The organism is Chengkuizengella marina (assembly GCF_009910845.1).
In the GTDB taxonomy this organism is placed as follows: Bacteria; Bacillota; Bacilli; order Paenibacillales; family KCTC-33759; genus Chengkuizengella; species Chengkuizengella marina.
Window position 1 is genome coordinate 115,344 of sequence record NZ_SIJB01000012.1, and the last position, 48,017, is coordinate 163,360.

Annotated in this window: 49 protein-coding genes and 1 tRNA gene (1 of these 50 only partly in view); 41 read left to right on the forward strand and 9 right to left on the reverse strand. The window is 33.9% G+C overall.

Annotation, left to right across the window (positions count from 1 at the left end):
- Window positions 1–2: a 2-nt sliver of a hypothetical protein gene (locus ERL59_RS04900; protein WP_160645067.1), read on the forward strand. 394 nt of this gene lie to the left of the window's left edge; just 2 of its 396 coding nucleotides fall inside the window; its start codon lies off the left edge, out of view; only part of the stop codon is in view: it crosses the left edge, with 2 bases visible at window positions 1–2.
- Between the two features lie 910 nt (window positions 3–912).
- Here ERL59_RS04900 and yfbR read toward each other — a convergent pair.
- On the reverse strand, window positions 913–1,545 hold the full coding sequence (gene yfbR, locus ERL59_RS04905; RefSeq protein WP_407925680.1) for a 5'-deoxynucleotidase: 633 nt from the start codon (window positions 1,543–1,545) through the stop codon (window positions 913–915).
- A gap of 562 nt (window positions 1,546–2,107) precedes the next feature.
- Here yfbR and ERL59_RS04910 point away from each other — a divergent pair.
- The 3 genes from ERL59_RS04910 (at window position 2,108) to ERL59_RS04920 (ending at window position 6,398) form a co-directional block, all read left to right on the forward strand.
- Entirely contained in the window at window positions 2,108–3,652 is a 1,545-nt protein-coding gene (locus ERL59_RS04910; protein WP_160645068.1) for a fumarate hydratase, read from the forward strand.
- A gap of 123 nt (window positions 3,653–3,775) precedes the next feature.
- Complete coding sequence (gene pnpS / locus ERL59_RS04915) at window positions 3,776–5,572, forward strand: two-component system histidine kinase PnpS (protein WP_160645069.1); 1,797 nt, start codon at window positions 3,776–3,778, stop codon at window positions 5,570–5,572.
- Window positions 5,573–5,690: 118 nt separating this feature from the next.
- A complete protein-coding gene (locus ERL59_RS04920; RefSeq protein ID WP_160645070.1) occupies window positions 5,691–6,398 on the forward strand; it encodes a response regulator transcription factor in 708 nt (235 codons plus the stop codon).
- An 11-nt stretch (window positions 6,399–6,409) separates the two neighbouring features.
- On the opposite strand, the gene ERL59_RS04925 is transcribed toward ERL59_RS04920, so the two are convergent.
- Window positions 6,410–7,279 carry a helix-turn-helix domain-containing protein gene (locus ERL59_RS04925; protein ID WP_235929797.1) on the reverse strand — a complete coding sequence of 290 codons (870 nt, stop codon included), beginning with the start codon at window positions 7,277–7,279 and terminating at the stop codon, window positions 6,410–6,412.
- Between the two features lie 209 nt (window positions 7,280–7,488).
- Between ERL59_RS04925 and ERL59_RS04930 the strand changes: the two genes are divergently transcribed.
- The 3 genes from ERL59_RS04930 (at window position 7,489) to ERL59_RS04940 (ending at window position 10,266) form a co-directional block, all read left to right on the forward strand.
- Complete coding sequence (locus ERL59_RS04930; RefSeq protein WP_160645072.1) at window positions 7,489–8,571, forward strand: Gfo/Idh/MocA family protein; 1,083 nt, start codon at window positions 7,489–7,491, stop codon at window positions 8,569–8,571.
- An 82-nt stretch (window positions 8,572–8,653) separates the two neighbouring features.
- Window positions 8,654–9,622: a sugar phosphate isomerase/epimerase family protein gene (locus tag ERL59_RS04935; RefSeq protein ID WP_160645073.1), complete on the forward strand. Its 969-nt coding sequence runs from the start codon at window positions 8,654–8,656 to the stop codon at window positions 9,620–9,622.
- Window positions 9,613–10,266 (forward strand): HD domain-containing protein, encoded by a 654-nt coding sequence (locus ERL59_RS04940; RefSeq protein ID WP_328699904.1) that lies wholly within the window; start codon window positions 9,613–9,615, stop codon window positions 10,264–10,266. The genes ERL59_RS04935 and ERL59_RS04940 overlap by 10 nt, the downstream gene beginning before the upstream one ends.
- Window positions 10,267–10,319: 53 nt before the next feature.
- Here ERL59_RS04940 and cydS read toward each other — a convergent pair whose 3' ends face one another.
- The 3 genes from cydS to ERL59_RS04950 all read right to left on the reverse strand — a co-directional run bounded on the left by cydS (window position 10,320) and on the right by ERL59_RS04950 (window position 12,956).
- Window positions 10,320–10,445 carry a cytochrome bd oxidase small subunit CydS gene (cydS, locus tag ERL59_RS21265; protein WP_268894493.1) on the reverse strand — a complete coding sequence of 42 codons (126 nt, stop codon included), beginning with the start codon at window positions 10,443–10,445 and terminating at the stop codon, window positions 10,320–10,322.
- 148 nt (window positions 10,446–10,593) lie between these two features.
- Entirely contained in the window at window positions 10,594–11,613 is a 1,020-nt protein-coding gene (locus ERL59_RS04945; protein ID WP_160645074.1) for a cytochrome d ubiquinol oxidase subunit II, read from the reverse strand.
- Window positions 11,613–12,956, reverse strand: coding sequence for a cytochrome ubiquinol oxidase subunit I (locus ERL59_RS04950; RefSeq protein ID WP_160645075.1), 1,344 nt, complete (start codon window positions 12,954–12,956; stop codon window positions 11,613–11,615). Before ERL59_RS04950 ends, ERL59_RS04945 begins: the two co-directional genes overlap by 1 nt.
- Window positions 12,957–13,650: 694 nt before the next feature.
- Between ERL59_RS04950 and ERL59_RS04955 the strand changes: the two genes are divergently transcribed.
- The 5 genes from ERL59_RS04955 (at window position 13,651) to phoU (ending at window position 18,064) form a co-directional block, all read left to right on the forward strand.
- A complete protein-coding gene (locus tag ERL59_RS04955) occupies window positions 13,651–14,631 on the forward strand; it encodes a PstS family phosphate ABC transporter substrate-binding protein (protein ID WP_160645076.1) in 981 nt (326 codons plus the stop codon).
- Between the two features lie 194 nt (window positions 14,632–14,825).
- The gene (pstC, locus tag ERL59_RS04960; RefSeq protein ID WP_235929798.1) at window positions 14,826–15,719 is read left to right on the forward strand and encodes a phosphate ABC transporter permease subunit PstC; all 894 of its coding nucleotides are present in this window, start codon (window positions 14,826–14,828) and stop codon (window positions 15,717–15,719) included.
- Entirely contained in the window at window positions 15,716–16,585 is an 870-nt protein-coding gene (gene pstA / locus ERL59_RS04965; protein WP_160645077.1) for a phosphate ABC transporter permease PstA, read from the forward strand. The genes pstC and pstA overlap by 4 nt, the downstream gene beginning before the upstream one ends.
- A 12-nt stretch (window positions 16,586–16,597) precedes the next feature.
- The gene (gene pstB / locus ERL59_RS04970; RefSeq protein WP_160645078.1) at window positions 16,598–17,350 is read left to right on the forward strand and encodes a phosphate ABC transporter ATP-binding protein PstB; all 753 of its coding nucleotides are present in this window, start codon (window positions 16,598–16,600) and stop codon (window positions 17,348–17,350) included.
- 54 nt (window positions 17,351–17,404) lie between these two features.
- Window positions 17,405–18,064 (forward strand): phosphate signaling complex protein PhoU, encoded by a 660-nt coding sequence (phoU, locus tag ERL59_RS04975; RefSeq protein WP_160645079.1) that lies wholly within the window; start codon window positions 17,405–17,407, stop codon window positions 18,062–18,064.
- Between the two features lie 143 nt (window positions 18,065–18,207).
- Here the strand turns inward: phoU and ERL59_RS04980 are convergent, their stop codons facing one another.
- The gene (locus ERL59_RS04980; protein ID WP_160645080.1) at window positions 18,208–18,948 is read right to left on the reverse strand and encodes an HAD family hydrolase; all 741 of its coding nucleotides are present in this window, start codon (window positions 18,946–18,948) and stop codon (window positions 18,208–18,210) included.
- A 71-nt stretch (window positions 18,949–19,019) separates the two neighbouring features.
- On the opposite strand from ERL59_RS04980, the gene polA reads away from it, so the two are divergent.
- The 5 genes from polA (at window position 19,020) to ERL59_RS05005 (ending at window position 24,567) form a co-directional block, all read left to right on the forward strand.
- The gene (gene polA, locus ERL59_RS04985; protein ID WP_160645081.1) at window positions 19,020–21,668 is read left to right on the forward strand and encodes a DNA polymerase I; all 2,649 of its coding nucleotides are present in this window, start codon (window positions 19,020–19,022) and stop codon (window positions 21,666–21,668) included.
- A gap of 49 nt (window positions 21,669–21,717) precedes the next feature.
- Entirely contained in the window at window positions 21,718–22,548 is an 831-nt protein-coding gene (mutM, locus tag ERL59_RS04990; RefSeq protein WP_160645082.1) for a DNA-formamidopyrimidine glycosylase, read from the forward strand.
- Between the two features lie 54 nt (window positions 22,549–22,602).
- Window positions 22,603–23,262, forward strand: a complete 660-nt coding sequence (ytaF, locus tag ERL59_RS04995; RefSeq protein WP_160645083.1) for a sporulation membrane protein YtaF — start codon at window positions 22,603–22,605, stop codon at window positions 23,260–23,262.
- A 91-nt stretch (window positions 23,263–23,353) separates the two neighbouring features.
- On the forward strand, window positions 23,354–23,950 hold the full coding sequence (coaE, locus tag ERL59_RS05000) for a dephospho-CoA kinase (RefSeq protein WP_160645084.1): 597 nt from the start codon (window positions 23,354–23,356) through the stop codon (window positions 23,948–23,950).
- Complete coding sequence (locus ERL59_RS05005; RefSeq protein WP_160645085.1) at window positions 23,947–24,567, forward strand: lytic transglycosylase domain-containing protein; 621 nt, start codon at window positions 23,947–23,949, stop codon at window positions 24,565–24,567. Before coaE ends, ERL59_RS05005 begins: the two co-directional genes overlap by 4 nt.
- Window positions 24,568–24,618: 51 nt before the next feature.
- Here ERL59_RS05005 and ERL59_RS05010 read toward each other — a convergent pair whose 3' ends face one another.
- Window positions 24,619–24,849, reverse strand: a complete 231-nt coding sequence (locus ERL59_RS05010; RefSeq protein ID WP_160645086.1) for an alpha/beta-type small acid-soluble spore protein — start codon at window positions 24,847–24,849, stop codon at window positions 24,619–24,621.
- A gap of 176 nt (window positions 24,850–25,025) precedes the next feature.
- Between ERL59_RS05010 and nrdR the strand changes: the two genes are divergently transcribed.
- Together nrdR and ERL59_RS05020 are read left to right on the forward strand one after the other, a co-directional pair.
- Window positions 25,026–25,505, forward strand: a complete 480-nt coding sequence (nrdR, locus tag ERL59_RS05015) for a transcriptional regulator NrdR (RefSeq protein ID WP_160645087.1) — start codon at window positions 25,026–25,028, stop codon at window positions 25,503–25,505.
- A gap of 68 nt (window positions 25,506–25,573) precedes the next feature.
- Window positions 25,574–25,649 (forward strand) — tRNA-Ala (locus tag ERL59_RS05020).
- Window positions 25,650–25,767: 118 nt separating this feature from the next.
- Here ERL59_RS05020 and ERL59_RS05025 read toward each other — a convergent pair.
- Both ERL59_RS05025 and ERL59_RS05030 read right to left on the reverse strand, forming a co-directional pair.
- Window positions 25,768–26,937: a site-specific integrase gene (locus ERL59_RS05025; RefSeq protein ID WP_160645088.1), complete on the reverse strand. Its 1,170-nt coding sequence runs from the start codon at window positions 26,935–26,937 to the stop codon at window positions 25,768–25,770.
- 24 nt (window positions 26,938–26,961) lie between these two features.
- Window positions 26,962–27,330 carry a helix-turn-helix domain-containing protein gene (locus ERL59_RS05030; RefSeq protein WP_160645089.1) on the reverse strand — a complete coding sequence of 123 codons (369 nt, stop codon included), beginning with the start codon at window positions 27,328–27,330 and terminating at the stop codon, window positions 26,962–26,964.
- Window positions 27,331–27,436: 106 nt separating this feature from the next.
- Here ERL59_RS05030 and ERL59_RS05035 point away from each other — a divergent pair, with 106 nt between their 5' ends.
- The 22 genes from ERL59_RS05035 to ERL59_RS05160 form a co-directional block, all read left to right on the forward strand.
- The gene (locus tag ERL59_RS05035; RefSeq protein ID WP_160645090.1) at window positions 27,437–27,685 is read left to right on the forward strand and encodes a helix-turn-helix transcriptional regulator; all 249 of its coding nucleotides are present in this window, start codon (window positions 27,437–27,439) and stop codon (window positions 27,683–27,685) included.
- 164 nt (window positions 27,686–27,849) lie between these two features.
- Window positions 27,850–28,053 carry a DNA-binding protein gene (locus tag ERL59_RS05040; protein WP_160645091.1) on the forward strand — a complete coding sequence of 68 codons (204 nt, stop codon included), beginning with the start codon at window positions 27,850–27,852 and terminating at the stop codon, window positions 28,051–28,053.
- 23 nt (window positions 28,054–28,076) lie between these two features.
- The gene (locus tag ERL59_RS05045) at window positions 28,077–28,778 is read left to right on the forward strand and encodes a Rha family transcriptional regulator (RefSeq protein WP_160645092.1); all 702 of its coding nucleotides are present in this window, start codon (window positions 28,077–28,079) and stop codon (window positions 28,776–28,778) included.
- A complete protein-coding gene (locus tag ERL59_RS05050; protein ID WP_160645093.1) occupies window positions 28,775–28,948 on the forward strand; it encodes a hypothetical protein in 174 nt (57 codons plus the stop codon). Before ERL59_RS05045 ends, ERL59_RS05050 begins: the two co-directional genes overlap by 4 nt.
- Window positions 28,949–28,954: 6 nt before the next feature.
- Window positions 28,955–29,311, forward strand: coding sequence for a hypothetical protein (locus ERL59_RS05055; RefSeq protein WP_160645094.1), 357 nt, complete (start codon window positions 28,955–28,957; stop codon window positions 29,309–29,311).
- A 54-nt stretch (window positions 29,312–29,365) separates the two neighbouring features.
- Window positions 29,366–29,911, forward strand: coding sequence for a host-nuclease inhibitor Gam family protein (locus ERL59_RS05060; RefSeq protein WP_160645095.1), 546 nt, complete (start codon window positions 29,366–29,368; stop codon window positions 29,909–29,911).
- A 1-nt stretch (window position 29,912) separates the two neighbouring features.
- Window positions 29,913–30,569: an ERF family protein gene (locus ERL59_RS05065; RefSeq protein WP_160645096.1), complete on the forward strand. Its 657-nt coding sequence runs from the start codon at window positions 29,913–29,915 to the stop codon at window positions 30,567–30,569.
- A gap of 2 nt (window positions 30,570–30,571) precedes the next feature.
- Entirely contained in the window at window positions 30,572–30,973 is a 402-nt protein-coding gene (gene ssb / locus ERL59_RS05070; RefSeq protein ID WP_160645097.1) for a single-stranded DNA-binding protein, read from the forward strand.
- 12 nt (window positions 30,974–30,985) lie between these two features.
- Entirely contained in the window at window positions 30,986–31,375 is a 390-nt protein-coding gene (locus ERL59_RS05075) for a hypothetical protein (protein WP_160645098.1), read from the forward strand.
- A 4-nt stretch (window positions 31,376–31,379) separates the two neighbouring features.
- Window positions 31,380–31,676, forward strand: a complete 297-nt coding sequence (locus tag ERL59_RS05080; protein ID WP_160645099.1) for an HNH endonuclease — start codon at window positions 31,380–31,382, stop codon at window positions 31,674–31,676.
- 82 nt (window positions 31,677–31,758) lie between these two features.
- Window positions 31,759–32,595 carry a hypothetical protein gene (locus ERL59_RS05085; RefSeq protein WP_160645100.1) on the forward strand — a complete coding sequence of 279 codons (837 nt, stop codon included), beginning with the start codon at window positions 31,759–31,761 and terminating at the stop codon, window positions 32,593–32,595.
- On the forward strand, window positions 32,564–33,859 hold the full coding sequence (locus ERL59_RS05090) for a replicative DNA helicase (protein ID WP_160645101.1): 1,296 nt from the start codon (window positions 32,564–32,566) through the stop codon (window positions 33,857–33,859). The genes ERL59_RS05085 and ERL59_RS05090 overlap by 32 nt, the downstream gene beginning before the upstream one ends.
- On the forward strand, window positions 33,856–34,044 hold the full coding sequence (locus tag ERL59_RS05095) for a hypothetical protein (RefSeq protein WP_160645102.1): 189 nt from the start codon (window positions 33,856–33,858) through the stop codon (window positions 34,042–34,044). Before ERL59_RS05090 ends, ERL59_RS05095 begins: the two co-directional genes overlap by 4 nt.
- On the forward strand, window positions 34,044–34,331 hold the full coding sequence (locus ERL59_RS05100) for a hypothetical protein (RefSeq protein ID WP_160645103.1): 288 nt from the start codon (window positions 34,044–34,046) through the stop codon (window positions 34,329–34,331). Before ERL59_RS05095 ends, ERL59_RS05100 begins: the two co-directional genes overlap by 1 nt.
- Entirely contained in the window at window positions 34,312–34,527 is a 216-nt protein-coding gene (locus ERL59_RS05105; RefSeq protein WP_160645104.1) for a hypothetical protein, read from the forward strand. The genes ERL59_RS05100 and ERL59_RS05105 overlap by 20 nt, the downstream gene beginning before the upstream one ends.
- On the forward strand, window positions 34,524–35,039 hold the full coding sequence (locus ERL59_RS05110) for a crossover junction endodeoxyribonuclease RuvC (RefSeq protein ID WP_160645105.1): 516 nt from the start codon (window positions 34,524–34,526) through the stop codon (window positions 35,037–35,039). The genes ERL59_RS05105 and ERL59_RS05110 overlap by 4 nt, the downstream gene beginning before the upstream one ends.
- Window positions 35,040–35,041: 2 nt before the next feature.
- Entirely contained in the window at window positions 35,042–35,704 is a 663-nt protein-coding gene (locus ERL59_RS05115) for a 2-methylcitrate dehydratase (RefSeq protein WP_160645106.1), read from the forward strand.
- Between the two features lie 140 nt (window positions 35,705–35,844).
- On the forward strand, window positions 35,845–36,300 hold the full coding sequence (locus ERL59_RS05120) for an ArpU family phage packaging/lysis transcriptional regulator (RefSeq protein ID WP_160645107.1): 456 nt from the start codon (window positions 35,845–35,847) through the stop codon (window positions 36,298–36,300).
- A gap of 353 nt (window positions 36,301–36,653) precedes the next feature.
- Complete coding sequence (locus ERL59_RS05125) at window positions 36,654–37,157, forward strand: hypothetical protein (protein ID WP_160645108.1); 504 nt, start codon at window positions 36,654–36,656, stop codon at window positions 37,155–37,157.
- A gap of 336 nt (window positions 37,158–37,493) precedes the next feature.
- Entirely contained in the window at window positions 37,494–37,973 is a 480-nt protein-coding gene (locus ERL59_RS05130; protein ID WP_160645109.1) for a hypothetical protein, read from the forward strand.
- Between the two features lie 491 nt (window positions 37,974–38,464).
- Window positions 38,465–42,592, forward strand: coding sequence for a fibronectin type III domain-containing protein (locus ERL59_RS21665; protein ID WP_328699905.1), 4,128 nt, complete (start codon window positions 38,465–38,467; stop codon window positions 42,590–42,592).
- Between the two features lie 82 nt (window positions 42,593–42,674).
- On the forward strand, window positions 42,675–48,017 hold a 5,343-nt coding region (locus tag ERL59_RS05160; protein ID WP_160645110.1), incomplete at its 3' end, for a S8 family serine peptidase.

Below are 48,017 nucleotides of genomic sequence, written 5' to 3' on the forward strand. Positions count from 1 at the left end.
AATTTGAATAACAATTATAAAAAAACACCGAAAGTACTATAAAGTACTTTTGGTGTTTTTTTGACTTTAAAAGACTCGCTAATCAGTAAAAATTTTTATTTTCTAAGTTCAATACTAAGCGATAAAATGTGTATCTATCTATGGATACTTGTCTATACCAGATGAAAGGTTTGAGCATAGTATATATTAATCTCTTATTGATAGGAGGTGAAATCAATGGGAGGATCTGTAGGTATTGTACTAGTGTTATTTATTCTATTAGTGATTATTTTAATTGCAGCAGTAAGAAAATGTTATTGATAAATAAAGAGAAGGTTTAATGATATTCTATCATCGATGCGCTCGTTTTACCTCTAGTGAAAAACCTCACTATTATTTAAAGTAGTGAGGCTTTTGCATGTGTGATTATCTCAACTGCTAATAATGTGTACATGTCTAAGGATACTTGTTTATACCAAAGGAAAGGTTTGAACATAGTATATAGTATCTCTTCATGATAGGAGGTGAAATGAATGGGAGGAATTTTAGTTGTTGTATTAGTGTTATTTATTTTATTAGTGATTATTTTAATTGCAGCAGTAAGAAAATGTTATTGATGAAGTAAATAGAAGATTTAAGGAATATTCTACTTCCTGCCCTCTTTTATATACCTCATGTAAACCTCACTATTTTTTATAAAAGTGAGGTTTACAAATGAAATTGGGTACTTTCATCAATGTACTATTCCATACGAATCTATTTTCTAACATTGTATATATTATCTCACTGAAATAGTGGTGAGGTAGTTGCAGTGTTAAATCTCCTTTTTGAATAGGATCATGTTACTCGGAAAAAATCGAAAAAACTAAACCCTTTCAATATAGATGAAAGGGCTTAGTTATTTAAATGTATAATTCTGGACTAAATTATTTTCTAAGAATTATATTCACTATTTTGGATACCTTTATTTCTGCTGAACAGACTTAATTCATCTAATGTTTTTTCAAAACTTGGTGCAAGTGAGTTTAGAAAGAAATCAACTTCAGGCATATTTTTGTTTTTCAAACTTAATTCAATATCTTTTTTGGCTGTTGCAAATTCCCTGTTACCAGCAGAGAATTCAGAAATACATTTTAAATAAGCATCAATCTCATCAGCCGCTTTTACATATTTCATTAATTCTTGATCAGATTCACTGTTTTGTATTAAAGTTTCATACTTTGGTTTTAACACATCTGGAACAGTATTCATAAGTCGATCTGATGCTAATTCTTCAATTTCTCTAAAACTATTTAAGATTTGATCATTATGATGTTTGACAGGGGTTGGTATGTCCCCAGTAAAAACTTCAGTTGCATCATGAAACAAAGCTATACAAACAGCTTTTTCTGTATTTATGTTTTTATCAAATACTTCATTTGCTATAGAGCATAATACGTGTGTGATAAGTGAAACATGATAGGAGTGCTCAGCAACATTTTCATTTACTACATTTCGCATTAGACTCCATCTTTTAATGTATCGTAGCCGATATAAATAAGCTAAAAAATGGCTGTTTTCCATCATATAAAATACCCAACTTTCTATTCTGATCCTATAGGATATGAAATCAGAACCATATTTGTTAGCAGTATTATATCACAATAATTATAAGTGAATAAAACAAATGTTCGTAAACAGGTAATTAAAATAGTCATTTACATCGGGGGAATAGTCCAATCTAATTGCTGTATAAGACATATACTATAATAGAAATGGTTGGGGAGGTGAGTGTATATTATGTTTTTCATCGTAGGTATTGTTGTTGTAGTACTGGTTTTATTTATACTGCTGGTGATCATTCTAGCCGTCTTAATCCCTTTCAAGCGATTCTTCCCACACAGAGTATTTTGTTAAATTGGAAAAATAACCATACAACAAACTGTATGGTTATTTTTTTTGAAAATAATAAATATTTCATGAACAAGAATATGCTTCTTAGTTGAATAATAATGAAATGTTTACTTTTATGATATAATATTGAAAGTGAATTTTGTGTTAATACATATGCAATCATCTTTCTAGTATGAAAAATGAAGATGCACTTTTAAATAACATAGCTTTATACGGGGGGGAGTATTTCTATACCATGAAACATTTTGAAAAAAGCGTTTATCAATTAATCGTAGAAACATCAACAAATTTACCTGTAGATGTACGAAAAGCAATCAAGAGAGCAAAATCTAAAGAGAATGAGGGAACGAGAGCATCTTTATCTCTATCTACTATTTCGAATAACATTAGTATGGCTGAAACTAATATTTCACCGATTTGTCAGGATACAGGGATGCCTACTTTTATAGTGCATACACCTGTGGGAGCCAATCAAATTGAAATGAAAAAAGACATTCTTTCAGCTATAAATAGAGCGACACAAAACAGTAAACTTCGTCCAAATTCTGTAGATTCACTTACAGGTGAAAACAGTGGTGATAATATTGGAGAAGGAACGCCAGTTATCCACTTCGAACAATGGGAAAAAAATGACATTGATATTCGTTTAATATTAAAAGGTGGAGGTTGTGAAAATAAAAATATTCAATACAGTTTACCGATGGAACTTGAAGGCTTAGGTAAAGCTGGTCGAGATCTTGACGGTATTCGAAAGTGTATTCTGCATTCTGTTTATCAAGCACAAGGACAAGGATGTAGTGCTGGATTCATTGGTGTAGGAATTGGTGGTGACCGTACAACCGGATATGAACTTGCAAAGAAACAACTTTTCCGTGAAGTGTATGATATAAATCCAAATCCTGATTTGCAAAAGCTAGAAGAATACGTTATGAAAAATGCAAATAAGTTAGGTATCGGAACGATGGGATTTGGAGGGGAAGTGACTCTGCTAGGTTGTAAAGTAGGGGTAATGAATCGTTTACCTGCTAGTTTTTTTGTATCAGTAGCTTATAATTGCTGGGCATTTCGCCGTTTAGGTGTTTTGATAGATTCTACTTCTGGGGAAATTAATGAATGGATTTATGATAAAGGTAGTGATGATAAGACAAATGATGCAAACCAAAATAAAGTAGTATCTGATAAAGGAAATCATTCATCTGATCAAAAAAAAGTCGTTTTACAAGCTCCAATTACTGAGGAACAAATTCGCGACTTAAAAGTTGGTGATGTGGTTATTATTAATGGGGCCATTCATACTGGGCGAGATGCATTACACAAGTACTTAATGGAGAGCGAATCTCCTGTAGATCTTAATGGCGGTATTATTTATCATTGTGGTCCTGTAATGGCTAAAGTAGATAATGAATACGTTGTAAAAGCAGCTGGTCCAACCACGAGTATTCGTGAAGAACCTTATCAAGGTGATATCATTAAAAAATTTGGTATTCGTGCAGTTATCGGAAAAGGCGGTATGGGAGCAAAAACTTTATCAGCTTTAAAAGAACATGGTGGAGTTTACTTAAATGCCATCGGTGGTGCTGCTCAATATTATGCTGAATCCATAAAAAAAGTAGATAGTGTAGACTTTTTAGAATTCGGGATTCCTGAAGCGATGTGGCATTTACAAGTAGAAGGGTTTGCAGCCATTGTGACAATGGATGCTCATGGAAATAGCTTACATGCAGACGTTGAAAAATCATCACTTGAAAAATTAGCTCAATTTAAAGAATCAGTATTTTAGAACAAAATAGTTTATAATAAAATAATATCCCAGTATCTTTTGATACTAGGATTTCTTTTTTATATTAAAAGTAAAATAATGTAATTTTCTTTGTTTTGGGATATAGAAAGATAGGGGTTTCTGATGGTCAAATTACGGGTAAGATTAACATTAATTATAATTGCTTTGTTGGCAGTAACTGCACTAGGGGCAGGTTTTTTTACAGTTGAGAAATTAAAGGATTCTCAGCTGCAATTTTTGAAGGATCAATTACTCCAGGAGATTAAAGTAATCCAAAACACATTGACTTGGAGAAACACTGTGAATGATCAAGAATTGATTGCTTATTTTAGTGAAGGTGCTGAAGAACTCAGTAAGTCAACTCAAGCTAGAATCACATTTATTGATCTTGAAGGAAATGTTGTAGGAGAGTCAGATTTCGATCCTCAGCAAATGGATAATCATTTATTTAGAGAAGAAATATTATCGATTAGTGAGAATGGAGAGTATGGAACTGCCATTAGATACAGTGAAACAATAAAACATAATATGTTATATGTTGCTTCTCCTTTTAACAATAATAATAACCCTATTGGATACTTGCGTTTAGCGATAAATCTAGATGAAGTGGAATACAAAACAAATGAATTATGGACTTATTATATCATTGGGATTTTCTTTTTATTAATTGTAACCGCAGTAATCAGTTATTTAATTACTCGTGGATTAACAAAACCTTTAGAAAATATAATGATGGTAGCACAGCAAATTACACGTGGTAATTATCAATCTAAAGTAAAAATATATAACAAAGACGAAATAGGTCGATTAGGAAAAGCTATAAATAAAATGGCTTCAAGTTTACAGTATCAAATGAATCGGATATCAGAAAATGAGATCAGACTTAAAACGGTTTTAGAACATTTAATTAGTGGCGTTATTATGATCGACCGTCATGGCAAAATTGTATTATTGAATCGGACATCTGAAAATATACTTGGTATAAAGGAGAATGAAATATTAGGAAAACGATACATGGATACAAAACAAAATCAGGAATTAATTACATTGATACAAACCTGTATTCAGAAAAAGCAGCATATTCGTGAAGAGTTAACCTTCTATTATCCAGAGCAACGAACAATAGAAATGAATCTAGTTCCACTGCACCAAGATCATAGACAATGGTCAGGAATATTAATTGTAATGCATGATATTACAGCGATCCGTAAATTAGAAAAGATGAGAAGTGATTTTGCTGCAAATGTCTCACATGAGTTGAAAACACCTATTGCGGCTGTAAAAGGTTTTTCAGAAACACTTTTATCTGGAGCTTTAGATGACAAGGAGACTGCAAAATCATTTTTGAAAATCATTTATGATGAAAGTGATCGTTTAAATCGGTTGATTAGTGATATATTAGACTTATCTAAAATTGAATCAAAGGCAATTCCACTCGATTATTCTCCAATTGCTATGAAGGAATTTGTACAGAAAACAGTACAAATGTTAGAGGCACAATCTAATGAAAAACAAATTCATATTTCTCTAAATGTAAATCAAGATTTATACATGGAGGCAGATGAGGATAGATTGAGGCAAGTATTTATTAACTTATTATCCAATGCTATTAACTATACTCCTGAGGGAGGGCATATTCAAATTAGTGTAGCGTATTTAAATCTTTCTGAAGATGTAAATGATGAGAAAATTCGAATAGAGATTTCAGATACTGGGATAGGGATTCCAAAAAAAGATTTACCACGAATATTTGAACGTTTTTATAGAGTGGATAAAGCTCGTTCCCGCATCTCTGGAGGAACAGGGTTAGGATTATCTATTGTAAAACATATTGTTGATTTGCATAAAGGAGAGATCAAGGTGGAAAGCGACGTTGGGAGTGGAACTACTTTTATCATTGATTTACCGCTTGTACAATAATTTACAAATAGTTTACATAGATTTAATAATTGGATGATAAACTAATATAGTTGTTAGAGGAAGATTAAAACTTTTTAATAAATGAACACCCAATATATTTAAGAGGGGACAATTTAGTATGTCGAAAAAAGTGTTAGTCATTGAAGACGAACCTACATTATCGAGACTATTATCATATAATCTCTCTCAAGCAGGGTTTGAAACGAAGGTAGCTGAGGATGGAAGAGTTGGATTGCAATATGCACTTCAGCAATTTTTTGACTTAATTATTTTAGATATTATGCTGCCTGGCTTAAACGGATTTGAAATACTTACAAAAATAAGAGAACAAAAAGTGAAAACACCGATTATTTTTTTAACAGCGAAAACAGCTGAAGATGAAATTGTACAAGGACTAAAACTTGGAGCGGATGATTATATTACGAAACCATTTGGAGTAGCTGAATTGTTGGCAAGAGTATCCGCTGTTTTAAGAAGGTCTCTTTCTGAGGAAACACAGGTTGATGAAACAACTGATGAAAATGTAATTATACTTGGGGATCTAAAAATTTACCCTGATCAATATGAAGTTTTATTAAATGAGGAAAGTATTTCATTACGTCCCAAGGAATTTGAAGTATTACTGCATATGGTAGAAAGACAAGGTAAAGTAATTACAAGAGATGATCTAATGAACATTGTTTGGGGGTTTGATTACATAGGAGGGCAACGCACAGTAGATGTTCATGTGAGTTCACTTCGTAAAAAGCTTGAGTTAGGTCAAAATTCAGTTAAAATTGAATCTATTCGTGGTGTCGGTTATAAATTAGTTGTAAAAAATAATTAATAAAATGGATTTTATTCATTTGATTTCCAATTCAGCATTTTTTTACGGAATTCGTTTGGTGAACAGTGATTGTACTTTTTGAAAATTTTATAAAAATGAGCCATGTTATTCATATTGATACTCTCGCCAATTTGCGTGATACTATCTTCTCTCGTTAATAACATTCTTTCAGCTTTTTTAATTTTTTTATAATTAACGTATTCTATAAATGTCATTTGGATTGTATTTTTAAAAAATTTAACAAAGTGATAATAACTCATATTCACCATTTGTGCTGCAGTTGCAATGCTGATTTTATCCATTAAATGAGAATCAACATAATCAAGTACTGGCTTGAGGCGAAGAAAATCTGCATTGTGCTGAACATTGAGTGTTTTATTAGTATCATTTCGTAATAATACCAGCATAATTTTATGGATAAAAAGAGTTACTGCAATCTCATATCCAGTTTTTTTACTCTGAGATTCATTATATATTTCTGATACAGCATCAAATATTTCATTCTTTGCTAATACATTATTTTCGAAAATATAATTGAGATGACTTAACGGATCATTTGTTCCTGCAAAATATTTGATATATGGCATTATGCTGTAATCGAAATATTGTTCAATATCAAACTGTAGTACAATATATTCTAAACCTTCTTTTATCATCCGATCTCGGTGAAGCTCATTTGAACCAATTAAAATAACATCTCCAGATTCCAACAAATATACAACTTCTCCAACATGAACTTCTAATTGTCCACTTAACACTGCTATTATTTCCACTTCTTTATGATAGTGCCAGGTAATCATGTTATGATTTACTCTCTTACTTTGAAATGTTTTTAAAGATAATAAAGGGTTTTCAAATGAAATTTTCTCATTTATTATCATTAGCTTCAATCCTCCAATATCCCAAAATTGCATAAAAGTAAAACTATTATGGTAATATTATTTTCTCTTTTCATCGTGTATAATTTTGTTAGATTCCAAACTATTATGAGTTAAAATAGCTTGAGTATAGGAATCAAAATGACATACATTTAATAATATAACACAAAATTGAATAAAGTATATCATGATTAAAAATGGAGGGAAGTTGGATGAACAAGAAACTAAAAGTCGGAATTATTGGATGTGGAGGAATAGCAACTGGAAAACATTTGCCCTCACTCTCCAAATTGAAAACGGTTGAATTAACAGCATTTTGTGATGTTAATATTTCTAATGCTGAGCAAGCTGCTAAAAAATTCGGTATTGAAGGGGCTAGAATTTTTTCTGATTACAATGAGTTATTAAATGAAACATCCATTGAAGTTGTTCACATTTGTACTCCAAATGATTCCCACGCAGATATTGCAATTGCAGCCCTTAAAGCAGGTAAACATGTAAACTGTGAGAAACCAATGGCAAAAACAGCTGCAGATGCCAGACGAATGTATGAGGCTTCCAAAATATCAGATAAAAAGCTTACGATCAGTTACCAAAACCGTTTTAGAGCAGATAGTCAATATTTGAATCAAGCTTGTAGAGAAGGTGAATTAGGTGAAATTTATTTTGCCAAAGCTCACGCTATTCGTCGACGTGCGGTACCTACTTGGGGTGTCTTCTTAGATGAAGAAAAACAAGGAGGAGGTCCATTAATCGACATTGGTACTCATGCACTGGATTTAACACTATGGATGATGGATAATTATAAGCCAAAAGTCGTATTAGGAACAGCTTTCCATAAACTATCTAAACGGGAAAACGCAGCGAATGCATGGGGACCTTGGGATCCAAATGAGTTTACTGTAGAAGATTCTGCCTTTGGAATGATTAAAATGGAAAATGGAGCAACGATTATATTAGAATCAAGCTGGGCATTAAATTCCTTAGATGAAGGTGAAGCAAAATGCACGCTTGCAGGAACTGAAGGCGGGGCAGATATGAAGGATGGACTTCGCATTAATGGTGAAAGTCGTGGAAAATTATTTACAAATCAAATTCAAACGAATGTCGGAGGAGTTGCATTTTATGATGGAAAAGAAGAAAGTGATGCAGACTTAGAAATGAGATTGTGGATTGATAGTATTCTTTATGATACAGAGCCTATAGTTAAACCTAAACAAGCCCTTGTTGTGTCAGAAATTTTAGAAGCGATATATGAATCTTCAAAAACAGGAAAAGCCGTTTATTTTGAATAGTATGTGATTACTTCTATTTGTTCCACTTCATCACATCTTTGGTGATGAGCTAGATATGAAAAGAAAAAGGAGAGTGTAAAGGATGAAGCTTGGTGTTTTTTCAGTATTATTTGCACAAAAATCACTTGAAGAAACTTTAGACATTATTCAAGCTAAGGGGCTTGAAGCAATTGAAATAGGTTCTGGTGGATATCCTGGGAAGGCTCATTGTGATCCTGATGTTTTGCTAAAAGATGAACAAAAATTGAATGATTTTAAACAACTTGTTTCTTCCAGAGGGATAGAAATTTCAGCTTTAAGTGTTCATGGTAATACACTTCATCCACAAAAAGACATTGCTAAAGGCTATCATAATGATCTAATTAGAACAATTGATTTAGCTCATAAATTGAAAGTCCCAGTAGTCAATACATTTTCAGGTTGTCCTGGTGATCATGAGGGTGCTAAATATCCTAATTGGCCCGTAGCACCGTGGCCAAATGATTTTCAAGAAATTTTGAAATGGCAATGGGAAGAAAAGATCATACCTTATTGGACAGAAATAGGTCAATATGCGAGTGATTGGAATGTGAAAATTGGTTTAGAACTTCATGGCGGATTTTCAGTTCACACTCCTGCAACGTTGCTTCGATTAAGAGAAGCTGTGGGTGAAGTGATTGGAGCGAACTTAGATCCAAGTCATATGTGGTGGCAAGGTATAGATCCAGTGGAATCTATAAAAATATTAGGGAAAAATAATGCGATACATCATTTTCATGCAAAAGATACAACAATAGATCAAAATAATGTAAACCGATATGGATTAACAGATATGCAATCTTACTCAAACATGCTTGATCGAGCTTGGCAATTTAGAACAGTTGGATTTGGACATGATCTAAAAACATGGTCAGACATTATAAGCACATTACGTTTAGTTGGTTATGATTATGTAGTGAGCATTGAACACGAAGATGGTTTAATGTCTATTGATGAAGGCTTTAGTAAAGCCGTTATGAATTTACAGCAAGTATTATTAAAAGAACCTTTAGGTGATATGTGGTGGGTGTAAAAAAACAAGTCATTATAGAGATGGCATCACAATTTGCAAAAGATATGTTGGGAAATGATGCAAGTGGGCATGATTGGTGGCATGTTCATAGAGTTACAGAATTATCGAAAAGAATAGCGGAAGATGAAGGTGCGGATGTGTTTATCTGCACCTTGGCTGCTTTGCTGCATGATATAGCGGATGAAAAATTAAATGAATCCGAAGAATTAGGATTGAAAAAAGTGAAGGATTGGTTACAACTTCAATCAGTAGAAGGTGATACTATCATTCACGTGATGGAGATCATCTCAACCATGTCCTTTAAGGGTGGGAGTCGACCCCCAATGACTACTTTGGAAGGAAAAGTAGTACAAGATGCTGATCGGTTAGATGCGATTGGAGCAATAGGAATTGCCAGAACCTTTGCTTACTCTGGAGCTAAAGGAAGCATTATGCATGATCCTAATGTGAAGCCTAGGACAAACATAAATCAAACAAATTATCGTGAAAAGAAAGCAACCCCTATTAATCATTTTTATGAGAAATTGTTTAAGTTAAAAGATTTAATGAATACAAAAACAGCTAGGACCATAGCAGAAGAGCGTCATCAGTTTATGGAAGAATACCTACAGAGGTTTCATCTAGAGTGGAATGGAGATAAATAGAAAGAAAAAAACTGTCAAAAAAATTGACAGTTTTTTTTATTTAGTTTCAATATCTATTTAGAAATCTGATTATCACTTTCTTCCACATTCGTATTCCCCTTTGCTCCCCACCAAAATCCTAAAAATAAACAAACAGCCACAACTAGAGGTGGTGCATATGTGATTAAAAATTGATCCATTTTGATCATCCTTTCTTAAATGTCAGGAAATTATGACTTTCCATTTAAATTTTGTTTAGGAAAACCGCCAGTTTATGGATGAACTGGTGCCGACGTTTACCACATAGAGGTGGTATGCATTTAGACGGCCTTCCTTAAGCATCACTTTTTATGAATTTTTATTTCCTTGAACGTATTTTATATCGAATAAGAATAAACGCATTAATAAATATAATGAAGGAACTAACAATAACAAACCAAGAATAAATACAGTCACAAGTGCAATGGCCATCGTTTCATTTGTGAAATGTTCATGAATATTAATATAAGGATATAAAATATAAGGTAAATGAGAAGCTCCATACCCAAAAAATGCAAATGCAAATTGGAACATCACAAAAACGAAAGCCCAGCCTAATTTTACTCTCTTCCAAACAAAATATACGGCAACTAAAAAACAAAGAAAAGAAATAACAAACATCCAAGACAAATCAACCATTCTTTCAAAATGTTCAACATTATGATTACGAATGGAGAAAAAAACGAGTAAACTTGCAACAATGGTTGGGAGACTCCAGGCAAGTGCATATTTACGGACAATTTCAAATGCTTTATGGTCTTTTGCTTTATAAGCGTAATAAGTTAAAAACATAGAGGAAATGTATAATACACTAATTAATGCTAAACCAACAACTGTCCAAGCATAAGGACTTGTAAAAAGTGCCATATATTGAAATTGTACTTCTCCATTGATGACTTTAATAAAGCCGCCTTCAGATATAATTAGTACTGTAGATAAAGCAGCAGGGATCAGCCAACCACTTGCTCCATATAGAAACAAATAAAATCGGTTATTTTTTGTGCCATACGTACTAAATGCATAATACGAACCACGAATGGCTAATAATATGACAGCAATACTTCCTGGTATAAGCAAAGATGTGCCATAATAATAAGCTGTGTCTGGAAAGAAGCCAATTAATCCGACCATGAAAAAGATTAGAAAGACGTTTGTCACTTCCCATACGGGAGAAAGGTATCTTTCAATCATGGGTTGAATTAATTGTTTGTTGCCTGTGATTTCACTATAGTAACTGAAAAAACCAGCACCAAAATCAATGGAAGCAACAATTAAATAACCATAAAGGAAAATCCAAAGTACGGTAATTCCTAATAGTTCATAACTCATTACACATTTCCTCCCCTCGAAGCGATTTCTTCTTCAGCAGGATAATTCTTGAACATTTTTCGAATCACTTTGACACATGTAAAAGCTAATATAATATATAAAATAGTGAAGACTAAAAGCATGGTATCTACATGTCCTGAAGTGGTAGCTGCATCTGTTGTTTTCATATAACCTCGTAAAATCCAAGGTTGTCTCCCTACTTCTGCAAAAATCCAACCAAATTCAATCGCTAACATGGCGAGTGGTCCACCCAAAACAATTAGTCTTAATAATCCTTTGTTATGAACATTCCATTTTCCTAATCTTTGTCCCACTACGTAAGTTAAAGCAATGAGCATCAGAGTAACTCCAATTATTGCCATAAGATCAAACATATAATGTATCCATAAAGGGGGTATTTCATCCTTTGGAAGATCATTGATTCCTATCACTTCAGCATTTGGAGAACCATGAGCCAGAATACTTAAAGCAAGTGGTATTTTGAGTCCATATTTAATTTCATTATTCTCTGTAAGAATTCCACCAATGACGAGTGGGGCTTGATCTGTTGTTTCAAAATGCCACTCCGCTGCGGCTAATTTTTCAGGTTGATATTCAGCTAAATATTTACCAGATAAATCGCCAATAATAGCTGTACCTATGGAAAAGATAAGCGCAGATACCATCGTTAATTTAAGTGCTTTTTTATAATAAACATGTTTTCTTCCTCGCAGTAAGGATATTGCTGCAATACCAGCCAAAACAAAGGCAGATGTTAAATAAGCAGATATAAGAACGTGTGCTACTTTTGTAGGTGTAGCTGGATTAAACATAGCTACAAGTGGTTGTACATTTATGATTTTTCCAGTTAAAGCATCAACATCAAACCCTTGTGGAGCATTCATAAATGCATTTACAATTGTAATGAAAAAAGCAGAAGCAGATGACCCAATGACAACTGGAATTAACAAATAAAAGTGTGTCATTCTGTTTTTGAAACGATCCCAAGTATATAAATAGATACCTAAAAAGATAGCTTCAAAGAAAAAAGCAAAAGTTTCCATAAATAAAGGTAGTGCAATAGATTGACCTGCTACTTGCATGAACTTTGGCCACAATAAACTAAGTTGCAATCCGATAGCAGTCCCTGTTACAACTCCAACTGCAACTGTAATTGTGAAACCTCTAGCCCAGCGACGAGCAAGTAATAAATAATGTGGATCATTTCGTTTAATCCCTATCCATTCAGCTAATGCAATCATGACAGGAACACCAACACCTATGGTGGCAAAAATAATATGGAATGCCAATGTTAAAGAAGTTAATAATCTACTAAAAATGACGGGGTCATATACTGATAACATAAAATCACTCCTTTACTAGTACAATGTTTCATTGAGAACAATCTAATTACAATCTATTGTTTTATCAATGAGCAGATTTATATTTAGAAGAAACGGCTAATAATTGATAGTGACATGATAATGGCTACTACAATACATAAAATAATTAATTTTTTTTCTTGTTTATGAGATTTATTTATATTTGTTTTGTTGTTGTCCATTTGTTTTCACCCTATTCTTAAAAGTTTTATTTTATAACATAAATGGAAAGAAGAAATTAAATTTTAAGTTTAAAACTATTTTTATCATAACGTTGAAAATATAATAAATAACGGTTAAGTATATTTTACGACATAATATGTGAAATAAATCACATAATTGTGATCAACATATGAACGAAATATTACAAAATTGAGTACTAAGGTCAACAGACTTATACCATAACATACTTTCGTAATGAAGTAGACAGTAAGATACTATTTTGATAGTTTTCATCTTTTTATTACAAAAATACCTTTTTTTGGACAAAATAATTATAATAGGATCGATTTTTTACCTCATTTTGTAGTAATATATCAGATTTGATGTTAATTTGACTTTAAAATTTACACTCCTTTTACAAAACTATTAAATAGCGAAAACAATCTCCTAGTAATATATCCATTGTGAGAGACAAAAATAAATTACACTATTCAAATTTAAGGAGTGGTCAGACTTGTTTAATTCTTGGTTACGCAAGGGGTCAATTATTTTAGCAGCATTTGTATTGTTATTTTCATTAGCAGCATGTGGTACTGAATCAAAGGAAACACCAACAACTGAGGGTGCCAAAGAACAAGAAGGATCTTCAATGGAATTATCTGGTGAAATTAATATTGATGGATCTTCTACAGTGTTCCCAATTTCTCAAGCAGTAGCTGAAGAATTTATGGCTTTATACAATGATGTAAATGTAACAGTTAACTTATCTGGAAGTTCTAATGGTTTTAAAGCATTAATCGCTGGTGAAATTGAAATTGCTGACGCATCTCGTCAAATTAAGGATAAAGAAGTTGATGCTTTAAAAGCTGAGGGAAAAGAAGCAGTAGAAATGCCAGTGGCATTTGATGGAATTACAGTCGTTATCAACCCTGAAAATGATTGGGCTACTGAAATGACAGTGGATGAATTAAAACAGATTTGGGAAGGTGGAAGTACAGTAACGAAGTGGAGCGATGTTCGAGCAGAATGGCCAAATGAACCTATTAAATTATATGGTCCAGGACCTGCTTCAGGAACTTTTGAATACTTTACAGGAGCAATTAATGGCACTAAAAATGAATCTCGAAAAGACTATACACCTTCTGAAGATGACAATGTATTAGTTACAGGTGTATCTAGAGATAAATATGCAATGGGGTACTTTGGATTCTCTTATTATGTAGAAAACCAAAACAAATTAGCTGCAGTATCTATTAAAGTTGATGAAAGTGCGGTAGCAGTTGCTCCATCAGTAGAGACAATCAAAGATGGAACATATAAACCTTTATCTCGTCCAATTTATATTTATCCTGTAAAAAGTTCACTAAGTCAACCTGAAATACAAGAATTTCTTAAATATTATATGAGTGAAGAAGGGCAAGCATTAGCTGAGGAAGTAGGATATGTAGCATTACCAGCAGAAATGTACGAAGAAAATTTAAGCATGCTTCCTTAATTTTATAATTATTATTTCTTAAGTTGTTGATTTATCTACTATGTACTTATATTTATATGAAAGCCGTGGCGTATCTTAAAATTGAATTTAGGATATGTCACGGTTATGAATTTTTTTAGAAATTTGATTAGGGGGAAGTCACGCATATGGCAAGAATGAAGCAATTTAAACTAGGAAAAGAACACAACAGCTTTATGCAAAAGAAAAAAGGGAACAATTCATTAGATCGTTTGATGCCCATTATTTTGGCTATCATTGCAGGAATATCTGTTTTAACAACCATTGGAATCGTCGTCATACTAATTACAGAATCAGCTGGATTTTTCCAGGCTGTTTCAATCATTGAATTTTTAACGGGCACGGAATGGACGCCATTATTTGCAGATCCCAAATTTGGTATTCTACCTTTAATAATGGGTACGTTTATGATTACATTAGTTGCGAGTATTGTTGCATTACCTATAGGATTTGGCAGTGCCATTTATTTAAGTGAATACGCACCTAAGAAAGTTAGAAATTTTTTAAAACCGATTTTAGAAATTTTAGCAGGAATTCCGACCATTGTTTATGGATTTTTTGCTTTAACATTTATAACTCCAATTATTAAATTAGTCATACCTCAAACGGATTTATTTAATGCACTAAGTGCAGGTATTGTAGTTGGTATTATGATTATTCCGATGATATCTTCTTTAAGTGAAGATGCAATGAATGCAGTTCCGAATTCATTACGTTATGCAGCCTATGCCATGGGTTCTACTAAGTTAGAAGTTGCATTAAAAGTAGTTGTACCTGCTGCATTTTCCGGTATAGTTGCTTCCTTCGTATTAGGGCTTTCTAGAGCCATTGGGGAAACGATGATTGTTACGTTAGCGGCTGGTGCTTTACCGAATATAGATTTTGATTTTTTAAAAAGCATACAAACTATGACAGCCTACATTGTAACAACAAGTCAAGGTGATACTGCTTATGGAAGTGTTGAATATAGAACGATATATGCTGTTGGTATTACTTTGTTTGTCATTACATTGCTTATGAATATACTTGCAGGGTATATTTCAAGGAAGTTTAGGGAGGAATACGAATGAAGCAATTAGATGCTGAGAGACAAATGAGAAGACGAAAAAGAAAAAATACCATTTTTCATGCTTTATTTTTATCCTCTACATTGTTTGGTGTTATAGCACTTGGAATGTTATTGATACAAATTCTATCTGACGGACTTGGATGGTTAAATTGGGAATTCCTTACCAATAACGCATCTAGAAAAGCGGAGAAATCTGGTATTAAAGCAGCGATCGCTGGTACGCTTTGGATGATGAGTATTACAGCACCTTTAAGTTTTATTATTGGGGTTTCAACAGCCATTTATTTAGAGGAATATGCTAAAAAAAATTGGTTTAATCGTTTTATTCAAACGAATATTGCCAATTTGGCAGGGGTTCCATCTATTGTATATGGATTATTAGGTTTAACTATTTTTGTGAGAGTTTTTGGATTTGGTAAAAGTGTACTTGCAGGTTCCTTGACCATGACACTTCTTATTTTACCTATCATCATTGTTGCATCACAGGAAGCAATTAAAGCCATACCAGTAACGCAAAGAAATGCTTCTTTTGCATTAGGTGCAAATCGTTGGCAAACCATCATTCGTGTGGTACTACCTTCAGCTTTGCCTGGGATAATGACAGGTTCAATTTTATCATTTTCAAGAGCAGTTGGTGAAACGGCACCGCTTATTGTTGTTGGAGCAGTGGCTTATATTACCACATTACCTAGTGGAGTGTTTGACAAGTTTACGGTCATGCCAATTCAAATATATACTTGGGCAAATTTACCTCAAGAAGAATTTCATCATGTTGCAGCTGCAGGTATTATCGTGTTGTTATTCATGTTATTAAGCATGAATGCAATAGCTATCTTTTTAAGAAATAAGTATCAAAAGAAAAACTAGGGGGAACTGTTCATGTCAATCGTACAAATAAAAGACCTTGACTTATACTATGGAGAATTTCACGCATTAAAAAATGTGTCTATGAATATAAATGAAAAATCAATTACTGCATTTATCGGTCCATCAGGCTGTGGGAAATCAACACTGCTTAGAACGTTGAACCGTATGAATGATATGATTGATTCAGTAAAGATTTCTGGAGCAGTGTCTATCAATGGGACTAATATTTATAATCCAACTGTGAATGTAGAGTTATTAAGAAAAGAAATCGGTATGGTGTTTCAACAACCTAATCCTTTCCCAAAATCAATCTATGAAAATGTTGCTTACGGCCCTAAAATTCATGGGATACGCAATAAAAAAGAGTTAGATGAAATTGTGGAAAATAGTTTGCGTGGAGCTGCTCTTTGGGACGAGGTAAAAGATGACTTAAAAAAATCTGCTTATGGTTTATCAGGGGGACAACAGCAACGTTTGTGTATTGCACGTGCATTAGCAATCAATCCTAGAATTTTATTAATGGATGAACCAACATCAGCTTTAGATCCAATCTCAACATTGAAAATAGAAGAATTAATTCAAGAGCTTAAAGAAGACTACACGATCATCATCGTTACGCATAATATGCAACAAGCTGCAAGAGTATCAGATCAAACGGCATTTTTCTTAAATGGAGAAGTCATTGAGTTTTCTGATACATCAATGCTGTTCTCAAATCCTTCAGAGAAGAAAACAGAAGATTATATCACAGGTCGATTTGGATAAAAAAGAAGGAAAATAGGTGTGGTAAATCAAAATATGTATATAGGAGGGATATTAATGTTAGCAAACCGACAACAATTTGATTCAGAATTACAACAATTGAGACAAGTATTAATTGACATGGGGGACTTAGTAAAAATAGCAATATTGGAATCCGTAAATTCCCTTAAAGAATGTGATCTAGAATTAGCTAAAAAAGTTATTGATTCCGATAAAGAAGTTAATAAGTTGGAAGAAAAAGTTGACGATATAGGATCCCGTTTAATTGCTACACAACAACCAGTCGCTTCAGATTTAAGGAGGATTTTAATTGCGTTTAAAATGGCTGCTGATTTGGAGAGAATGGCTGACCTAGCGGTTGATATTGCAAAGGTTACAGTAAGAAACGGTAAGCAGCAATTTATTAAACCACTCGTTGATATTCCTAGAATGGCAGAAGTAGTGCAATTGATGACGAATGATAGTATTACAGCTTATATAGAAGAAAACGTTGACTTGTCTTACAAAATGGCAAAAATGGATGATGAAGTGGATCAATTGCATAGTGAAATTTTACGTGAATTATTTGTAATGATGGCTGATGATCCTAAAAATGTAAATCAAGTATTAAATTTATGCTTTGTAAGCCGATATTTAGAACGTATGGCTGATCACGCCACAAATATTGGAGAAAGTGTCGTGTACTTAGTCAAAGGAACGCGTCCAGATTTAAATTAGAATATAAATAAAAGAAAAGCATAAAGCAACAGTTGTAAACTTGCTTTATGCTTTTTTGAATCTAGGAATTCCATTATTGAATATACATCACTTTTTTAATCCAACTAAGCTTCTTTTCTGCAAGTTCACCTTTTTTGATATTCTTATATTTCAAATACAGAAACTAATTGCTTTAAACTTTGGATATAAGTCACGCCATTTTTGTCAGCTCTTCGACGACTTCCCTTTCTTGGTTTTCTCACAATCCATATGGCATCCATTCCTATATCTAAAGCACCACACACATCATTTTTCCAGGAATTCCCTACCATTACACTTTGTTCAGGACTCAAATCCATTTTTTTAAGCGCATTTTTAAAAATAGTTGGGTGTGGTTTATGATGACCAAACATTTTAGAGGTGAATACTCTGTCTTCAGGAATATATTCTTTAATGTTGAGATGATCATAATCATTTTTTCTTCCATTACTAATGATGGCTAATTTATATTTATTAGATAAAGTTGCTAAGGGCGGTAAAACATCTGGAAATAATTGAACGTTCCTAGGTCTGTTTTCCTGAATGGTGTTAAAAAAATGCTCTGAAAAACTTAAATTTACATCTAAGGGGTACGGTTTTAAAGCTTGCTGTAAACAATGGTGCTGCAACTTGTTCCTAGGTAAATAGTATTTTCTCTTATCTTGTTTTGCATTCTTGAGTTCTTTCATATAGTTTGTATACACCTTTTTTGGTTCCCAGTTATTTGCATCCGGATCCCATCGAGAGGTAAACTCGTCGAGTGCTTCCAAAAAGCTAACCTTAAAAGACCTGTGGTGATCAATGAGAGTATTGTTCAAATCGAAAAAAATCACTTTCTTATTTTTAGGTGAGAAGGATCTATTCATTTTTATCGCCCCTAATTACCCGTTTATTTTACATTATGCTATGATAGTAATAAAAATGAGGAGAGCTCGCGATGGATAAGTTAATTTTAATTGATGGGAACAGTATCGCAAATCGCGCTTTTTATGCATTACCTTTGCTTAACAACTCAAAAGGGATGCATACCAATGCAGTTTACGGCGTGACAACGATGTTGCTTCGTTTAATAGAGGAAGAAAAACCTACACATTTTTTAGTTGCTTTTGATGCTGGTAAAGTAACATTTAGACATAAAGAATACAAAGAATATAAAGGTGGGAGAGCTAAAACACCTCCGGAGCTTTCTGAACAGTTCCCACTGATGAAGGAATTACTTCAAGCATTTAATATTAATCAATTTGAACTGGAAGGTTATGAAGCTGATGATATTATTGGTACAATGACGAAATTAGCTGAGGAAAACAACAAACAAGTCCTTGTAGTTACTGGAGATAAGGATTTACTTCAGCTTGCTTCAAATAACGTAACCATTGCACTAACTAGAAAAGGAATCAGTGAAGTAGATCGTTTTGATCCAGATAAAATAAGAGAAAAATATAATTTAACTCCCCTACAAATTATAGATATGAAGGGATTAATGGGGGATTCTTCAGACAATATCCCGGGTATTCCTGGTGTAGGTGAGAAAACCGCATTAAAACTACTTCATCAATATGGCAGTGTAGAGGAAGTACTTGCACATTCGGATGAATTAAAAGGCAAAATGAAGGAAAAAGTTCAATTGAATGCAGATCAGGCAAAAATGAGCAAAGAATTGGCCACAATTTATAGAGAAGTACCATTAGAAAAATCAATTGAGCAACTTCAATTTGATGGTTTTGATCAAGAGGCTGTCATTACAATGTTTGAAAAGTTAGAGTTTAAGTCTCTATTAGAAAAGATGGATGGATCGGACGGATTAAATAACCAACAAGAGCAAGAAGAAATTAATTATCAAATTGTGGACCAACAAAATGTTTCATTAATCGTAGACAAGCTTCCAGCTATTAAATCGATTCATTTTGAAATTATTGGTGAAAATCCCCATCAAGCAGAAGTTTTAGGTTTGTCATTGTATGCTGATAACCAGTCCTATTATGTGCCTTTTGAGCTCTTACAATCTGAAGAGGCCACTGCATTAAGAGAATGGTTAGCTGACGAAAAACATGAAAAGTGGATATATGATTATCATAAAACAAAAGTCGCATTGTTTTGGCACGATATTGAGATAAAAGGAGTTTCCTTCGATATTTATTTAACAGCTTATTTGTTGGATCCAACAGAAACTAAAAACCATACAATTAGTGGATTATCACTAAAATATGGACTATCGGCAATGAAGAATGACGATAGCTTTTATGGAAAAGGAGCAAAGTTCCAAGTTCCAGAGTTATCAACTTTAAGTGAATTTCTGTGCCGTAAAGTTTTACTTATTCAAAAACTTACTCCGCTAATGAAAGCGAATCTAGAAGAAAATGAATTAGTTGAATTATTTTATAATATGGAACTACCAGTTGCAGAAGTATTAGCACATATGGAAATACAAGGTGTGAAAATTGATACCAATGGTCTAAAAATACATGGTGAGGAAATTCAAATTAAATTAGATAAAATTATAAAACAAATCTATACTTTAGCGGGAACTGAATTTAACATTAATTCACCAAAGCAATTAGGAGAAATTTTATTTGATAAACTTCAGCTTCCAGTTATCAAAAAGACAAAAACAGGATATTCTACGGATGCTGAAGTACTTGAAAAGCTTGCTAGTGAACATGAGGTTGTCTCAAAAATATTAGAATATCGTCAACTAGCTAAGCTGCAATCTACTTATATTGAAGGATTGCTCAAGGAAGTACGTCAAGACACACAAAAGGTTCATACGTACTTTAGACAAACAATTGCCGCTACAGGAAGATTAAGCAGTCAATTTCCAAATCTACAGAATATCCCAATACGCTTAGAGGAAGGACGTAAAATTAGAAAAGTGTTTGTCCCTTCTCAAGAAAATTCATACATGTTGGCAGCGGATTATTCGCAAATTGAATTGCGTATCTTAGCACATATATCTGGAGATGAAAGACTGATTGACGCTTTTCAGAATAATATGGATATCCATACAAAAACAGCAATGGATGTTTTTGGAGTACGGGAAGAAGAAGTTGACGCTAACAAAAGAAGACAAGCGAAAGCAGTTAACTTTGGAATCGTATATGGGATTAGTGATTATGGATTATCCCAAAATTTAAACATTACCCGTAAAGAAGCAGCCCAATTTATAAAACAATATTTTGCTGTATTTAAAGGTGTAAAGCAATTTATGGATAGTATTAAACAACAAGCAAAACAAAATGGATACGTGACTACTTTGCTGCAGCGAAGACGATACTTACCAGAAATTAATTCTAGGAATTTTAATTTAAGATCATTTGCAGAAAGAACAGCTTTAAATACACCTATTCAAGGAAGTAATGCAGATATCATAAAACTGGCTATGATTCGAATTGAAAATCGTATTCAAGAAGAAAATTTAAAAAGTAAAATGTTACTTCAGGTCCATGATGAATTAGTTTTTGAAGTACCAGAAGCAGAATTAGAGATTATGAATAACCTTGTTCCTGATATCATGGAGTCAATTATTGCTTTAAAAGTGCCTCTTAAAGTAGATATTAGCTATGGTAAAAATTGGTTTGAAGCAAAGTAGAGACAAGTTACATTGAATCATGTAATCTAGCTTTGGAGGTGAGTCATTTATGCCGGAATTACCGGAAGTTGAAACAGTCAAAAGAACATTAAGTCAATTAATTATAAATAAAACAATCGACTATGTAACGGTTCATTTACCAAGAATTATTCAAAGACCTGATGATGTAGTACAGTTTTGTGCTTTACTAGAAAATCAAACTTTTAAGAAAGTGGAGAGAAGAGGGAAATTTCTGCGATTCATTCTAGATGATCTTATTCTCTTATCCCATTTAAGAATGGAAGGTCGATATGGATTGTTTCAAAAGGGCGATCAAGTAGAAAAGCATACCCATGTGACTTTTCACTTCAAAGATGATACTGAGTTGCGTTATAAAGATGTTCGTCAATTTGGTACGATGCATTTATTTGAACCAGGTGAGGAGTTTTTAAAACCTCCTTTACACAAACTTGGATTAGAACCACTAGAAGCAAATTTTACTTTTGATGTTTTTAAAGAGAAGCTTAAAAATAGAAAAACAAAAATAAAACCATTATTATTAAACCAAGAAGTAGTAGTAGGTCTCGGAAACATTTATGTAGATGAAGCGCTGTTTTTAGCTGGAATCCATCCAGAACATACGGTAGATCAATTGAAAGATTCAATACTTAAAAAACTGTATGACGCCATTATTATTACTTTGCAAAATGCTGTTGATGCTGGAGGTTCATCCATTAAATCTTATGTCAATGGACAGGGTGAGATGGGGATGTTTCAGCAACAATTAAAAATTTATGGTCGTAAATCAGAACCCTGTTACAATTGTGGAACTTTAGTAGAAAGAATTGTAGTTGGAGGCAGAGGCACTCACTTTTGTCCAAATTGTCAGCTTGTAAACTAGTCATGCACCTATTTTTTCTCCACTCCATATGATGTGAGAGGAGGGGATGATTACATGATTACTGCTATATCCATGTTAATTCTTGCATTAGCAGTTAGCTTAGATGGTTTTGGAGTAGGAATTATGTATGGTTTAAGAAAAATCAAAATTCCTCTAATCTCCATAATTATAATTGCGATTTGCTCCGGTGTCATCATATTTATTTCAATGCAAATGGGTGTTTTATTGTTAAAGTTTTTGCCTCCTTTTCTCGCAAAAATTATAGGTTCAATGATCCTTGTCTCTATAGGGATATGGGCAATTATTCAAATGAAAATTCAAAGGAAAAATGATAATGAGCGGGAGCCTGTCACCGTTGTTTCAGATGAGAAAAAAACAATTGTTCACATTGAATTAAAAAGAATAGGTTTAGTTATTGAAATATTAAAAAAACCTGTAAAAGCGGATGTAGATCGTTCAGGAGTTATTTCAGCTAGTGAAGCAGCATTTTTAGGTATAGCTTTGTCTTTAGATGCTTTTGGAGCGGGTATTGGAGCTGCCCTGATCGGTTTTTCTCCACTGCTAACATCTATAGTCATTGCATTTTCATCCGGTTGTTTTATTTTATTAGGATTGCGCACTGGATATATTTTTTCTGAAACAAGATGGATTCGTAGACTTACTGTGTTACCTGGTATTATACTAATAGTAATGGGACTAATAAAGCTACTCTAAAATACGCCAAGCCAAATAAAAACTACAAAAATGAACAATAACGCTAACGGAGAATATTCTGAATAAAATCATGATAAAAGGTGACTAAACAATGAACGTGGGATTAACAGGTGGCATAGCTACTGGAAAAAGCACAGTATCAAATATGTTAGTTGAGCGAGGAGCTCGATTAATAGATGCGGATGTTATTGCCAGGGAAGTTGTTCTCCCTGGTCATCCTGTTTTGAAAGAAGTTGCGGAACATTTTGGACAAGATATATTGTTAGAGGATGGGTCTTTAAATCGTGCTCAATTAGGAGAAATCATTTTTAATGATCCATCTGCTCGTAAAGATCTTGAAGGTTTGTTACACCCACAAATTCGTTCATTAATGAAAGAGAGAATGGCTCAATATGAAATGGAAGAGCCAGAGCGTTTAGTAGTTGTAGATATACCATTATTATTTGAATCAAATCTCCAGGAACTTTTTTCTTCTGTTGTTTTAGTTTATGTACCGGAGTCCATCCAATTGGAACGATTAATGAACCGAAATCAGCTTAGTTTAGAGGAAGCGAAAAAAAGAATAGAAGCTCAAATGCCAATTGAAAATAAAAAAAAGTTAGCTGATTTTATTATTGATAATAGTAAAAGTATAGAGCATACAGAAAAACAAGTGGAACAATTTTGGGAGGATATATTTATGAAATGAATATCATTATAAAAAAACGTTATTTTCTTATTTTATTTTTATTATTTATTGCCATTTTATTTTATAACACAAACTGGTTAGGAAAATTAATTTATCCAATAAAATATAAAGAAGAGATTCAAGTTGTCTCAAATGATTACAATATAGATCCATTTTTTGTGGCAGCTATTATTCGAGTAGAGAGTAATTATAAATCAGATAAAGTTTCTTCAAAAAATGCAATGGGTGTTATGCAAATTATGCCTGAAACAGCAGATTGGATCATTCAAATGGCAAGTTCACCAAATCTAAGTAAGGATAAAATGTTAGATGTTCGGGTGAATATTCAGATGGGTGTATGGTATCTGAATGCTTTATACATAGAATTTAAACCATATTTAAATAACAAACCTATAAGAGATCAAATTTCTTTATTATGTGCTGCATATAATGCTGGTCCAGGAAATGTGAAAAAATGGTTGAATGAAGAAGAAACATGGGATGGAAGCTATAACAATATTGAACAAATTCCTTTTGGAGAAACAAGGCATTACATTACAAGAACTATATATTATTATGAAAAGTATAAAAAAATATATGGTCCTTCATTAAATGTTGAAAAAACTTATGAAAAGTAAAAGTGCCAAACTGTATAATGACAGTTTGACACCTTAATAATTAAAGTTAAATTACTGATAATTTTGATGGCCAGCTAATTGCTGTTCTGCCATTTGAACTAAACGACGAGTAATGTTACCACCAATACTACCTGTGTCACGAGTGGCCATGTTACCATAGTAACCATCCTGAGGAATAGCAATTCCTAATTCTTGAGCAACTTCATACTTCATTTGATCTAAAGCTGCATTAGCTTGAGGTACAACAAGTTGATTACTTGAACGATTTTGTCCTTGTGCCATAATCATATCACCTCCTTGTCGTTTGTAGTTCTATTATGTGACGATTATCTTATATTCATAACAGGAAACGTATACCAATTACTAAGAAGAGCCTTTTTCTTTAGTAATATGTTTAAAAAATTGCTCTATAATGGGCTTTTTATGATTAAGTATAAATAATATAGGAGGAAAAGTTGATGAGATGTCCTTACTGTAATAATGATGGGGCGAAAGTATTGGATTCAAGACCAGCCAATGAGAATAAATCAATTAGACGACGTAGAGAATGTGAGCAATGCCATAAAAGGTTTACTACGTTTGAAATGGTTGAAGAAACCCCTTTAATTGTTATTAAAAAAGATGGAAGCAGAGAAGAGTTTATGAGGGATAAGATATTAAGAGGGCTTATAAGAGCATGTGAAAAAAGACCTGTATCCGTTGAACGATTAGAAAAGATCGTTTCAGAGGTAGAGCAGGAGTTGAGAAATACAGCCCACACAGAGGTAAAAAGTATAGAAATTGGAGAACTAGTTATGGAACAATTACACCCTGTTGATGAAGTAGCTTATGTTCGTTTTGCATCAGTTTATAGACAATTTAAAGATATCAATATGTTTATGAAGGAACTAAATCATCTCCTCCATAAAAGTCCTTTACATATCGATAAAAATGAATAGCTATCTAAAAAGAAATTGCTTGCAGAAAAAAGACCATAAAGCTATAATTAGTGGAGTTGTTGCAGTATGGGGCCATAGCTCAGCTGGGAGAGCGCTACGCTGGCAGCGTAGAGGTCAGGGGTTCGATCCCCCTTGGCTCCACCATATAATAATCGCGGAATCCTTTGATATAAAAGGTTTTTTTTAATACAATGAAATTTTACTAAGATTCTCAAAATAGCTATTAGACTATTTTGACAACGAATTGACAACCTTTAGTAAGCTAAAGTGTGTTAGATGACATAGAATAAAACGATTTTCCAAATTGTTCTGCTGTATCTTTCTGCATATTGGGTAAGATATGACTATAGGTATCTAATGTAATTCTGATGTTTGCATGACCAAGTCGTTCAGAAACGATTTTTGGGTGGACATCTTGTTTTAATAATAAAGAGGCATGAGTATGCCTTAGGTCATGGAATGAAATTCTTGGAACATTTGATTTTTTGATTATACTTGCCATTGATCGGAGTAGATTTCTTGGATTAACTGGCGTTCCAATATTAGATGGAATAACTAAATCCATATCTTTATAAAGAGGTCCTGCTTTTAATCTTTCTGTATTTAGAAAATTCTTTTTGTAGTTTTCTAACTTTTTGGAAGTATTCTTATCAATAGAAATTAATCGATTACCTGCACTTGTTTTAGTTTGCGTATTAAAGTTTTTACCATCGTGTGTAAGAGTTTGACGAACTGAAATATAATTGTTTTCAAGGTCGACATCTTTCCATCTTAAACCTAATATTTCTCCTTGTCTCATTCCAGTAGTGAGAGCTAATAAAAAAGCCATATAATATCGACTTGTTTCTTCTGCGTTTTTTAGGAATACTTGTGTTTCGGAATTGTCCCATATTAATATTTCTTTTTTATCGACTTTAGGTCTGTCAACCAACGAAGCAACATTTTTGGAAAGATAGCCCCATTTGGTAGCAGTTTTCAAAGCAGTTTTTAAAACGGTATGGATATCTAGAATAGTACGATTTGACAGATCTTTTTCTAAAGATAGATGTTTAAAAAAATGTTCAATATGTAACGCTTTAATTTTTGATAATTGTTTTCTACCTAAAAACGGCTTAATATGTAACCTTGTATGGCTTGAATCTCGTGCATATGTGACTGATTTAACTCTCCCCTCTCTTGCTTTTATCCAGAGATCCATGAATTCATTGAGTGTAATTTCTTTTTCAACCATTTCACCTTGTTCATATTCAGTAATTAATGCTGCACATGCCTTTTCAGCTTCTCTTTTTGTCTTAAATCCACTTCGAGTAATTTGTCGCCTTTTTCCGTCAGGGTCTTTACCTGGAGAAACAGAAAATGACCATGTTGCCCTACAAGTACATTTCTTTTTTTTATCGCATTTACACCCACGCTTACGGTATGAACCTTTCATAGTTTGTTTCCTCCCTTAATAATATTAATCATTATTATTTTGCCTCAAAGCAGTCCTTAGAAAAGCTATAGCAAGTTTAGCTTGTTCTTCACTTAAAGTTTTTCCATCGAGTGTTAACGAGTATTTATCAAGTAGAGAATTATCATTCAACTCTAAGGACTCAGTGAAATCTCTCTCGTTATCTATAGGTAGAGGATTGTTTGTTTTTCCAAGTAAATAGTCAGTGGAAGTATTTAAAATATCAGCTAATTTGGAAAGTACATCACTAGGTGGAATTGTTCTATTAGCTTCATAATTGGCAAAATTAGGTCTTTTCATATCTAATCTCTGTGCCAACTCTTCCTGTGTAAATCCTTTCTTTACTCGTCTTTCTTTAATTCTTTGACCCAACATAACAAATTCCTCCAAATATTTTTTTAAAAAAACTATTTTATGTATTGCGTTTTTTAAAACAACGTGGTATCATTTAGAAAAACATCATAGAAAGGAGGTGTACTTGTTGAAAGAAAAAGATAACATCAAAACTGTACCTCGCCCTCTGTTCAAAACATTAAGAAAGGAACGAGGAAGTCAAAGATTTGTTTCGATTGAATTAGATATAGCTGAATCATATCTAAGGCATCTTGAAAATGGTTATTGTGATCCTAGTCCTAAATTAATGTTCAAAATTGCAGATTATTTTCAATGCAGTGTCTATGACTTGTTCCCGGATTTGGCTGACCTTAAAAATTGGTCAAATAATGCTTAATATGTTTATTTACTGATCTAAGAACATTATACAACGTTGCTTAAAACAACGCAAGTAATAATTATAGTTTTTTTAATTATGCTTATTTTGTTATTCATTTTAGGTTGTTTTAAACAACTATTACTGTTATTTATAGTAACGAAGAAAGGAGGTGGAATATCCCCATGTCACATGAAACAATGCCAGATGTGTTAATGGCAAAGCATATTAAAGTCGTCTTGAGTATTTCAGAAAGAAGAGCATATGAAATTATGGATTTAAAATCATTTCCATTAATACGAATTGGAAGAAGTAAACGTGTTGCAAAAGAATCATTCTTTAGATGGCTAAAAGAACAAGAAAGTAAAAATGAAACGTTACTAGGTTAAAAAAATAAAAGAGGGTGGATTAAATGAACCAATTAACAATCATTAATCAAGATGGAAAGTTATTAGTGGACAGTCGAGAAGTAGCAGAGATGGTTAATAAAAGACATGATCATTTAATTAGAGATATTGACGGGTATGTAACAGTGCTTATTCAAAACCCAAACTTGGGGGCTGATGAATTTTTTATATTAGACTATTACAAATCAGGAACAGGCAAAGCATACAAGAGATATCTTTTAACTAAAAAAGGATGCGACATGGTAGCCAACAAAATGACTGGTGAAAAAGGTGTATTGTTTACCGCAACATATGTCACACAATTTGAAGAAATGGAGAAGCAATTACAAAACAAAGCACTTCCTCAAAATGAGGCAATGGCAATGGCACTACGTCAAACTGCTGACATGATGGACAAGCTACCAAAGATGGAACAAAAATTTGATCAAAAAATAGAAGCTATTGACCAAAAAGTAGAAAAACAAATCACACTTACGCAAGGCGAGCAAAGGGGTGTACAAAGAAAAGTAGCATTAAGAGTTTACATGTTTTCAAAGGACAAAGAAGAAAGAAGATATTTATTTGCTGAACTGTACCGAGACATTAAAGATCGTTGGAAAGTACCAAGTTATCGTGATGTACTAAGGCAAGACAGAAAGGATGTTGTTAAATACATCAACGCTTGGGTTCCTAAAAAGAAAGATGAAGAGAATGGAGAGATAGCATGACTAAAGAAGCCGTTGCAAAGAAAGTGTTCTTTGATGAATGTATCAATGAAAAATGCGGAAAAGAGATTTATGAAGGTGAAAAATACTGGTTTAAAGGTAATGAGCGTTTCTGCTCTTGTAGATGTCTGAGTGAACATATGGGAGCAGTTAAATTAAAAGCAGGGGAGTGAGTATAGGTGGAAATTACATCAAATATTTTAGCTAGAATTATTGAACAGTTAGAAATACAAATTGACGAGTATATTCAAAACTACCCTTCAGAGCCTAAAATACTACTTTGGAGAATAGAAAATGCGGAAGAAACTTGGATGATTTATGAAGGTTGGAGAAACATGAGATTTAAATTTGAACATGCTGAGTTTAGCTTTTTGGAATTATGTAACTTAGTAGAAATGATGCATGGTGTAACGAATGAAAAACGATTTATGGAAGAGTTAACAAAGCGAGTAAAAGAAATTGCGAATGAGAGAATACAACTTTTCATGAAACATCATGAAAAAGAAATAGCGAGCTGCGCCAACAGCATCGCCTAATCATTAAAAAACAAATTTGAGGTCATTATACCATATTTATTAGGAGGGTCAAATATGAATCAAGTAAATGCGTTAGTTCAGCATGACTTAGACACGATCAATGAAGTGCAAGATGAACGTTTTAAAATAACAGATTTAAAATCATTATCATGGGCTATGCGTATTTTATCAGCTTTAGCAGCAAAGAAAAATGAGGTAAATAATTTAGCTGATGAAGAGATTAGAAGAATAGAAACTTACCGCAAATCAGAACTAGATGTAATGGAACAATCAGAATCATATTTTAAATCATTAATAAATGAATATGGGGTTAATCGTAAAGAAAGTGATTCTAAGTTTAAAAGCGAGAAAACACCATATGGAAAAATAGGATTCCGTAAACAACAATCACAATGGAATTATCAAGATGATGAGTTAGTTGAATTCCTTCAAAAAGAACATTCCGATTTAATTCGCACTAAAAAAGAGCCTATTAAAAAAGAGATTAAGCAACGATTTAAAGTAACTAAAGGAAAAGTTTATGACGGAAACGGACAATTAGTTGCTGGAATATCAGTAGAGGAACGTCCTGACAAATTAGATATACAAGTGGAGGTATAGAATGGGTGACAAAACAGGTTTATATCAGAAAATGTTAAAAGTTATGTCTGAGGTTGATTACCTTCAAAAAGATAACAAGGTAGAGTTTGAAACAACAAAATACAAAACTCAATACAAAGCTATTTCAGAAGAAAAAGTTACTACTTCTGTAAGAACCGCGTTAGTCGAAAATAAACTAGTTGTATTCCCTATCGAGCAAAAGCATTCAAAAGACGGCAACCTTACAACTGTAGATGTGAAATACAAAATTGTAGATGCTGAAACAGGTGAAAGTGAAATATTAGTTAGTTCTGGTACTGGAGTGGACACTCAGGATAAAGGCGTAGGAAAAGCCATGACTTACGCATTTAAGTATTTATTTTTACGTTCATTTGCTATTCCGACAGGTGAAGATCCAGATAAAATTTCATCTGCTGAATTAGATGAAAAGCAGAAAAAACAAGCTGAAGAACGAGAAAAAAAACTAAACAGCGTTTTGATTAAATGGAAAACTCTTAGTGAAGAAAAAGACGAAACCAAGGCAACAGAACAGTTTAAAAAGTGGTTAAAAGAGAAAGGTACAACTTATGAAACAGTAGATATAGAATCTCTTAATAACTTTGAAATAACATTTACAAAATGGTTAAACGAAAAAGCTAAAGAGCAGAAAGGGGCATAAAAATGTTAAACCGTATAATCTTGATCGGTAGGTTAACAAAAGACCCAGAGAAACGTTTTACACCTAATGGCGTAGCTACATGCACCTTTACATTAGCAGTAGAAAGGCCATTTAAAAACAATGGTCAAAAAGAAACGGATTTTATCAATATCGTGACTTGGAAAAAATTAGCTGAAACATGTGCTAATTACTTGGGAAAAGGTAGATTAATCGGGTTAGATGGAAGATTGCAGATACGAAACTATGAGAACAACGAAGGTAGAAAAGTGTATGTGTCTGAGGTAGTGGCAGAGAGTGTTAGGTTTCTTGAACATAAGGACGTAAGTGAAGCTGAGGAAGTTGGTAATTTCACTGACGGTAATAGTAAACCTATCGAGTTATGTGATGATGATTTACCGTTCTAGGAGGGTGGACTAATGGACTTAGATGCACATATTAAAGAGGTTACAACATTACGCAATAAAGCAGATAAATTAATAGAAGATAGTCCAGGAGCTCTTTTAAAAAAGATTGAAATATTAGCAAGATGTTTGGTGTTTATAGGTAGAGTATCTAGTCAATTAGATGGAGATTACAAGCGCATATATGCTCAAAGAAAGTATGAATACTCTTTCGCTGAAATCAATGCTAAATCACCTAAAAAAGCCCATGCGGAGTTAGCAGTTAAAGATTTAAGAGAGAAAGAAGCAGAAACATATCAGATGATGCAACGGTGGAGAAATGCCTTTAGTAGCTCACAGGAAGAAATACACGCTCTAAAACTAAAAATGAGAATTGATTTTGAGAACAATCAATATGGAGGTTGATCTTATGGGTGGGTTTAATCCTGCCCCTAAACCTCAACATCGTAGAAGGACTCCAAAACGTGGGGCGAAGGGGAAGTTTAACACTGAAACTAGGAACACCATTATTGAACGTGATGGAGGTTTATGTGTGAAATGTGGGCGTTCATATGATGATATACATCACATTGTTTTCAAGTCTCAAGGAGGTTCTGGAACGGTTGATAACGGTGTATGTGTGTGTAGAGGTTGCCATAGTTGGGCGCATACATCTAATGAAGGTAGAAGGTGGTTTGAAGGATACAGAATGAGGTATTTGATTTAGGAGGTCATTATGCATAACAAACTATATCTATTCAAATGGATACTAGGTTTTTATATTAAAGAATTAAAAAGGTGATTATCTCATGGAAGGATGGATTAAATTACACCGTCAATGGCTTGATAGTATGACCATACAAAGCTTAAATGCAGAACAACAAGCCATTGCATTACAAATACTTTTAAGAGCCAATCACAAGCCTGCTGAGTGGGTTGATCCAAGCAGAGGTTCAACCGTAAAAGTTGGGGTTGGTCAGCTTATCACATCGAGGTCAAAAATAGCAAATGAGTGGTTCAAAAACGATAAGAACCTAACCGAGCAAAAAACACGCACAACGCTAAAGCGTTTAGAAAAAATCAATTTTCTAACCATCACCTCAACCAACTGGTATACGCTCATAACCGTTGTGAACTATGGGAAGTGGCAGGGTGCTAACCAAGAGGTTAACCAAGAGTCTAACCAAGACTTAACCAAGACCCAACCAGGACTTAACCAGCACCCTAACCACAAACAAGAAGTAAAGAATGTAAAGAATGAAAAGAATAATAAAAATATATACACTGAAGAATTTGAAATTTTTTATAAATCATACCCACGTAAAATTGCAAAAAAACAAGCGTTCAAAAATTGGAATACAAGATTGAAAGAAAAAGTGAATCCAGACGACCTAATCAAAGCTGCTAAAAATTACGCAATTGAATGTGAACGAAATAAAACAGAACAGAAGTTTATTAAACACCCTTCAACTTTCATAGGGAGCAATAAAGGTTTTGAAGATTATATTGAAGTATCTAGCAATCTAGTAGATTTTAAACCACGAGATAAAGAGATAGATTACAGGGATGAAGAAATTGCACGTAATCGATGGATAACAAACGGAGGTGATCCAGATGAATTCATCTATCAACGAGGAAGTTCTTAAAGCTGAACAGTCTGTCATAGGTGCTGTTTTCATAGAAAACAAGGTATTAGATGACATAGCAAATATACTTGAGCCGAGAGACTTTGTACAAGAGTCTCACAAGATGATTTGGAAAGGAATTAAGCATTATTACCAAAACAATATCCCAATCGATCTAGTAACCATTGTAGATGCTCTGAACAGGTATGGGAGATTGACCGAGGTTGGAGGTGTCAAATATTTAAATGAATTAGCTGAATCGTGTCCAACAACAGCAAATGTGGAATATTACGCTGATATCGTCAAATCAAAGGCAATGCGTAGACGAGGTATAGAGGCAGGGAAACGGATTAAAGAGTTATCAGAGGATGAAGAGATTGAGGATGATGAACAATATTTTGCAGAGGTTGAGAAGATAGCGTCAGAGCTTAGACCGAGTGGAAATAGCCGTATGAAACATGTTTCAGAAATCCGTAAAGACTACCTAGATGATTTGAAAAAACCTTATGAGTGCATCCCAACAGGATTTTATAGTTTCGATGCTTGGAGCAGTGGAATAGGTCGGGGATGGCTTTATGTATTAGCAGGTAGACCAAGCGTAGGGAAGACCGCAAAGATGCTTCAGATGGTTCAAGGAATCGCTAGACATGACGCAGGAGAGGTTGTTATCTTCTCTCAGGAAATGAAATCAAATCAATTGATCAGCCGTATGATTTCAGCCAATACAGCCGTTAACATGACAGCAATCAGAAAAAAAGAATTGGATGAGGATCAAATCAAAAAAATTAACCTAGCCTATGACAAACTCGAAAAACTCCCCATTCACATTGAAGATGCCAAGAATTTTACGATTGAAGAAGTGAGAGCAACGGCTAGACAAATCAAACGAACAAAAGGACGACTAGGAGCGATTGTAGTGGATTATTTAACCATTATGAACATACCACAGTCAAAAGGTGAAACAAGGTCACAGGCAGTAGGTAGAGTTACAAGAACAGCGAAACAAATAGCACTGGAATTGGATTGTCCGTTCATCATGTTAGCTCAAATGAGTCGTGAGGGTGGGAAAGCCGAAAAACCTAAGCTGGAACATCTTAGAGATAGTGGGGAAATAGAACAAGATGCAGATGTGGTTGAATTCCTCTGGCATGATCCAGAAGATACGGACAAAAGTGGCAAGGTGATTCAATCTTTTATCGCTAAAGGTCGGGACATAGGAATCAATGAATTTAGATATATTTTCAAGGGTTGGATACAAACCTTTAATGAGCCATTAAAGCCATGACAGAAGAAGAATATAACAAGTTACTTGAGAGAGTTGTAAAAGGCGCTGAATACCTAAGTAACCCAATGATTAAGGAAAAGGACTATGAGTACGGATTAAGAGTTTATGACACTCTTTGTGAAGAAGTTAGAAGTTTTAGAAGAGTAGAAACTCATGGAATAGATTACGAAGGGAGCAAAATGTAATGGAGATAATCGGATATGGAAAAGTAACTCAATCTGGTGAAAGAGAGATGATTGTTAGAACAACTGTAGGTGAAATAAGATTGCTAACTAATAATCCCTCAGATTACTCAAAATCATTGAATATAGGTGATGAAATAGAGGTTAGTAAAAAGTATTTAATGTTCAATATAATTCAACGATCTGGAAATGCGATTATACACGCTTTAGATAATCATAGGAATGCAATTATAGATAGTGGTTTAGTTGATGTGAAGAAAGGTGACATTGATGGAAATAAACCTTCGTGATGCAGTAAAGGTAATCAACGAATGTCAAAGAACAGAACAAGATAAACCCATATTGTATATCCTCAAATGTCGTACATGTGGAAGTGAATACCCTGCTACTGGCACGGCTATGAAAAGAACTAAAAAACCTCGATGTAAAAGATGTATTCAGATTGATTTAGACGCAATGGCAAAGAGGGGGAGAAGCATGAGATGAAAATACTTGGTATCGATCATGGAACAAACTATACGGGTTGGTCTTTGATGGAAAAAGACAAGGTAGAGAGATTCGGATTACTAGATTACACAGAGATTGAATATCCAGCAATTATTCCAATGTTTTATCACGACATAAAGAGATTGATTGAACTGGTAAAACCACAATGTCTAGTGTTAGAAAAGCCTATGCATTTCAGAAATGCAAATACAGTTAGAGCCTTGGTAGGTGTATATTCAATGGCTATGTTAGCAGGATTTAATGCACAAATAATAGTTAAAGAAATAACACCTAATGAACTTAAAGAAATTAGTAAAAATGGCAGAGATAAATGGGATGTTGCGGTGGCAATTCAACAAAAGTATGGATTAGATTTTGATGAAATAGCTGTACCGATTTATTACAAGGTTGGAAAGAAGAAAGGACAAGTAAGAAAAAGACTTTTTGATCCTGCCGATGCAATAGCCTTATGTTGGGCGTACAATCAAAAAATTAAAAAAGGAGTGGCTTAATAATGAGCTATATAAATTTTAAATCAGTGGTTAAGAAAGTGAATATTAAACCGGGTGGAGTTAAAGAGATTGTGTTAGAGGTAAGTGATGAAGGTTTAAAAGGGTATTTAGATTCATTGTGTGAAATGGTTGATTTAAAAGTACAGGTTGCATTGGAATCCTCAGTCATTAACTACAATATTACAGTTGATACCAGTACGGAAAAACCAATTACGAATTATGAAGTGGATGAAAAAGGTTTTGTCAGTGAGGTGAAGGAAAAAGGAGAGCAAGCAGAGTTAGAACTTGGAATGCCAGAAGAGAAGAAACAGACCAAAGAAGAAAAACGCGAAGCCGATAAAAAAACAATTGATGAATTTATTATGTGTGGGTTATCTCCTAAAGATGATGATTATGACTTTGAGAGTTTAGTTAAAAGATTACATGATGGTGAAACGTATATGAAGCTTGCAAACGAGTTGGATTTAAACTCTGGAAAAATAGTTGAAATCATAGATGAGTATAGAAAGTCCGTTGCTCCTTTAGCTCAAAAGTGGGATGAGTGGAGAAAGTCACAAGGTGAAATAAATGAATTAACAGCAGAGAATGGAAAGTATCAGGAGAAAGAAGAAGAGACAGAAGAAACAGAGACTAATAATGATGATAGTGAGGATGGGGTGGCGTAAGCCGCTCCTTTAGATAAGTTGTAGAATTACAGTAAAACGTTTTATCTGAAGCAGATATAAAAACTATGATTGCTATTTTCCGAGGGTTGAAACAAAAAGATTAATATTTCTTATTTATCTTAACGAAGGGGTGAGGGGGAATGGCACAACAACAAATGAATTTTGAATTACCGGAAATAGATGCAGGAGAAACAAGAATAGCAGTTGAAGCAGTCTTGGAAAAGTGTCTCTTATATAAAACAATAGAGTACCAAGAAAAAGAGGCGAATCTAACTCCTGCATATATATTTAGAGAACATCAATCAACAAATGAAACAAGTGATTCAACTGCAAGTATAGCAATTGATAATGTAGATATACCGCAGCAGCGTAAACGTTATGTAGAGTGGGTTGAAAGATCAGTAAATAGATTAAGCGCAAAGGAAAGGCAGCTCATTATAGAACGTTATTTAAAAGACCCAGACATATATGATCATGATGTATATTACGGAGTTATGGAAATCAGTCCTAAGAAATATAAAGCAATAAGGGAAAGAGCATTCTATAAACTAGCATTTATTCTAAAGGTAGAAGTTAAAATTGAAAAATGCCAATGAAATGCCAAAATATTAACAATAATATGCCAATGGAATGCCAACGATTTGGATAGATAGGTGATATTATTATAGCATGAGATATAAAGGAAGGGCGCACATAAGCGCTCTTTTTTTTGTTGGGAAAATATCATCCATTGTGCTAGGGGAGGGAAGCAGGATGATAAAAAGAAAGTCCCTACTAAGATGACTCTTAATAAGGACTAGTAAAGACAGCTTGCTTTTATATTATCCCAATTAACTAATAAAATATAACACTTTGTTTTTTTGTATGAATGTCTACAGACATCAGTCCAAGCAAACTCTTTAGTTGGTACATAAGATATGACATCACAAGATGAAGGGAGGGAAATATGATGGGTGTTATTGATAGAACAATCTGCGATTGTTGTGTTTGTCCTATGCAATGTGTGATGAAACAATTAATAACCAATCAAGATCCGGAAGCACCAATTATCTTTACTCCTGTTAGCCAAACTCGTGTTTTTATCAACTCAGTTGATAATTTTATTGCAGATACTAATATGGGTTTTTTTCCTGTATGTAATGTTACTGCAGTTTCAACTATATTATTAAGCAGTTCTACTTTATTAAAACCAGTGCGTAATGATGTCAAAGGAGAATGTAAATGTTGTGAGGATCCTGCGACAAAACAGTTAACTTCGTTAGGTATAGGAGCTGAAGTTACGATTGAGTTTATATCAGGTCCAGGTTTTTTTGCCATTCCACTTACAGGTAATATACTGAAAGTTGGAGAGGGGATAGTTATATTAAAGAATGTTGTTGATAGTGCTGGTGCCCAAGTGAATAATATTGCTATATCTACCTGTCAAATTACTAATATAAATCCGTCATCTTAGAAATTAGAATATACCAATCATTGTAATTATAAAGTGACTTTATTTTATACTTAGATTTTTACTGATTACCACAATATAGTGAAAAGGTAACACACTTTATTCAAATATCCGCATTCACACAATCAAAGGGCACTTGGATAGCGTAATATATACTGTAAATACCTTTGCTTAATACTGTGAAATAAACCAATAAGCCCATAGAATTACCTCTTGCCAAGGAACATTTAATTCCTTGGTTTTTTGTATGAATGTCTACAGACATCAGTCCAAGCAGATGTATGAGATGGTACATAAGATATGATGAACCAATAATTTAAGAAGTTGGGAGGTACGTTTATGGGGTTAAAAAAAGGACCTTTTGTTGTTGCTCAGACTTTCTCAGTATTAGATCCATATGATCCTGCGGCTGAAAATATAATTGTACTTCCTAATGATGGTGATTTTGAGATTGTAGCTACTGTCGATGTATGTGTTACACAGCCAAAGAATACACAAGTATCACTGGATTCAATGGCTCAAATTGCTGTAATTGCGAATAGTGGGTCTGGATTTAGTTCTACAACTTTTGAAGTGAAATATGAGCTATTACGCAATGGTGATTGCATTGCAATAATCAATGATGAAATGGATTATTCAAACCCTTTAGATACAGATTTTAGACATACAAACTTTCCAAACTTTCCTGTACTAGATATTAATCCAAGTCTTGGAATCAATAAATATGTTCTAAGATGTACAAGGGTTGTACCTGACTTTGATGTACAAGATATTTTTGTTGCATCACGAAGCCTAAAGGCAACAGTATTTGAATGCTAGATATCAGTTTAAAAATAAAATTTTATGATTAAACGGTTAACAGAAAGGGCGTAGAAATACGTTCTTTTTTTGTTGGGAAAATATCATCCATTGTGCTAGGGGAGGGAAGCAGGATGATAAACAACAGGATCAATTATTATCCTTACAAGTGCTACATGTTAGAAACAAATTATAATAGGATAGCAAAAAGTAAGGAAGGATTACGAGAATAATAGATAAGAAGAGAGAATTTAATAGTTCTTCTGATTATTTATTTTAACATTTTATGAAAGTTTTTTAAATTGTTTAATTCTAGATCCCAGTAGCCTAAGAATGAATTTATTTCCATTGGAATAACAAAGAATTTTCTATATGATTTATATGTTGTTCAGTAAATTATGGAAAAAGGGAGGTATTATGTTGATTTTAGGATTTAGGTAATTCTAAAACTGAACATTTAGAAATGGAGAAATCATATATTAGAAAAAAATTTATATCGGGGAGGATTCAAATTGAGAATTACAAGAATAGTATCATTACTGTTTATTTTTTTATTAATATTTCCAACACTATTAATAGCAAATGAAAATAAAGAAGGTATACCATCAAATATAGAACAATTTCAAGTAAAAGAAACGTTAGATTCCAATAAAATGGCTGTTTCTACCTTCACCTTGACTCAACAAGATGTGAAGAAGACTCTTATTAGTACATCGGGATCTCATACTGTGGGAATAAAAAGTGATGGAACTGTAGTAGGAGTAGGTCTTAATAGTTACGGCGAGTTGGAAGTAGAAGAGTGGACGGATATTGTAGAAGTATCTGCAGGATTAAATCATACAGTAGGATTGAAAAATGATGGGAGTGTAGTGGCGGTAGGTCAAAATAGTTATGGGCAATTGGGAGTAGAAGAATGGACGGATATCGTACAAGTAACAGCTGGTTATAATTATACTGTAGGATTGAAAAGTGACGGAAGTGTAGTAGCAGTTGGATCAGATAATTACGGTCAGTTGGGAGTGACAGGTTGGACAGACATTGTACAAATATCTACAGGAGCTTATCATACTTTAGGATTGAAGAGTGATGGAAGTGTAATAGCAGTTGGATCAAATACTTACGGTCAGTTGGAAGTGAATGGATGGGAAGATATTCAAGAATTGACTGCAGGGTATTTTAATTCGATAGGGTTAAAAAATGATGGAAGTATAGTGGCAATTGGTAGGAATAATTATGGTCAATTGGAAGTAGAAGGTTGGACAGACATTGTAAAAGTGATAGTAGGCCATGATCATATTGTCGGCTTAAAAAGCGATGGTATTTTAGTAGCATTAGGTCGGGATGATTATGGTCAGTTGGAAGTCACAGATTGGATGAATATCGTAGATGTGACAGCAGGAGCTTATCATACAGTAGGATTGAAAAGTGATGGAAGTATAGTGGCAGCAGGTTGGGATTATTATGGTCAAAAGGGAGTCACAGATTGGCTAGACATTACAGAAGTGGAGACAGAAGCTTCGCATACAGTAGGCTTAAAAAGCGATGGAACTGTAGTAGCAGTAGGAAACAATCAATACGGTCAAGTAGAAGTTGAGAATTGGACAAATATCTTAGATGTAGCAGTTGGAGATAATCATACAATAGGTTTGAAAAGCGATGGAACTGTAGTAGCAGTAGGAAATGATAATAATGGTCAAACATCAGGAGCTATAGGCTGGATTGACATCATAGAAGTGAGCGCTGGATACAATTACACCGTAGGATTAAAAAGTGATGGAACTGTAGTTGCGGTGGGTCGGGATGATTACGGTCAGACATCCGGGGTAGAAGAATGGACGGACATAGTTCAAGTGTCAACAGGGACTCATCATACAGTAGGCTTGAAAAGCGATGGAAGTGTAGTTGCGGTAGGTAGGAATAATTATGGTGAATTAGAAGTCACAGATTGGACAGATATCGTAGAAGTGACCGCAGGAAAATATCATACAGTAGGCTTGAAAAGCGATGGAAGTGTAATAGCAGTAGGGAATAACAGCTACCTTCGCTCATCAGGTGTACTTAGTTGGACAGATACTGTAGAAGTGGTTGCGGGATATGATCATACAGTAGGATTGAAAAGTGATGGAAGTGTAGTTGCGGTGGGTCGGAATGATTACGGACAGTTGGGAATTTCGGACTGGTCGGACATCCTAAAAGTAACAGCAGGATATTTTCATACAGTAGGCTTGAAAAGTGATGGCACTATTGTAGTAGCTGGAATGGATTATCAAAAACAAATAGAAGAAGTATTGAAGTGGACAGATATGAAGACTTCATCATCATCTCCTAATATTCTTCCAAATCAACCTATGAATATAGTAGCAACACCTACTGATTCACAGGTTAATATTTCGTGGGATGAAATAGTTGATGCAGATAGTTACAATATCAAACGATCTACCAGTACAAGTGGAGAATATACAACAATTGCAAGTGATATTACAACGAGTTATTTAGATACAAATGTAGTTAATGGAACCACGTACTATTATGTGGTGAGTGCAGTGAATACTGCTGGTGAAAGTGAAAACTCAGCTGAAGTAAGTGCAACTCCTAAACATATCGATACCATTCCGATCATAGATGTAAGCCACAAAAAAATAAGTGTAGGAAGCAGTCATGTATTAGGTCTACGATCAGATGGTACCGTATTAGCTGCAGGTAGAGATGGTAGTAGTCATTTAGAAGTAGGTGATTGGACAGATATTGTAGAGGTTTCCGCAGGGGATAATTACTCTTTAGGATTAGTATCTGATGGAACGGTATTAGGAGTAGGTAGTAATAGTAGTGGTCAATTAGAAGTAAGTGACTGGACAAATATTATACAAATAGCTGCAGGAGGAAGTCATACGGTAGGATTAAAATCCGATGGATCAGTAGTAGCTGCTGGTAGTAATAGCCGTGGTCAACTAGAAGTAAGTGGCTGGACAGATATAATTCAGATTTCAGCAAGTGATGACACTACAATAGGTTTAAAATCAGACGGAACAGTAGTTGGCGTAGGTTATAACCGAGTAGGAGAACTTGATGTAAGTGACTGGACAAATATTATACAAGTATCAGCTGGGGAAGAACATACGGTAGGTTTAAAGTCAGATGGTACAGTTGTAGCGGTAGGTTTTAATCAAGACTTTGATGGTAGACTCCATGTAAGTGACTGGACAGATATTGTGGAGGTCAATGCAAGAGGGTTTAATACACTAGGCATAAGATCAGATGGAACAGTATTAGTTGTAGGTAGTAATGATAATAATGGTCAGCAAGAAGTAAATGACTGGACCAATATCATTCAAGTTTCACAAAATCGTAATCAAACCGTAGGAATAAGATCAGATGGCACAGTAGTGGCTGCAGGTAATAATTATTATGGTCAGAAAGAGGCAAGTAGTTGGACGAATATCATCCAAGTATCTTCTGGGGATGAACATATGGCAGGTGTAAGATCGAACGGAACGGTAGTCGCTGTAGGTGATAACTCTAACGGTCAATTAGATGTAAGTAGTTGGACAGGTATTGCAGAAGTTGCGGAAGGTTATCCAGGATATCATACTGTGGGTTTAAAGTCAGATGGCACGGTAATGGCCGCTGGTGATAATGATTATGGTCAACTAGATGTAAGTAGTTGGACAGATATTTCACAAGTTTCAGCTGGATTCTATCATACCGTAGGGTTAAAATCCGATGGCACGGTAGTGGCTGCAGGTAGAAATAGATATAGTTCAATAGAAGTAAGTGGCTGGACAGACATCATCCAAATATCCGCAGGTGAATATCAAACCGTAGGATTAAAATCCGATGGCACGGTAGTGGCCGTTGGTCAAAATAGTTCCGGTCAATTGGAAGTTACTAGTTGGACAGATATCATTCAGGTACACACCTTTGAAAATCACACAGTAGGATTAAAATCCGATGGCACGGTAGTAGCAGTAGGGAGAAATACAGCTGGTCAGCTAGAAGTAAGTAGTTGGACAGACATCATTAAAGTAGTTGCTGGTGCTGATCATACTATAGGATTAAGATCAGATGGCACGATAGTAGCAGTAGGTGAAAATGATGAAGGTCAGCTAAATATAGAAAGTTGGACAAACATGATCCAAATATCTGCAGGGATAGAACATACGGTAGGATTAAGATCAGATGGCAGTGTCCTTATAGAAGGTTTTGATCAGTATAACATAGTAGAAAAAGTATCTAGTTGGTATCTTCTTGATCCGATTCAACCAACAAATCTAGTTGCAGTTTCTGGTGACGCTCAAATACAACTTTCATGGAATATTATTGGTAATGCAGATCACTATATTGTTAAAAGATCAAATACATCTGGTGGTCCTTATCAAATTATAGCCTCCAATATAGTTGAAGAAAATTATACAGATACAACTATAATTAATGGAAATACGTACTATTATGTTGTTTCAGCCATTGTAGGGGATATTGAAAGTGAACTCTCAAATGAAGCTTATGCTACGGGAGGTTCTGTATACACTTATTTTTATGATGAAGATGGAAGATTGATGTCTATTATTATGCCCACAGGTGAGTCGATGGTTTATGAATATGATCAAAATGGGAATTTAATGAGAAGTTATATTCAGGAATAATAGAGTTGCTATTTGTATAAAAAAATAGCAATGTACGTATGACATTCGCTTTTATCAAATATAATTTTTTGGAGGAAACACTTTGAATATAAAAAAGATCACTATACTTATTTGTATCTTTACTATGCTTTTTTCAAATCTAGCTTATGCTAATCCTAGAGAACTATTAGAAAAAGAAGAGGTTGCTTCTTATTTAATTGGTTTAAATGAACAGGTATCAGCAGATGAATTTAAAGAAAAGAAATTAAAAGATAAAAAGATTAAAAATATTAAAACGAAAAAGAAAGATATTATCGTTGTTGAATTAACTAAATCAGAGTTACTAGAAGTTACATATGATAATGAAGTTTTATATGTGGAAGAAAATGCAATGGTAGAAGTTGCTTCCGTAGATAAACAAAAAAAGAAAGATGTAGAAGAAAATAATCAGTTGATTCCTTGGGGCATTAAAGCTATTGGCAGCGATATTGCCTTTGAAAATAAAATCAATGGTAAAAACATCAATATCGCCATTTTGGATACAGGAATCTCTAACCATACTGATTTAAAAGTGAAAGACGGGGTTTCTTTTGTAGAAGGTAATACATTTGATGAGGATGACCATGGACACGGTACGCATGTGGCTGGAACCGTAGCTGCACTAGATAATGAGTTAGGTGTTGTAGGGGTTGCTCCTAAAGCTGATCTTTATGCTGTGAAAGTGCTTGATGAAGAAGGAAATGGCTCTTATGATCAAGTCATTGAAGGCATTCAATGGGCAATCGATAACAAAATGAATATTATCTCTATGAGTTTTGGTGGAGAATCACATAGTCAAGCACTTCATGAAGTGATTAAGACAGCAGAAGACGAAGGGATCTTGGTGATTTCTGCAGGAGGAAACTTAGGTGAGGGTGAAAATACGTTATTATATCCATCATTGTTTCCAGAAGTTATCTCCGTTGGTGCGATAGATGAAACACTGGAGAAAGCAGATTATTCTAGTACTGGTTCAGAACTTGATTTAGTAGCTCCTGGTACTTCAATATTAAGTACCTTACAAGATGGATATTATGGTGAAATGACAGGAACATCGATGGCTGTACCTCATGTAACAGGTGCTGCGGCACTCATTTGGGAACAAAATAAGGAACTGACAGCTGATGAAGTGAAAAATATTCTATATGATTCAGCAACACCATTAGGAGATAAACATCAATATGGTTTTGGTTTGGTGAATGTACCTAAAGCTTTAGGGTTAGATAGTCAGTGGAAACAAGGAACAGAGGATACAATTGAAAACCCAGAAGAAGAATCAACAGAATCTGAGGAAAATGTTGAAGAAGAACTTATAGATCTACCTATAACTGAAGAAGAATCTAAGGGAGTTTCTTCTAAAGAAAGAACAGACTTTCCAGAGCTTAAAGGAGATCTTTTATTAATTGTAGCTTATTTTGACCCATCATATATAAAACAATTAAATGAAGAGGAAAAATTAGAACTATTCGAACTAGACACGGAATTGCTAAATGAAAAAATAGCATCATTGAATTCAACAGATTTTAACACATTGGAAGATTTGCTACCAATAGCGATTACGCAATATAATTATCATACTGATAGAGATGGTTATATCAAGGAAATACAAAATTTAAAATTAAATGAAACAACAGACTTTAACACAGTAGAACTAAATGATACATTTTCAACCACTGCAGTACCAGAAGATTTTATTTTTTCCGATTTTAACAATGAATACACTTATAAGATAGCAACAGATGATTATGTAGATTCACAATATCGAACGGCAAATCGGAGGGTAACCGATGTATACTTACCTGGAAAAAATGGATTTGACTTGGTTCTTCAAAGACAATACAACTCACTAGAAAGTAAAGTGAAAGATCCACGTGCAACTTCAACTACGAACAAATCCGACGAGATTAATCCAGAGGATGTTATGAATGGGTTTATTGCAAACGGATGGAGTTTAAATTTACCGTATTTGGAATGGGAAGATATTAAGGGTGAAATTATTAATGACATTGATTATATAACAACAGATAGCAATGATGATAAAGTCTATGAAAGCCGCTATGAATTTGAGCTTAAACCGTATACCAAAATGGTATTTACCTTAGACGACGGTAGTTCATTTGAGTTCCGCAGAACAAATTATGATAATCCAACCTATCCAATGATAGAACTTGTGGATTATCCCTATGGAAAAAATGTGACTTTTGAAGTTCGACTTCAAGGTCATGAATTTTGGAAAAAATTTGATTTTGAGAATGGTCCAGACATATGGGAGTATGATGACTCAGTAGGTTTTGATGTAGATCAATATCGATTAGGTATTGGCAATACAATGTATGAATTTGATGCGGAAGGAAAGATCCTTAGAAAGTATGATCGGATTTTGGATCAAGAACTTATTTATGACTATGTAGATAATAATATTACCATTACAGATTCACTAGGCAGAATAGTGACTATCTATAGAGATGCTAATATGGTAATTAATAAAATTGGAGTTGTAGGGATTGATGGAAATACAATCAATGAAGTTAACTATGAAACAACAAATAAAACAGAAGACATAACGTATAGAAGATATACTTCCAACTCCACATACCCAAATGATTTAGTAACGCAAAGTATTTCTTATTGGCGACTAGATGAAGTAAATGATATGGACGGCAATGTATTAGAAACTTATGATTATTATGCAATTGATCCAACAACATTAGCTGATTTTAATTTTATTTTAAAACCCTACACTCACTATACAAAAGACGATGATGGTTACATTTTAAGAAATCATTTAAATTATGATGAATTCAAAAGTAGAATCGATTATTGGGACGTAGATGAAAAACTGATTGAAGTGGATGAAGTGTATGATACACAAATTCAGGACTACGCTGAAATTCCTTATTTATTATTAAAAAATGTCCATTTCAATAATGGAACCTTGTTGAAATTTAATTATGATAAGTATGATCCAAGTTGGCAAGCTGACTATTATGATGGTGATATGGACATTGCCAAGGCTGAAGAACAACGGAATACAACAAAGTTATATGTAGACCGTTACGCTCTACAACATGTGTCATATCATGCAGTCAGCCGTATTGATTTTATTTATGAAGATCCGGTGAATTCTTCTTCCATTAACTATATCGAATATGCTAACCTTCACCAAGATCATAGCTGGAATTTTAAAGAATATTGGAAAAATAGTAAAGCTGAAATTCCTAGATTAAGAAACTCATCTCGCTTTGGTGATTTTCAGACGATAAAGAAAACGAACCCCACTGGAAGAGAAAATTATAATCATTATGAAAATAATGGTATTAGATTTTTATTAACAGCTACATGGACAAGAGATTTACAAGAGAGTGAACTTCAGTTTACTGAGGATGGTAATACTTTCCTAACTAAACCTGATGTTGTAACCTATTATAAATATGCATATGACCATATCCAACCTACTACCATTTATCAGTATTCAGATGAAATACCTAATTATGAGGAAGCAGTACAAGATACAAGTGAAGAGTTCATAATGAATGTAAAGAACGTACAAAATCCAGAGTTTCCTTATAATGAAGATATTCATGTACAAGCACATTCTATTGAATATGATGCTTATGGAAAGATGAAACAAGAGGTTGATTCATTAGGAAATACAACTGTATATGAATACACAGGTAATTTCCATCAACTCTCAAATATAAACACTCAATCACAAGATGGTTTATTTACTTATCAAAAAGATATCGTTTACGGAAGTGATTTACCAGAACTTGAAACAGAGACATACACGTATCAAGATCCATTTCTTCCAACATCGAATAAAACAGATACTTTTAAAATAGAGTATGTCTATGAAGATCAGCTATTGAAGAGTTTAACTACTTATGCATCTGGAGATCAATTTGGGAATGAGAGTGTTGTTTCAAATAAGGAACTTACTTACACTGAAGATGCCAAAATAGAAACGGAAACTTCGAAAGTCACGCTAGAAAATGGCATGAATCAAACAGATTTAATAACTCAATATTTTTACAATATTGACGGAACCATCAAGGAGATCATCTATCCAGATACCAGTGAATTGGAGTATGATTATGACTACCTAGATCGAATTACATCTTACAGCCAAGTGCCATTTGGTGGAGACATTCGAACCACGACTGTTGACTACGTTAACGATGAAAGAAAAGTAACTGTAAATACACCAGATGGTGAACAAATAGAGAGCTTTTATACTCCATTTGGCTTAAATGTAAAACAAGTCAGAAATGTAAATGAAGTATCAAAAGTCATCAACGAAATAGAATCTAATGATGGCATCATTACAGATGCAACCAAACCTTATGGAAATAGTGATTTAGGAACAAGTTACACGTATGATAACTTAAACCGTGTCATGAGCATGGAGGATGCGGAAGGGAATATTACTAGGTATTACTATGCCAATACCGTTCAAGATGCTGATGGAAATACTACACTTCAACAAACATCCAAAGTGGTTTATCCAAACGGAAAAGAAGAAATCTCCTACTATGACGTGAGTGGAAATCTAGTGAAGTTTGTAGAACGTGATGTGAATGGAAACAAAGAAAGAATTACAACAAATCAATATTCATCTTTAGGTCAACTACTAGAGACAACTGTGACTTCTGAAGGAAAAACCCAAACGAATCAATACGGTTATGATGGAACAGGGAACTTAATTTTCCTAGAAGATGATCTTGGACAAACCTACAAGTATGTATATAATCCACTAGGGCAAGTCGTAGAATACTATATCCATGACAAAATAAACCCTGAGGTTTCAAAAACCTATAACGAAGTCGGGTGGTTATTAACAGAAACTTCTCCATCTGGCGATCAAGAAACGTATACGTATAATAACAAAGGACTGATTGAAACCTTTGTAGATAAAAATGGACAAACGTTTACGTATACGTATAGCCCATATAACGAAATTGAACATATGACGGTGACAGACAATACGGGACAAGAAGTTCTATGGGAAGATTATACGTATGATCCAGCAACAAGATTACCAACAGAACTTTCCAATAGTGAAGGGCAAACCCTTTCCTATACGTATGATGAGTGGAAACGATTAAAGACACAAGAAATTGCTGGGAACACATACACCTTTAACTATGATGATTTTGATAGACTAGCAGCTTTAGTGTATCCTGATTTAAAACAAGTAGATTATACACATGACAATTTAAGTCGTATCCAAACTGTTTCTTATGATGGTCAAACAATGGGAGACTATGACTATACCATTTCAACAAATGGTACTTCTTCCTCACTCAACTATGTTCCATTAACCATGGGATTCCAAACAGACATCAATCCATTTGGAGAATTGATTTCTCATGAACAAAAAGACACGGGAAGTATTACTTGGGCTGAA

What these genes read in the sequence shown, in the direction of transcription:
- ERL59_RS05110 (WP_160645105.1), top strand. Translation starts at nt 34,524, where the DNA reads ATGAAAATACTTGGTATCGATCATGGAACAAACTATACGGGTTGGTCT.
- mutM (WP_160645082.1), top strand. Translation starts at nt 21,718, where the DNA reads ATGCCGGAATTACCGGAAGTTGAAACAGTCAAAAGAACATTAAGTCAA.
- pstB (WP_160645078.1), top strand. Translation starts at nt 16,598, where the DNA reads ATGTCAATCGTACAAATAAAAGACCTTGACTTATACTATGGAGAATTT.
- phoU (WP_160645079.1), top strand. Translation starts at nt 17,405, where the DNA reads ATGTTAGCAAACCGACAACAATTTGATTCAGAATTACAACAATTGAGA.
- ERL59_RS05040 (WP_160645091.1), top strand. Translation starts at nt 27,850, where the DNA reads ATGTCACATGAAACAATGCCAGATGTGTTAATGGCAAAGCATATTAAA.
- ERL59_RS04980 (WP_160645080.1), bottom strand. Translation starts at nt 18,948, where the DNA reads ATGAATAGATCCTTCTCACCTAAAAATAAGAAAGTGATTTTTTTCGAT.
- ERL59_RS04935 (WP_160645073.1), top strand. Translation starts at nt 8,654, where the DNA reads ATGAAGCTTGGTGTTTTTTCAGTATTATTTGCACAAAAATCACTTGAA.
- ERL59_RS05045 (WP_160645092.1), top strand. Translation starts at nt 28,077, where the DNA reads ATGAACCAATTAACAATCATTAATCAAGATGGAAAGTTATTAGTGGAC.
- ERL59_RS04920 (WP_160645070.1), top strand. Translation starts at nt 5,691, where the DNA reads ATGTCGAAAAAAGTGTTAGTCATTGAAGACGAACCTACATTATCGAGA.
- ERL59_RS05120 (WP_160645107.1), top strand. Translation starts at nt 35,845, where the DNA reads ATGGCACAACAACAAATGAATTTTGAATTACCGGAAATAGATGCAGGA.
- ERL59_RS05130 (WP_160645109.1), top strand. Translation starts at nt 37,494, where the DNA reads ATGGGGTTAAAAAAAGGACCTTTTGTTGTTGCTCAGACTTTCTCAGTA.
- ytaF (WP_160645083.1), top strand. Translation starts at nt 22,603, where the DNA reads ATGATTACTGCTATATCCATGTTAATTCTTGCATTAGCAGTTAGCTTA.
- ERL59_RS05095 (WP_160645102.1), top strand. Translation starts at nt 33,856, where the DNA reads ATGACAGAAGAAGAATATAACAAGTTACTTGAGAGAGTTGTAAAAGGC.
- ERL59_RS05125 (WP_160645108.1), top strand. Translation starts at nt 36,654, where the DNA reads ATGGGTGTTATTGATAGAACAATCTGCGATTGTTGTGTTTGTCCTATG.
- ssb (WP_160645097.1), top strand. Translation starts at nt 30,572, where the DNA reads ATGTTAAACCGTATAATCTTGATCGGTAGGTTAACAAAAGACCCAGAG.
- ERL59_RS05090 (WP_160645101.1), top strand. Translation starts at nt 32,564, where the DNA reads ATGAATTCATCTATCAACGAGGAAGTTCTTAAAGCTGAACAGTCTGTC.
- pnpS (WP_160645069.1), top strand. Translation starts at nt 3,776, where the DNA reads ATGGTCAAATTACGGGTAAGATTAACATTAATTATAATTGCTTTGTTG.
- ERL59_RS05065 (WP_160645096.1), top strand. Translation starts at nt 29,913, where the DNA reads ATGGGTGACAAAACAGGTTTATATCAGAAAATGTTAAAAGTTATGTCT.
- ERL59_RS04925 (WP_235929797.1), bottom strand. Translation starts at nt 7,279, where the DNA reads ATGATAATAAATGAGAAAATTTCATTTGAAAACCCTTTATTATCTTTA.
- ERL59_RS05030 (WP_160645089.1), bottom strand. Translation starts at nt 27,330, where the DNA reads ATGTTGGGTCAAAGAATTAAAGAAAGACGAGTAAAGAAAGGATTTACA.
- ERL59_RS05010 (WP_160645086.1), bottom strand. Translation starts at nt 24,849, where the DNA reads ATGGCACAAGGACAAAATCGTTCAAGTAATCAACTTGTTGTACCTCAA.
- ERL59_RS05085 (WP_160645100.1), top strand. Translation starts at nt 31,759, where the DNA reads ATGGAAGGATGGATTAAATTACACCGTCAATGGCTTGATAGTATGACC.
- ERL59_RS05115 (WP_160645106.1), top strand. Translation starts at nt 35,042, where the DNA reads ATGAGCTATATAAATTTTAAATCAGTGGTTAAGAAAGTGAATATTAAA.
- pstC (WP_235929798.1), top strand. Translation starts at nt 14,826, where the DNA reads ATGCAAAAGAAAAAAGGGAACAATTCATTAGATCGTTTGATGCCCATT.
- ERL59_RS05080 (WP_160645099.1), top strand. Translation starts at nt 31,380, where the DNA reads ATGGGTGGGTTTAATCCTGCCCCTAAACCTCAACATCGTAGAAGGACT.
- coaE (WP_160645084.1), top strand. Translation starts at nt 23,354, where the DNA reads ATGAACGTGGGATTAACAGGTGGCATAGCTACTGGAAAAAGCACAGTA.
- ERL59_RS04930 (WP_160645072.1), top strand. Translation starts at nt 7,489, where the DNA reads ATGAACAAGAAACTAAAAGTCGGAATTATTGGATGTGGAGGAATAGCA.
- ERL59_RS05005 (WP_160645085.1), top strand. Translation starts at nt 23,947, where the DNA reads ATGAATATCATTATAAAAAAACGTTATTTTCTTATTTTATTTTTATTA.
- ERL59_RS05025 (WP_160645088.1), bottom strand. Translation starts at nt 26,937, where the DNA reads ATGAAAGGTTCATACCGTAAGCGTGGGTGTAAATGCGATAAAAAAAAG.
- ERL59_RS05050 (WP_160645093.1), top strand. Translation starts at nt 28,775, where the DNA reads ATGACTAAAGAAGCCGTTGCAAAGAAAGTGTTCTTTGATGAATGTATC.
- ERL59_RS05100 (WP_160645103.1), top strand. Translation starts at nt 34,044, where the DNA reads ATGGAGATAATCGGATATGGAAAAGTAACTCAATCTGGTGAAAGAGAG.
- pstA (WP_160645077.1), top strand. Translation starts at nt 15,716, where the DNA reads ATGAAGCAATTAGATGCTGAGAGACAAATGAGAAGACGAAAAAGAAAA.
- ERL59_RS04910 (WP_160645068.1), top strand. Translation starts at nt 2,108, where the DNA reads ATGAAACATTTTGAAAAAAGCGTTTATCAATTAATCGTAGAAACATCA.
- ERL59_RS05060 (WP_160645095.1), top strand. Translation starts at nt 29,366, where the DNA reads ATGAATCAAGTAAATGCGTTAGTTCAGCATGACTTAGACACGATCAAT.
- yfbR (WP_407925680.1), bottom strand. Translation starts at nt 1,545, where the DNA reads ATGATGGAAAACAGCCATTTTTTAGCTTATTTATATCGGCTACGATAC.
- ERL59_RS05105 (WP_160645104.1), top strand. Translation starts at nt 34,312, where the DNA reads ATGGAAATAAACCTTCGTGATGCAGTAAAGGTAATCAACGAATGTCAA.
- ERL59_RS04945 (WP_160645074.1), bottom strand. Translation starts at nt 11,613, where the DNA reads ATGAGTTATGAACTATTAGGAATTACCGTACTTTGGATTTTCCTTTAT.
- polA (WP_160645081.1), top strand. Translation starts at nt 19,020, where the DNA reads ATGGATAAGTTAATTTTAATTGATGGGAACAGTATCGCAAATCGCGCT.
- cydS (WP_268894493.1), bottom strand. Translation starts at nt 10,445, where the DNA reads ATGGATCAATTTTTAATCACATATGCACCACCTCTAGTTGTGGCTGTT.
- ERL59_RS04950 (WP_160645075.1), bottom strand. Translation starts at nt 12,956, where the DNA reads ATGTTATCAGTATATGACCCCGTCATTTTTAGTAGATTATTAACTTCT.
- ERL59_RS05075 (WP_160645098.1), top strand. Translation starts at nt 30,986, where the DNA reads ATGGACTTAGATGCACATATTAAAGAGGTTACAACATTACGCAATAAA.
- nrdR (WP_160645087.1), top strand. Translation starts at nt 25,026, where the DNA reads ATGAGATGTCCTTACTGTAATAATGATGGGGCGAAAGTATTGGATTCA.